Raw genomic sequence first — 57,671 nt, 5'->3', positions numbered from 1 at the left:
CCGGGGCAGGCGGGCGGCCTGGACGTGGTACAAGCGGACCTGCCCACGGGCGACGAGCGCCTGATCCGCCCGTGTGAACCAGACCTGCCACACCTGCTGGCTGCGGCCGCGGTGCACCGGCTCCGCCACCGCCTGTAACCGGCCGTCGCGGTGCGGCCGGAAGAAGTCGGTGGTGTTGGACACGCCGACCACCACGATGTCGTCGTCGAGGTTGTGGCGGACCCAGACCGTCCCCGCCACGCCGGCCAGGCTCTCCGCGACGGCCGCGTACACCCCGCCGTGCACGACGCCGTGGGGCTGGTGGTGGCGCTCGCCCGCCTCGATCGCGGCCACGACCCGGTCGGGGCCCACCTCGACGTACTGCAGGCCCAGCAGCGACCCGACGTTGTCGCGGTCGAGCAGCGACGCGACCACGTCGTCCGGTTCCGCGGCCGTCACGCCGGACCCACCAGCTCACCCTGAGCGATCGCCCCGCGCAGCCCCGTCAGCCGGACCCGGACCACGTCCTCGATCAGCGCTGGAGTGCCGCGGAACGCGACCTTGACGTAGTTGCCGGCGGTGCCCTGCAACCAGCCGTCGCCCCGGTCGATCTCGACGACCACGTCCAGCTCGGTGCCGATCAGCGAGGCATGGAACCGGTCGCGCAGGCGCTCCCCGAGCGCGATCAGCTCCCGGGAGCGGGCCTTCTTCTCCTGGGAGGGGACGTCGTCGCGCATGGTGTCGGCGCTGCGGGTCCCCGGGCGGGGCGAGTAGCGGAACACGTGCAGCTTGGCGAACCCCACCTCCGCGACCGTCGCCACGGTTGCGTCGAAGTCGGTGCGGGTCTCGCCGGGGAAGCCGACGATCACGTCGGTCGACAGGCCGACGTGCTCGAGCGCCGCGCGGGCGTGGTCCACCCGCTGACGGAAGGTTGCGACGTCGTAGCCACGTCCCATCGCGGCGAGGATCGCGTCGGACCCACTCTGCAGCGGGACGTGCAGGTGGCGGCACACGCGCGGGTCGCCCGCCATGACCGCGACCAGGGTGGGGGTGACCTCCAGCGGCAGCACGGACGACAGGCGCAGCCGCTCCAGGCCGTCGACCTCGATCAGGATTCGCTCGACCAGGTGCGCCAGGCCCTCGCCGTCGCCGAGGTCGTGACCGTACTTGCCCAGGTGCACCCCGGTCAGGACCGCCTCGCGGACACCGTCGGCGACGCGACGGCGGACGTCACCGATCACCTCGCCGGCGTCCCGCGACCGCAGCGGCCCACGGGTGGTCGGGATGATGCAGAAGGCGCAGTGGACGTCGCACCCGGTCTGCACCCGGATCGAGACCCGGGTGTGCAGCCGCCTGGTGGCATCCTCGGGCCCTGCGTCGACCAGCGCTTCGCGAGCCGGTGTGGGGGCCAACGCCGGCTCGCGGGCGAACACCACGTCCGCAAGCCGTTCCTTGTCGGCGTTGGTGACGATCAGGTCGACGCCGTCGATCGCGTCGACCGCGTCCGGTTCGGCGGTGGCGTAACAGCCGGTGACCACGATCGTGGCATCCGGGTGGCGGGCCACCGCCCGGCGGATCAGCTTGCGCGACGTCGCGGTCGACTCGCGGGTCACCGCGCAGGTGTTGACGACCACCAGTCGCACAGCGCCGTCCTCGTCGAGCCGGTAGCCGCGCGCGACCAGTGACGCCAGGGCCTCCTCGGTCTCGGCCTGGTTGAGGCGGCAGCCGACCGTGGAGAACGCCACACCGTGGCTGTGGCCCTCCTCCCCCGGCGACCACTGGGCGGGGTCGTTGGCACGGTCGTCCGTGGTGGCGACCAGAGGAAGGGATCGGGGCATGGCACCGGGGATGCTACCGGGGCGTCCCCCGGCGCCGCCGGTTCGCGAGCCAGCGGGATGTGCGGTCGCGCCGAGGGCCCGCCTGTGGTGTGATGCGCCAACCTCGGAGTGGTCACGCGTGACCTCGGGGACGGGAGGACGTCATGGCCGATCCACGCCACCGCAGCCGTGAGGTGACCGAGGGGTCCCGACGAGCGCCGGCCCGGGCGATGCTCCGCGCGGTGGGGATGACCGACGAGGACTTCGGCAAGCCCCAGGTCGGTGTGGCGTCATCCTGGAACGAGGTGACCCCGTGCAACCTGCCGCTGGACCGGCTCGCCAAGCAGGCCAAGGAGGGCATCCGCGACGCGGGCGGGTTCCCGATCGAGTTCGTCACGGTCGCCGTCTCGGACGGGATCGCCATGGGTCACGAGGGCATGCGTGCGTCGCTGGTGTCGCGCGAGGTGATCGCCGACTCGGTCGAGACGGTGATGCACGCGGAACGCCTCGACGGCATGGTGACCTTCGCCGGGTGCGACAAGTCGCTCCCGGGGATGGTGATGGCCGGTGTGCGACTGAACGTCCCCACCGTGTTCCTCTACGGCGGCTCGATCCTCCCCGGGCAGCTGCACGGCCGCGACATCACCATCCAGGACGTGTTCGAGGCGGTCGGGGCGCACGGGCGCGGCGCCATGTCCGACGACGAGCTCGACGCGATCGAGCACAACGCCTGCCCCGGTGAGGGGTCCTGCGCGGGGATGTTCACGGCCAACACGATGGCGTCGGCGATCGAGGGGCTGGGGATGTGCCTCCCGGGGTCGGCGTCTCCGCCCGCGCCTGACCCTCGCCGTGACGACCTGGCGCGCCGCTCCGGCGCGGCCGTCGTCGCGCTCCTCGAGGCCGGGATCCGCGCCCGGGACATCGTCACCCGCGCGGCCTTGGAGAACGCCCTCAGCGTCGTGATGGCCGTCGGTGGTTCGACCAACGCGGTCCTGCACCTGCTGGCGATCGCCCGCGAGGCGGAGGTGGACTTCACCCTCGACGACTTCGACCGGATCGGGCGGCGGGTCCCACACATCGCTGACACCAAGCCGGCGGGGCGGTTCGTGATGACCGACCTGGACCGCATCGGTGGGGTCCCGGTGGTGATGCGTGAGCTGCTCGGATCGGGGCTGTTGCACGGTGACGCGCTGACGGTGACCGGGCGGACCGTCGAGGACAACCTGCGAGAGCTCGATCCGCCGGCGCCCGATGGGCAGGTGGTCCGCCGCGTGTCGGACCCGATCCACGCCGACGGTGGCCTGGCGATCCTCCGTGGGTCGCTGGCCCCGGACGGGGCGGTGGTCAAGGTGGCCGGGATCCCGCCCCAGCAGCACCGCTTCGAGGGCACAGCCCGGGTGTTCGACGACGAGCAGGGTGCCATGGAGGCGGTCCTGACCGGGAGCATCGGTGAGGGCGAGGTGATCGTGATCCGTTGGGAGGGCCCCAAGGGTGGCCCGGGGATGCGCGAGATGCTGGCTGTCACCGCCGCGGTCAAGGGCGCCGGGCTGGGCACCTCCGTCGCGCTGGTCACCGACGGACGGTTCAGCGGCGCCACGCACGGGTTCTGCATCGGCCACGTCGCGCCCGAGGCGGCCGACGGCGGACCGATCGCGCTGGTCGACAACGGCGACCGGATCACCATCGACGTGCCCAGCCGCACCATGGACCTGCACGTCGACGCGGCAGAGCTGGCGCGCCGCCGGGAGCGGTGGGAGCCGCTCGAACCGCGCTACACGCGGGGGGTGCTGGCCAAGTACGCCCGGACGGTGCGATCGGCTTCCGAGGGAGCTCCCACCAGCGTGTGAGGCGGGAGGCGACACACGCGTGCGGATCGACGAGCTGCGCTGGGTGTGCGAGGAAGCGGCCCGCGACCTGGTCACGCGCGCCGACCGTCCGCTGCCGGCCGCCGTGGTGCTGCCCGGGCCGTCGGCGACCCGCGTCATGCGCCTCCCGGATCTCCCCGATGACGACGCGGACAGGACAGCGGTCCTGCGCGCCGTGGCGCGTGACGAGGTGCTGGCCACCTCCACCCCCGCCTACGGGTTCGTGGCCGAAGCCGAGCTGGCCGACGGCACCGACGTGGTGGTGGTCGTCTACGGGGCGCACGGCGCCGCGCCCCACGTCACCGCCGCGCCGTTCGCGGACGGGGGCCTCGGCGAGTTCGTCGACCCCGAGCCACTCGACCCGCACGCCCTGCCGTTCCTCCGCCCGCTGCAGGAAGCGGTCGAGCAGGTCCGTGAGCCTCCTGCGCCGCCGGGTATCCCCGGGTTCGGCGTCTAGGACGGTCTAGGAGGTCAGCAGCTCCACCACCGCGTCGACGTCACGCAGGTCGGCGACCGCCGCGTCGGGCTCCAGGGCGGCCAGCTGGTCGAGGGCGTGCTTGTTGGTGGCGACCAGGAGGCACCGCGCGTCGGTCGCGCGGGCGCAGGCCAGGTCCCGGGGGCTGTCGCCCACCACCCACACGTTGGCCGACGTGAGGCGGACGCCGCGCAGGCGATGCAGCTTGCGCAACGCGACCGGGACGAGCTCGCGGCGGTCGTGATGGTCGCTGCCGTACGCCCCGACCGCGAGGTCCAGGGCACGAGCCAGACCGAGCGCGTCGAGCTTGACCCGCGCGTTACCCTCCAGGTTCCCGGTCAGGACCGATGCGACCACGGTGTCGATGTCGGCCAGCCGCCGCAGCAGCGGGTCCGCGCCGACGAGGACCCGCCCCCGCGCACGGATCATCGGCTCGAGTGACGCGAGTTCCCGGGCGAAGTCGCCCAGCAGCCGCGGTAGGAGCCGTTCGGTCTCCCCGGGGTGGATCCCGGCCGCAGCCAGCAGCTCCCGTGCGATCTGCGGGTCGGTCTTCCCGGTCATCGGGAACCCGTGCACGTCGACGTTGCAGGCTCCGATGCGGTCCATGACCACCGCGAACGCCTCTCGGGTGCCGGGCGTGTCGACCAGCGTCCCGTCCACGTCGAACAGGACCAGCCTCGGCGAGCCCACGGCGTTCACGACCGCAAGGGGCCCAGGTCCAGCCCCGCGTCCTCGGCGGCTGCCCGGTACAGCCGCGCCAGCTGGTCGACCTGGTAGTGCGCGTTCAGCCCGCTGGGGTTGGGCAGCACCCACAGCTGCGCGTCACCGAGCTTGTCGTCCTGACGGCCGACGTCGGCGTCCCGCCGCCCGAACGCCGTCCGGTACGCGGTGACCCCGACGACCGCCACGACCACCGGATCCCAGCCGCGCGCCTTGTCCTCGATCAGGTCTCTGCCCTGGCGCAGTTCCTCCCGACCGAGTTCGCTCGCCCGGACGGTGGCGCGGTCCACGAGGTTGGTGATCGCGATCCCCTTGCAGGTCAGGGCCTGCACCGCAGCGTCGTCGTACCCGTCGCTGGCGTCGAGCGGTCGGTCGAGGATCCCGCCGAGGTACAGCGCCTTGTAGAATCGGTTGGCCGGGTGCGCGAAGTGGGCTCCGGTCGCGGCCGTCCACAGGCCCGGGTTGATCCCCACGAACAGCAGCCGGACGTGATCGCCGACGAGGTCGGGCACGGTCTCGTCACGGAACGACTCGAGCTCCTCGCGGCGGAAGCCCACTCAGGCGCCCACCGGGGCGCCGTCGTGGCCTCGCCCGTGGGGTGCGACCACCTCCACGTCCCCCGCCCGGCGCCCATCCAGCGAGCGCACCCGCAGGATCCAACCGTCTTCCTCCACCACGTCGCCGGGTTGAAGCAGGCGGCCCAGCCGTTCGGTGAGGTGACCGGAGACGGTTTCGGATTCCCCTTCGGCGAGGGCCAGGCCCGTGTGCTCCGTCAGCTCGTCGCGGCGCAACGTGCCGGGAACCAGCCAACGGTCCGGCCCGAGCTGGCGCACCGACTCGTGGCGGATCATCGGGTCGAACTCGTCCTCGATGTCGCCGACCAGCTCCTCGAGGATGTCCTCGAGGGTCACAAGCCCCGCCGTCCCGCCGAACTCGTCGAGGACCAGGACGGCGTGGGACCGCCCGCCCCGCATGTCGCGCAGCAGGCGTTCCAGGTCCCGGCTCTCGGGGACGGCGGAGATCGGGCGGAGGATGTCGGCCACGGACAGGTCAACGAGCTCGTCAGCGTCGCGGATCAGGACGTCCTTGACGTGCACGATCCCGACCACGTCGTCGATGTCGTCGTGGTAGACGGGCAAGCGCGTGAACCCCGTCTCACGCGCCAGGCTGAGCACGTCGTGGGCGCCGGCGGTGGCGGGAACGGCGTGCAGGTCCACGCGGGGGGTCATGGCGGCCCTGGCGTCGATGCGGTTGAGCGACAGCGCCGCGGCCAGTACCCGAGCGTCCTGCGGCTGCAGCATGCCCTCACGGTTGGATTCGCGGAGCAGCAACGCGATCTCATCGGGCGTGTGCACCAGCCCCATCTCGTCCCGCGGTTCCACACCGACCACGCGGAGCAACACGTTCGCGGTGGCGTTCAGCGCCGTGATGATCGGGCGGAACACCACGACGAACACCCGGAAGGCGGGTGCGAGCCGGAGCGCGACCGTCTCGGCGCTGGCCAGCGCGATGTTCTTTGGGGCCATCTCGCCGACGACCATGTGCAGGAACACCACGATCGACAGACCCACCACGATCGCGAGCGCGGGACGGAGCCCGGCAGGGATCGTCGTCAGCGCCAACGCCCGCTCCAGCAGCCGGGCGGCGGCCGGTTCGGCGACCGCGCCGAGCCCCAGCGACGCCATGGTGATGCCCAGCTGAGCGCCGGAGAAGGTGATCGACAGCTCGCGGAGCGCGGCGGCGGCCAGCTGTGCGCGGCGGTCGCCTTCGGCGGCGAGCTCCTCGACCCGGGTGCGGCGGGCCGCCAGGAGCGCGATCTCCGCCGCGACGAAGAAGGCGTTGGCCGCCAGCAGCAGCACGGCGATCGCCACCGCGACCGGGACGGGGACCTGCACCGCCAGCGGCCCTTCGGCTGCGAGCGACCCCGGCGTCACCGCTGGTCGCCCGACGCCGGGCGACCGACGGACGGGCCGCGTTCGTGCATCCGCTCCAGGAGGATCTCGGAGACACGGTTGCCGTCCACGCCGATCACCATCAGGCGCCAACCGTCGTGTTCGACCCACTCCCCGACCTGGGGGATGTGGCCCAGCCGCGCCAGGACCAACCCGGCGACGGTCTCGAAGTCGCCCTGTTCGATGTCGGTGTCGAGCACGTCCTCCAACCGGTCGACCCGCATGCGACCGGGCACCACGTAACGGCCGACGCCCACACGGCGCAGCACCGGGGAGGTGCTGGGATCGAACTCGTCCTCGATCTCGCCGACGAGCTCCTCCAGCACGTCCTCGAGCGTGACGATCCCCGCGACCCCGCCGTACTCGTCGACCACGACCGCGAACGTGCGCCGGTGCTGTCGCAGGTCAGCCAGCAGGCGACGCAGCATGTGGCTTTCGGGGACGATCAGCGGCTCGTACATGATGTCGTCGATCGTCGCCGTGCCCGCACGCTGCGCCGGCACGTCGAGCAGGTCCTTGATGTGGACGGTCCCGACCACGTCGTCCTCGTGCTGGCCCTGCACCGGGAAGCGCGAGTGGCCGGTGTCTCTGGCCGCGCGCCGCAGCGCATCGAGTGGATCGCCGGCACGCAGCCAGACCACGTCCGGTCGCGGCACCATCACCTCGGTCGCGCGCCGCTCACCGAGCTCGACCGCGCGGAGCAGCAGCGCTGCCTTCTCCTCGTCGAGTTGGCCTTCCTCGCGGGACGCCTCGATGATCAGAGCCAGCTCGTCGGCGTCGTACCCGGCGAGGAGCTCCTCCTGGGGTTGGTGACCGAGGAGCCGTGTGACAGCGTTCGCCGCACCGTCGAACAGGCGGATCACCGGGCCGAGCACCAGCGAGTAGATCCGCATCGGGATAGCGACCGCCAGCGCGGTGGTCTCGGGGCGCGCGATCGCGAGGTTCTTGGGGGCGAGCTCGGCGACCACCATCGACAGGACGGTCGAGACGACCAGCGCCACGACCAAGGAGATGCCGCGCACGCTGCCCTGGGGCACACCCAACCCCGCGATCGCGGGGCGCAGGATCGGAGCGAACGCCGACTCCGAGACGTACCCGAGCACCAACGTGGTGACCGTGATGCCCAGCTGCGCCCCCGACAGCATGAACGACAGGCGGCGCATCTCCGCGGCCGCGGCGCGGGCGCGGCGGCTGCCCTGTGCGGCGAGGTCGTCGATCGTCGCCCGGCGGCCGGCGACCATCGCGAACTCCGCGGCGACGAAGAAGCCGGACGCCACGACCAGGGCTGCGACGAGCAGGAGACCGGGGACGAGGCTCATGGGAGTGCACCGGCCACCCGGCCTGTATGCGGACTGGGCTCGTCGGCGTCCACGTCGTCGAGGCTAGCGAGCGGTTCCTGGCGGGTCAGGACCCGCCGACCCGAGCTCCGCGGGCTTCACCGACGCAGGAACCCGCCCGCACCGCGCGCAGCAGCAACCCGCGGTGCAGATCGAGCGCGAAGCTTGGGTCCAGCAGCCAGTTCACGGTCAAACCGTTCAAGGCGGCCAGGAGGAGCTGGGCGCGCAGCAGTGCGTCCCCCGGCCGCACACCGGGTTGCTCGCGGCGCAGGGCCGCGGCCAGGCGCTGGACGCGCTGGTCCTGGTGACGGGTGAACCGCACGGCCAGTGCCCGGTCGGACAGACCCCATGCCACGGCGGCCTGGAGGTAGATCCGGGCGAGGTCCGGCTGTCCGGTGATGAACCCGAGGTAGGCGTCGACGAGGTCCTCGACGCTCTCGCGTTCGCGGACACCCGCGTCATGGGCGGCGTCGACCGCCGTGATCGCCTCACGGACGACCGAGAGCACCACCTCCTCCTTGGAGGCGAACAGGTTGTAGAAGCTGCCGGCTCCCACCTCGGCGCGCTCGCAGATCGCCTTCAGCGTCGTGCCTTCCAACCCGACCTCACCCAGCAGTGCGCGGGTGGCGTCCAGGATGCGCTCCCTCGTCTCCAGGCCGGCCCGGTAGCGCGCCACGTGTCCTCCCGTCTCACCGCGGCGAACGCTAGTGGGCCGGCCCGGCTTCCCGTCCCGTCGGACGGGTGGTTCCGGCCGCGTCGCCTTGCCGGGTCTCACACTGGAGCGGTGCGGGCGGACGTGAGGAGCGACGGTGACCGACCGCTCCCCGCCCCGACGGCCCCCTCGACGGCCGAGAGCGCTCGGCGAGGAACTCCGCCACGGGTGGGACGGGCTGTCCGCCCGCCTGGCGCCGCTCACGGCCCGCCTGCAGCTGATCATCGCGACCCTGCGACTGTGGCTGCGTGCCGAACGAGCGCTGGCCCCCCGCCTGGGACGCGTGGCGGCGCGCGGCGCGGCCAAGGCTGGCCGGCGCGCCGCGGATCGCAGCCGTGCCGCGGCCTCGCGGATCCGCCAGGGCCTGCGCACCGCGGCGGTGATCGCTGCGGCGTGGCTGATCCTCGCGGTCGACCGCCTCCACCGCACCGTGAGAGGTCCGGCCGTCCGGCGTCTGGCCAGCGGTTCCGTCCTCGCGAGCGCCATCGTCAGCCTCGCCGCCTTGGTGACCTTGGCGGTCGCCTATGCCGGGGCGCAGGTCCCGCCTGCGGCGGGTGCGCTCCCCACCGTCGTGGTCGACGCCGAAGGGCGCGAACTCGGCTCGCTCCGCGCCCAGGCACACGACCCCGTGGCGGTCGACGAGCTCCCTGCGCACGTGGTACACGCCGTCCTGGCGGCCGAGGACCGAACATTCCGTCGGCACCGCGGGATCTCGATCCGTGGGAGCCTCCGGGCGCTGTGGGCGAACCTCACCGCAGGCACCGTGGAGCAGGGTGGGTCCACCATCACCCAGCAGTACGTCGGTCTGCTGACAGGTGAACTGCGGCCCGGGTTGAGCAAGAAGGTCGAAGAAGCTCTGATCTCGCTGAAGTTGGAACGTCAGCTCGACAAGGACACGATCCTCCAGCGCTATCTCGACACGATCTACTGGGGGCGGGGCGCGTACGGCATCGGCGCCGCGGCGCGGACCTACTTCGGCGTGCCCGCCACGCAGCTCGACGTCAACCAGGCTGCGACCCTGGCTGCGATGATCGCCCAGCCCGAGCAGCTGGACCCGGCGGGAGCGCCCCACACGCTGAACGTGCGTCGGGTGTCCACGCTGCGAGGCATGGCCGCCAAGGGTTGGCTGCGGGCTGCCGCGGCCGACGACGCCATCGCCGCAGGCGTGCCCAGCGCCTTCGGCGGCAACGCCGTCGCCCACGACGTCGGGCCCTACTACCTGGACGCGGTTCGGGAGCAGCTCGCGGCGGAGCTCGGCGAGGACGCTCCGTTCACCGGCTACCGGGTCGAGGTCGAGATGGACCTGGACCTGCAACGACTCGCGGATCAGGTCATCGCCGACCATCTCGACGGACGAGCCGACTCCGGCGCGCTCGTCGCGATCGACCCGCGGGACGGCGGGGTTCGTGCGATGGTGGGTGGGCCCGACTACGTCAGGCAGCCGCTCAACACCGCAGTCGAGTCGCGACGGCCCGCAGGGTCGGCGTTCAAGCCGTTCACGCTCGCCGCGTTCGTCGAAGCGGGGTACGCGCCGTCCTCGCGGTTCCGCGCGCCGCGCGAGATCGACGTCGAAGTCCCCGGTCCGGATGTGACGGTGACGAACTATGGCCGAGCCGGCTACGGCGTCCAGACCGTGCGCGAAGCCACCACCACCTCGACCAACACGGTCTACATGCAGATGGTGGCGACGGTCGGTCCCGAAGCGGTCGTTGACGTCGCCCGCCGCGCCGGGATCCGCAGTGAGCTCCCGGCGGTGCCGACCATCACGCTCGGCGTCGGAAGCATCTCTCCGCTGGAGTTGGCCACCGGGTACGCGACGATGGCCGGCGGTGGCGTGCTGACCGAACCCCGTCTGATCCGACAGGTGGTCGCACACGACGGCACGGTCGTCCGTCGCGACGAGCCGCGACACACCCGGGCCATGGGGGTGCGCACGGCACAGGTCGTCACCGACGTGCTGACACGGGTGGTGGAGTCGGGCACCGGCAAGGCAGCGGACCTCAACCGGCCGGCTGCGGGGAAGACGGGGACCACCGACGAGCACCGTGACGCCTGGTTCGCCGGGTACGTCCCCGAGCTCGTGACGGTCGTGTGGTACGGCAACCTCGACAACACCCCGATGGACCGCATGACCGGCGGGGCGCTCCCGGCTGAGACGTGGGCGGCGTTCATGTCGGCGGCCCTCGACGGGCAACCGACCGATGACTTCCCCACGCCCGAGCTGACCGGGCTACGCACCATCGATCGGGTGCAGCGTGAGACGAAAAACGCCCCCAGCCGGACGGCGGGGCGCCCGCGTGGAGACGGCTAGCCGGCCTGGATCACCACCGTGCCAGCGAAGCGGTCGTGGAAGCCGCGGTGGTCGGGGTCGTTGACGAGGTAGCTGATCAGTCCCGCGAGGAGCAGTCCCAGCGAGGCGATCAGGACGAGCACGTCGATCGGGAACCACGGGATCCAGGCCATCAACCACGGCAGGTAGAAGATGATGCGCCGCCTGAACGCGTCGGCATGGTCGATCGGCGACCCGTCGGGGCGGACGACCTTGAGGTTCATCACCATCTTCCCGATCGAACGGGCACGCGAGCCCTCCGTGTACAGCCAGTACCCCAGGTGGACGACGAGGTGGGCGACGAGGGTGATGATGGTGACCCCGAGCCCCGCCAGCGTGCTGACACCTCCAGCGCCACCCACGGCGGTCTCTGCCATGTTGAGACCGACGATCCGCAAGATCACCGTGACGACGAGGCCGAGGGTGAGCAGAACCACGAAGTCGATCACGTCCGCACCGACGCGACGTCCGACGTCGGCGGGTTCCCACCTGCCGTCTGGAGCACCGCCGGCAGCTGCTGACCGCGCGTTCATGCGCCGCCCTCCGCGTTGAGGCCGCGCGCAACACCGTAACCTCGGCCCGGGCCAAGCCGACACCGCTTGGCGATGCGTCCGACCGGCCGGTGACACAACGTGGCGCGACCAGCCGTACACGGGGAGTATCTGGCCATGGCACGCACAACGTCGCCGGACCGGACCACCGGGCGGCCCTGGTACCGCGCGCTGTGGCAACCGGGGCAGGCCTGGTACCGCCAACCCGCCGTGTACATCCTCACGATCCCCGCGCTGCTGGGCATCCTCGCGCTGTTCTTCCTCTTCGCCTACCTGTTCGCCGCGGTCCCCCTCCCCGAGGACGTCGCCGCCACCGCGACCAAGGTCGTTGACCGCGAGGGGCGCGAGGTCGGTTCCCTGTCCCCCACCGCCGCCCGGGAGGACGTCGACCTCGGCGAGCTGCCCGAGCACGTCCCGCACGCGGCGATGGCAGCGGAGGACCGGGGGTTCTACGAGCACGGCCCGATCTCGATCACGGCCACACTCCGCGCACTGTTCACCAACGTCCGTGCCGGCGAGATCGAGGAGGGCGGCTCCACGATCACCCAGCAGTACATCAAGAACGCGGCCCTGTCACCGGAGCGGACGTTCTGGCGCAAAGCCAACGAAGCGGTCCTCGCCGTCAAGATGGAGCGGCAGTACTCCAAGGATCAGATCCTGGAGTTCTACCTCAACACGATCTACTTCGGGCGGGGGGCGTACGGGATCCAGTCCGCGGCCGAAACCTACTTCGCACGCCCCGCCACCGACCTCACGGTCAACCAGGCCGCCACGCTCGCCGGGATGATCCAGGCTCCCGAGCGGCTGGACCCCGCGGACGACCCCGTCGGCGCCGACCGCCGCCGCCGCTACGTCCTCGACGGCATGGTCACCGAAGGGTGGTTGTCGCAGGCGGAGGCCGAGCAGATCACGGGCGAGGGCCTACCGGAGACGACCGCCCGACAGACCGTCGATCGCGGACCGGCCGCCTACTACCTCGAGGCGCTGCGACAGGAACTGACACAGGTCCTCGGCGGGGAAGAGGCCGTCTACCGTGGCCTGGTCGTCCACACCGAGATGGACGCGGCGATGCAGAGCGCCGCTCAGGCGGTGCTCACTGAGAACATCGCACAGTTCAACCAGGAGACCGGCGGCGGACCGCCCGTGTCGGGCGCGATCGTGTCGATCGACCCGGAGAACGGCGGGATCCGCGCTCTCGTCGGCGGGCCCGACATCGGCGTCCAACCGTTCAACGCCGCGGTCGCGAGCCCCAGCACCGGTGAGAACCAGGGCAACCAGCCCGGGTCGGCGTTCAAGCCGTTCGGCCTGGCCGCCTTCGTCGCCGCCGGCAACCACCCCGACCGGTCGACGTTCCCCGCACCCGCGCAGATCACGATGGACTTCGAGGGCTACGACCCCTACCGGGTGCGCAACTTCGCCCACCAGGGCTTCGGGCGCCAGACCGTCCGCCAGGCGACGCTCACCTCGACCAACACCGTGTTCGTGCAGCTCGCGAAGGAGGTGGGCTCGGCGGCCGTGAAGGACATGGCCGCCAGAGCGGGCATCCCGGCGGAGTGGCTCCACACGCACCCGTCGCTGATTCTCGGCAGCGCCGACGTGAGCGTGCTCAGCATGGCGGAGGGGTACGCGACGTTCGCCGCCGGAGGGGTGCATGCGGTGCCTCGGATGGTGCGCCGTGTCGAGGATGGTGACGGGCGGGTGATCATCGACTCCGAGCCACGGCACGACGGCGCGATCCCGGCCAACGTGGCGTACGTCATCAGCGACATCCTGCAGGACAACATCCGCTCGGGGACCGGGACGCGCGCAGCGATCGGCCGCCCGGCCGCGGGGAAGACCGGAACCACCACGGACGGCCGGGACGGCTGGTTCGTCGGGTACGTCCCCCAGTTGGCGACCGCGGTGTGGTTCGGCAACGTCGAGAACCGCCAACTGCAGGTGGAGCTCACCGGAGGCAGCTACCCGGCGGCGACCTGGGGCCAGTACATGGCACAGGCCGTCGAGGGACTCGAGGTCGTGGGCTTCCCCGAGCCCGACTACTCAGCGCTGACAGGTGTGGGCGGGGAACCCGAGCCGGGCCCGTCACCGGACGAGGACTCTCCGACCCCGCAACCGGTCGAGTGCCCCGACACTGAAGGCGGGTCCTTCCAGACGGCGCTGGCACCCGGCCAGGAGTGCCCGTCACCGTCACCCAGCCCGTCACCGTCACCCAGCCCGTCACCGTCACCGAGCCCGTCACCGTCACCTACTCGGTCGCCGACACCGAGTCCCACGCCCACCCGGACGCAGAGCCCCTCACCGACGCCGACCCGGACGCAGACGGCGAGTCCGACTCCAACGGACACGTCACAGAACAACGACTCGATCCTGCCGGGCGAGGAAGGTGCCGGTGTGGGCGGTGGCGGCGGTGGGACCCAGACCAGCTCCCCGTCGCCATCCCCGTCGCCGTCCCCGACCCCGTCAACGACCACGTCACCGACGCCGACGGCGACCGCGACGACCGGAGGCTAGACGGGAGCATCCGAACGGCGACCGAGCGATCGCCACACGGCGACCGTCGCGCCGCCGGCCGTCAGCCCAGGTCGCGCAGGTCGACCACCGCGCCGTTGTCCAGGTCCCGGTCCAGCAGCGACCAGATCCCGCGGGCTGCGTCCTCCGGAGCGACCAGGTCGCCGGACTCGTGCAGATCGATGAACTTCCCGACGTTGGGAAAGTCACGTTCAGGCGTGTCGCGGATCTCTGCCTGCATCGCGGTGGCGACCGTCCCGGGGGCGACGGAGATGACACGCAGCCGAGACCCGCGGCGCTCGCGCTCCGCACCGACCGTGCGGACCCAGTGGTCGACCGCAGCCTTCCCGGGACCGTACGCCGACCATCCCTCGTACACGCTGGTGGCCGCACCGGATGTGATCATCACCAGGTGGCCGTCAACGTCGAGGTCCCGAGCCGCGGCGACGAACGCGTCGCCGAGGATCTGCGGCGACGCGCTGTTCAACAGCACCTGACGGCCGTAGGCGTCGTGATCGACCTCCCCCGCGAACCCGATCGGGGTGAGCGTCCCCGAGCAGTGCACGAACACGGCACGTTCCCCGTCGAAGTCGTCAAGCTCACGGTGGAAGGAGGCGGCTGCGGCGTCCCACCCTTCTGCGGTCATGAGGTCCGCAGCGACGTGCTCGAGACCCTCCGCCCCCGACCGGCTGATGTCGATGATGCGTGCGTCGTCCCACGGGACCGTCTGCGCCAGTCCCCGACCGATCCCGCTCGATGCCCCCGAGATCCAGATCAACGTGGTACCCATACGATCCAGCCTACTTCACGCCTGGACCACTACGGTCGCGGGCCGAGGAGCGAGGAGCCCCGATGACCGCCGAGTGCGTGTTCTGCCGGATCGTCGCTGGCGACGAGGACGCCGACATGGTCGCCCAGGATGAACATGTCGTGGCCTTCCGCGACAAGTTCCCACGCGCGCCGGTGCACGTCCTGGTCACGACCCGCCAGCACATCGCGTCGGCCCACGAACTCGGGGATGAGCACATCGATCAGCTTTCGGCAGCATTCGGGATGGCGCGCCGGGTCGCGGAGCAGGAGGGCATCGCCGACGGCTACCGCATCGCGACCAACATCGGCACGCGCGGAGGCCAGGCGATCCCGCACCTGCACTTCCACGTGGTCGGAGGCAAGCAGCTCGGCCACGTGGACGGCACCTAGACCTCACCTAGACCGCACCTAGACCTCACCTAGACCGCACCTAGACCCCACCTAGACCACACCTAGACCGGACGGTCAACGCCGGGCGGGATCGCGCTCTTTCATATCCCGCTCCTTTAGATCCCGTCGTCGAAGTCGTCGTCGAACTCGTCCACGTCATTCACGTCATCGTCGAGGTCGTCGTCCTCGTCGAGGTCGTCGAAGTCGTCCTCCTCGACCTCGGTCACCAGGTTCTCGACCTCGGCCGCCATCCGGACGTCGTTGTCGGTGACCGCGTCGAGGCTGTGGGTCCGCAGCGACACGACCACCTCGTCGTAGTAGATCTCGAGGTCGGGGTGGTGGTTCGCCTCCTCGGCGAGGTCGGCGATGTCGTTGACGAAGTCGACCGCCTCACGGAACGACGCCAGCCCGTAGGTCTTGCTGATGGCTTCGCCGTCGTACTCCCAGCCGGGGAGGTCGGAGAGGGCCTCGTCGATCTGTGGGTCGCTCAGTGGCTCCATGGTCCGCATCGAAGCAGACCGCCACCTCCACGTCATCATCGCGCACCGATCGCCGGGCGTGGCTGGTGGGTCGGGCAGCTCGAGCCGCCTCGTGACACCGGCCGTGCACTGGCCTGCTCGCCTGGCTGGCAGTGGCGCCGGCGCGACGGCCTGCTTGAGTGGTGGGCGTGGCCGCCCGCTCAAGGAGCCTGGACCTGTGGACAGCGACGAGGCGCGAGCGTTCGTCCGGGAACATCACCGGGCGGTCATGCACACCTACCGACGAGACGGCTCTCCGCAGCTCTCACCGGTCGTGGCCGGCGTCGACGGGGACGGGCGAGCGATCGTCTCGACACGCGAGACGGCCGTGAAGGCCACCAACCTGGAGCGCGACCCGCGGGTGTCGCTGTGCGTCTTCACCGAGCGTTTCTACGGGCCGTGGGTCCGCATCGACGGGACCGCCGACATCGTTCGGTTGCCGGACGCGCTCGAGCTGCTGGTCGACTACTACCGCCGCGTCCGCGGCGAGCACGACGACTGGGACGAGTACCGCCAAGCCATGCGCGAGCAACGGCGGGTTCTGCTGCGCATCGCGATCGAGGCTGCCGGCCCGGAGGTTTCTGGCTGAGCGAGTCGCGTCCCGACGGCGATGGAACGGATCGGCGTGACGGTGTACGTGGACGACATGCGCGACTACGGGACGCGCGTCGGGGCGCGGCTGCGTCGCGTCGGCACCGAGTGGTGTCACCTTACGGCTGACACCCGTGAGGAGCTGCACGCCTTCGCGCAACAGCTCGGCGTGCGCCGCAGCTGGTTCCAGGACGACCCGGTCACGTGGCACTACGACCTGACACCCGACCAGCGGAGGCGAGCGGTGCGCCTGGGGGCCAGGGAGCTCACCCGGCGCGAGATGGGACGGCTGATCGCCGAGCGCCGCGCGCAGGTGGCCGAGACCGGCCGGGGGTGACGGCGACACCGCCCGCGCGCTCGCCGATCAGCACTCATCCAGCAGGTCGGTGGTCAAAAGGATCCGTCCCAGCGCGATCCACGCGGCTCCGTAGTAGCTGGGCTGGTCGCCTTGCACCTCCTCGGCGCGTTCGAGCAGCCACCCAGCGCCGCCCCGCTCACCGGCGCCGTGCGCCGCCCCGGCGGCGGCCACGAAGGCGACCGGATGCCTGCCTTCGGCGGCCGGGGTCCCGTTGAGCCGATACTCGGGCGCGAGCCGGTCACCGACCTGATCACGGAGGAACGGCCACATCCGCCCCGCCAGGCGACGTCCGCGCTGGTCGCAGTCGGCGCCGAAGCGGATCGGGACCCGGACCGATTCGAAGCCGTAGACGGGGAGGGCCTGAGGGTCGTCGGGTGGCCCTGACGGTCGCAGCTGGACGGACGCGTCGAGTCGTGACCAGTTCGCCGGCAGGGACGGCCGCTGACCGCCGGTGGCCTGATCCACCAGCCCGTAGCTCGAGCTGCGCATGCCCTCCCACACGGGGTCGCCGATCGCACCTGCCAGCGTGGCGAACCCGCGCGGGTCGAGGTAGCTCACGTTCACCCACCACGGTGGCGCGCCGGTCGCCCAGGGCCCCGGCCCCAGGACGGGCTCCCCTGCCACTGAGACCGTCTCGTGCGCCACGATGCCCTCGGCCAGACGGCGGGCGTCGTCGCGGTACCGCGGCTCGCCGAAGCGGTCAGCCGCGAGGACCAACGCGCGAGCCGCGTCCAGGTCGGCGTCGCTCGCGGCGTCCTCGCCGACCACCGCCCCGCCCTCCCAGCGGAACGACAGCAGCCCGTCGTCGCGTTGCAGGTTCTCGCGGGTCCAGTCCCAGACCGACGCGAAGCGGTCGGCGTCGTCCAGCGCGACCGCGAGGAGCATCGCGTAGGCCTGGCCCTCGCTGACGGTGTCGCCGCCCTGGTCGCGGCGGACCACCCGCCCGTCGTCGGTGACGTAGTCGGTGAAGAAACGGTTGGCAGCCTCCTCCGCGAGTCGCCGGGCCTCCGCCGGCTCCAGCGGTTGGTCTGACTCGAGCCCGTCCGGGACCATCCGCACCACCATGATCGCGACCCCGACAACGACCAGCACAGCAGCGACCGCCGTGGCGATGCGCGCCCGGCTCATCGCGCCTCGCCGGCGACCGCCTCACCGGAGACCAAGTCAGCGGCGACGGTCGTCTCGAGCAGCGCCGGGCGCGGCGGTCGCAACGCCGGGAGCACTCCGCGGGTCAGGACGGCGACGTGCAGGGCAGCGAACGCGACGTTGTTCAACGTCGCTGGGCTGCGCTCCACGATCAGGCCGTACACCGACGTGCCGGTCAGGACAGCGATCAGCGCCAGTGCCGGCCACACGGCTCGGGGTTGCGGGCCGGCCTCCCCCTCCTTCGGTGTCACGGTGAACCCCGACGGGCGTCTGAGGAGGTTGGCCACCAACGCACGCACGTGGACCGAGAAGTTGGCGACCATCAGCGAGAACGCACCGACGGTGTCCACCCCGGCGCCCGCCGCGCCGACCGCCGGGAGCGCGATCGCGAAGTAGGCAGCGAACTCCTCGGGAGGTGTCGCCGCGTCGGCGTCCACGAATCCCACGAACGCACCGTCGCAGTAGCCGAACCCCTCCTGGATGACACCACCCTTCCCCAGCTTCGGCAGGTCGAGCAGAACGACGCGTGCGTCCCGGTCGCGGTGACGGGCCACGGCGTCGGCCGTCCCATCGGTGCAGCCGTCGAGCGCCACGAGGAACCTGAAGTCAGCGTCGTCGAGCTGTTCCGGTACTGCTCGAGCGTCCCGCCGATGCGATCCTCCTCGTTGTCGGCCGGGATCACGATGTCGACGCGCATGATCACTTCCTCCATGCAGAGAGACGGGACGACCCACCGCTGCGAGTATGTGCCGACGGCCGGGAGGCGGTCGCCGCTGGCTGGGACCGTTCGGACGGCCGCGACGTGCCGCGTCAGCGCCGGGCGAGCAGTCGGGCGGCAGCGTGGCGCCCCTGTCGGACGCACGCGGCGATGCCCACCCCCTCGTATGCAGCACCGGCGAGCTCCACACCCGGCAGCTGCCGTGTCGCGGCGCGCACCCGCGCCACCCGGTTGCGGTGGCCGATCACGTACTGCGGTAACGCCGTCCTCCAGCGTGTCACCCGCCAGGCGACCGGCAAGGCCGCCGATCCCGCCAGGTCGTGCAGCTCGCGGTGCACCGCCAGCACCAGGGTTTCGTCGTCGAGCTGCAGTGCCGCGTCGTCGCCGTGACGACCAACCGACGCGCGGATCACGATGCGGCCGTCGTCGACGCGCCCCGCCCACTTCTGACTGACCCAGGTGGCCGCCTTGACCAGCCCTTCCTCGACCCGGGGAACGAGCACACCGCTGCCCACCAGCCGAGCGCTCCCGGGCGGGTACACCAGCGTGATGGTGGCCACGGAGGCGTAGGGGATGGCGTCCAGCTCGGCGGCCGCGACCGGTGCGGCGTGCCGGAGCAGCGCAGCCGCGGCCGGGGCGGGCACCGCGACGATCGCCGCATCGGCGTGATCCCAGCCGCCGGGGCGCTCGAGGACGTACCCGTCACCGGACGGTTCCAGCCGTCGCACGACGCTGTCGATGTGCACATCCAGCCCCGGCGCCCCGGCCAAGGCCTCGACCAACCGGCGCAAGCCGCCCGCCACGCTGCGGAACGTCGGGCCGCCGGAGGCTGCCCGAGCTCGGCCCAGCGCTCGCATCAGGCTCCGCCCGGTGCGGGCGGCCGCGGCCAGGTCGGGGGTGGCTGCTGCGACCTCGAGCTGGTCGACGTCGCCCGCGTACACCCCGGCGAGGAACGGCTCGACGAGACGCTCGAGCACCTCGCGACCGAACCGGTGCGCGATCAGCGCAGCGACCGATCGTTCATCGACGTCGCGTTGGCGCGGCAGGATCAGGTCCAGCGCCGCCCGGGCCGTGCCGCCGCGGCTGATCAGCGACGAGCGAGTCAGCGGCACGAGCCGCGTGGGGACGCCCAGGACGAGCCCGGCGGGCAGAGGGTGCAACCGGCCGCCGAACCGGATCCACACCTCGCGCGTGTCGGGAGCGACGAGCTCGTCTCCCAAGCCGACCTCGCGTAGCAGTTCCAGGGGCTCGGCGTGTCCCACGAACGCGTCGGCGCCGAGTTCGATCGTCACGCCGTCGATCTGCTCGGTGTGCAGCTTCCCCCCCAGCCGCGGTCCCGCCTCGAGGAGGGTGACATGCGGGGGGTTGGGAGCGGTGCACAACGTCCACGCGGCCGTCAGGCCGGTGATGCCGCCCCCGATCACGGCGACGCGGTGGTCAGGTGGCACGGCCACCTCGACCGGGGTCGGCGGGCGAGCGCGCCCCGCCACCGCTTGCGAGCGCGTCGGTGTCCGACGTCGTGCGGACCATGCCCTCGTGGTGGACGAGGTCGGCGACCCGTGCCAGCGTTGCCGGGTCGGTGTCGGGGAGCACTCCGTGGCCGAGGTTGAAGATGTGGCGGGGAGAGCCGCCGGCACGGCGCAGCACATCGCGCGTGCGGGCCTCCACCACGTGCCACGGGGCGAGACACACGGCCGGGTCGAGGTTGCCCTGGACGCCGACCGTGCGGCCTGCCAAGCGGGCCCGGGCGGTGTCGAGGGGGACCCGCCAGTCGACACCGACCACGTCGGCCCCCGCCTCGGCGAGGAGCACCAGGAGCTCGCCGGTTGCGACCCCGAAGTGGATGCGGGGAACGGCGAGGTCGGACAGGCCTTCCAGGACACGGCGGGTGACGGGCAGGACCGACTGGGCGTAGTCCTGGGGGGTCAGTGCCCCGGCCCAGGAGTCGAACAGCTGGATCGCCTGGGCTCCCGCCGCAACCTGGGCCCGCAGCGACGCGGACGTGATGTCCGCGAGCCGTTCGACCAGCGCGTGCCAGGTTGCGGGGGCGCCCAACATCAGTGCCTTGGTGGTCGCGTGGTTCTTCGAAGGGCCACCTTCGATCAGGTAGCTGGCCAGGGTGAACGGGGCGCCGGCGAAACCGATCAGCGGCACGTCCAGCTCGGAGGCCAGCGTCCGGACGGTCTCGAGCACGTAGGCGATGTCCTCGTCGGGTTCCAGGGGCCGTAGCCGCTGGACGTCCGCTGGCCGGCGGAACGGCTCTCGGATCACCGGGCCGATCCCCTCGCGGAGCTCGATGCCCACACCGATCGCCTGCAGTGGCGTGACGATGTCGGAGAACAGGATGGCGGCGTCCACGTTGTAGCGGCGCACCGGCTGCAGGGTCACCTCCACCGCGAGATCCGGCGTGGCGATCACCTCGTGCATCGCATGGCGTTCACGGATGCGGCGGTACTCGGGGAGCGAGCGGCCCGCCTGACGCATGAACCACACCGGGACCCGGTCGTGGGGCTCGCCGCGGCAGGCAGCGAGGAACGGGTCGACGGCCACGTTGGCTCCGCGGGCTGGCTGTGACGCCTACCGTGCCGGACAGCTGGTGATGCGGCAACTGCCTCGACCGCCGCCGCGCACGTCCGGAAGCTCACCGGCCACGGTTGAGGGCGACGCTGTCACGCCGTTGGATGGACGTGGGGACACGATGGAGGGTGCAGCGGTGATCACGACGATCAACCCGGCGACCGGCGAACAACTCGAGACGTACCAGACCCACGATGACGATGCGGTCGCCTGGAAGCTGGCCCGCGCCTGGACGTTCTGGATCGAGGAGTGGCGGCCCGTCACCGTCGACGACCGTGTGAAGGTCCTCGCCGCGGCCGCCGACCGCCTGGACGCGCGCCGCGATGAGTACGCCGAGCTGATCACCCGCGAGATGGGCAAGCCGATCACCCAGTCGCGCGCCGAGATCGACAAGTGCGTGTGGCTGTGCCGCCATTACGTGGACGCGGCGGGCGGCTACCTGGCGCCCCGCACCGTCCACACCGACGCGCACAGCTCGTACGTGCGGTACGACCCGATCGGGCCGGTCCTGGCGATCATGCCGTGGAACTTCCCCTTCTGGCAGGTGTTCCGCTTCGCCGTGCCGAACCTCGCCGCGGGGAACGTGGCGCTGCTGAGCCACTCGCGGAACACCACCGGGTGTGCGCTGGCGATCGAGGAGATCTTCCACCACGCGGGTCTGTCCGACGGGGGCTTCGAGGCGCTGCTGGTCGACCACGACGAGCTCGCCGAGATCATGGGCGATGACCGCATCCGCGGGGTGACCCTCACCGGCAGCGACCGGGCTGGGCGCGCCGTCGCCTCGACCGCCGGACAGCACTTGCGCAAGACCGTGCTGGAACTCGGCGGGTCGGATCCGTTCATCGTGCTCGCCGACGCCGACCTGGAACAGACCGCCCGGTCGGCGGCGAAGGCTCGCATGCAGAACTCGGGACAGAGCTGCATCGCCGCGAAGCGGTTCATCGTGCTCCGCGACGTCTACGAGGACTTCCTGGAGCGCTTCCGCGCCGAGGTCGAGGCCATGGCGGTCGGCGACCCGATGGACGAGGGCACCGCGATCGGGCCCCTGGCTCGCGACGACCTGCGTGACACGCTGCACGACCAGGTGCAGCGCACCCTCGCCCACCACGACGGCGGGTCGCTGCTGATCGGCGGGGAACCACTCGACCGGCCCGGATTCTTCTACCAGCCGACGATCATCCGCGACTCGAACGCCGAAGCACCTGCGTGCACGGAGGAGACGTTCGGTCCGTTCGCTGTCGTGATGGACGCCGAACACGAGGAGGCGGCCGTGGCGCTGGCGAACTCGTCACGGTACGGGCTGGGCGCGTCCATCTGGACCCGGGACGTCGGCCGTGGCGAACGGCTCGCCGCGCAGGTCGAGTCCGGCGTTGTGTTCGTCAACGACATCGTGACGTCCGATCCGCGACTCCCGTTCGGCGGGGTGAAGGACTCCGGGTACGGCCGGGAACTCGGCTGGCTGGGAGCGCAGGAGTTCTGCAACGTCAAGACCGTGTGGGTCAACCCACGCGGGGGCACGCCCGAGGGCGCTCCGGTCGAGTAGCGCATCCCCGTGGCGGCGCGCACCCAGCGTCGTCAGGTGACGCCCGGCGGGCGATCGTCGTGCCACGGCCGGGCCGATTCCAGCTGGCCGGCCAGGCGCAGCACGCCGGCCTCGTCGGCGAAGCGGCCGACCAGCTGGATGCCGATCGGCAGTCCGGTGGCGACGTCGCGGTGCACCGGGAGCGACACCGCGGGCTGGCCGGTGGCGTTGATCAGCGGGGTGACACCGACGTAGTGCTTGACCGCGGCCCACGTGTGGGCTGGCTCCAGGTCGGCGAACTCCCCGACCCGCAGCGGAAGGCGGGTCACCACCGGGAACACCAGCTGGTCGAACTCGTCGTGGAAGCGGGCCTGGAAAGCCCGGCAGAACAGCTGCAGCTGGAACTGGTTGGCCAGGACCTCTCCGCCGGTGAGCTGATCGCCCCACTCGGCGAGCCACTGGTTGATCGGCTCGAACCTGTCGCGCTGCAGCGGTTGGCTGGCGACCAGCGCAGCCCACGTCTCCTCGAACGCTGTGGTGACGTGGTCGGGGACGGCGCCGTCGCTCTCGACGACCTCGTGGCCGAGCTGGTCGAGGGACGCGCAAACGTGGTCGAGGGCGTCGCGGACCTGCGGGGCGTAGGGCCCGTCTGGCCCTTCGCGGAACACGCCGACCCGGACGCGTCCGGGATCCTGTCCGACCTCGTCGCGGAACGGCCGCGCAGGCGGGGGGAGCATCCCGGGGTCGCCGGGGACGTAGCCGGCCAGAACGTCCAGGAACGCCGCCCCGTCGGCGACCGTGCGGGTGAGCATGCCGTGGGCGACGAACCCGAAGCCGATGTCGCCGAACAGCGGGGCGTTGCTGACCCGGTCGCGGGTCGGCTTGAGCCCGACCACTCCGGTGTTGGAAGCGGGGATCCGCAGGGACCCGCCGCCGTCCGAACCCTGCGACGCGGGACACAACCCCGCCGCCAACGCGGCCGCCGCCCCGCCTGAGGACCCACCGGGCGTGTGCCCGCGGTTCCACGGGTTGCGGGCCGCACCGAACAGCACCGGTTCGGTGTAGGGCACTGTCCCCAGTTCCGGGACGTTGGTCTTGCCCAGGGGCACCATGCCCGCTCGCTTGAGTCGTGCGACGACCTCGTCGTCGGCCGGAGCGATCAGGTCAGCCAGCGCCCGAGAGCCCATCGTCGCGGGCGATCCTTCCAGCAGGTTCATCTCCTTGATCGAGACAGGAACGCCGTGGAACGGCGGCAAGGAACCACCCCGGGTGGTCTGCTGGTCCTTGGCTGCGGCGATCTGCCGTGCCTGCTCGGCCAGTACCCGCACGTAGCTGTTCAGGGCGTGGTCGTGCGCCTCGATCCGACGCAGGTACAGCTCGATGAGTTCCCGCGACGACACCTCACGGTCGCGGATCAGCCGGGCCTGCTCGAGCGCAGGGGCGAACGCGAGGTCTGACACCGCTCACTCCCGTCGGTGGGATGCGGGAGGAGTCGGCCGGTAAGCCGGATCCTGTCCCCGCCGCCGTTGCGAACGGCGGGTGGCGACCATCTCTCTGGGACGCCGGTTACCCGACGCCTCTAGCGGCCTACCTGGGACGTCGCGGGCGGGCCACCCTGTCCCTGCTTGGCCTTGCTCCGGATGGGGCTTGCCTAGCCATCCCAGTCACCTGGGACGCTGGTGGTCTCTTACACCACCGTTTCACCCTTACCTCCGCGTGGCGGAGGCGGTCTGCTCTCTGTTGCGCTTTCCGCGCGTCACCGCGCCTGGGAGTTACCCAGCATCCTGCCCTGTGGAGTCCGGACTTTCCTCGACACCGTCGTCGGCGCCGCGGTCGCCTGGCCGCTCCTCCCGCATCGCCGGCAGGGTACGTCACCGCGGTGGGGGGCGCCCCTGTCGCACCGTGTACAACGCGAAGTTGGCCTGGGACCATCCCGCGCGGGGCCAGCACGGCGGCGGGTGCCAGATCACCGCAGCGTCTGCGAGGATGGCGCCGTGGCTCAGACCGAAGGGACCCGTCAGGCACGCCCGATCGCGTGGGCGGAGGGTCGCGTCCTGCCCGCCAGCGAGGCGACCGTCCCCCTCCTCGACGACGGCTTCCTGCGTGGCGACGCCGTGTTCGAGGCGATCCTGGTCCGGCGCGGACGGACCCACGCCCTGGAAGGACACCTCGCGCGGATGCGGCGCTCGGCGAAGGCTCTGGGCATCCGTCTGCCGAGCCTGCGGCAGGTCGTCACCGACCTGCTGGCCGCCTGGGGTGAGCGGGACGGCGCCGTGAGGCTGATCGTGACCCGCGGTGGGACCGTCCGGGGCCTGGTGTACCAGTCGACCTGGCCGAAGAGCTTCGCGCTGCAACCGATGGAGCTGCCGTGGCGCACGGCCCTGAGCGGTGTGAAGACGCTGTCGTACGCGGTCAACACCTACGCCACACGGGAGGCCCAACGCCAGCACGCCGACGATGCGCTGATCACCTCCGGCGGGACCGTCCTGGAGGTCCCCACGGCCGCGATCGCGTGGGTCCGAGCCGACCGGATCCACTCCCCCGACCCACGCCAGCTACCGATCCTCGACTCGATCACGCTGGCGCAGCTCCGCGGGGTCATCGACGTCCGTCTCGGCGTGCATCCGCTCGACGACCTGCTGGCCGCTCAGGAGGTGTTCGTGCTGTCGGCCACGCGCCCCGTCGTCGCGGTTCACGCCGTCGGCGACGCGGAGTTCCCCGCCCCAGGCCCCGTCACCGAGGCGACCCGGGAGGCGTTCCAGGCCCACATCGACGCCAACCTCGACCCGCTTCCCTGACGACCGCAGCACCCGGGAACGGCCCGACCGGCAACCACTAAGGTGGCCACGACGCATGAGGAGGCGACGGTGTGCGCCCGCAACGGGGACCCGCAACAGCTGATCGATCGCCCGCTCGTCGCCATCGCCAACCGGCTGCCCGTGAAGAAACAGCAGGGCAGCTGGAAGCCGAGCACCGGCGGGCTGGTCACCGCACTGCTCCCGATCATGGAGAGTCAGGACGGTGCCTGGATGGGGTGGAACGGCGGCGCCGACGACGTGCCTCGCCACTTGGACGGCGTGGACATCGAGCTGATCCCGATCAGCCTGTCGCACGCGCAGCTGCAGGGCTACTACTACGGCTTCGCCAACCGCACGCTGTGGCCCCTGTTCCACGACCTCGTCAAGGAGCCGGTGTTCGAGCGCGGGTTGTGGGAGACGTACCAGGAGGTCAACCACATCTTCGCCGAGGCTTCGGAGCAGGTTGGATTCGACGGTGACCGTGAGCCGCTGTTGTGGGTGCACGACTACCACCTGACGTTGCTGCCGCGGCTCCTACGCGAACGGCGTCCAGACAACCCGATCGGGTTCTTCCTGCACATCCCGTTCCCGCCTCCGGAGCTGTTCGCCCGGCTGCCGTGGCGGGAGGAGATCCTCGAGGGGCTGCTCGGTGCGGACCTCGTCGCGTTCCACACCGACCGCTTCCGCGACAACTTCCTCGGCGCGGTCGACCGCCTGCTTCCGCACAAGATCGGGGTCGAGAACCACGAGGTGGTCCTCCCCGAGGGGCGACGGGTGTCGACCGGGGGGCACCCGGTCTCGATCGACGCGGCGGCGTTCGCGTCGATGGCCACGAACGAGGACGCGCAGAGGGAACTCGCCAGCCTCCGCGAGCAGTTCGCGGGGCGGACGGTGGTCCTGGGCGTTGACCGCCTCGACTACACCAAGGGCATCCACGCGCGCCTGAAGGCCATCGAGCTGCTGCTGGAGCGCCGCAACGACCTACGTGGGAAGCTCGCGTTCGTGCAGATCGCGGTGCCCAGCCGCGAGAACGTGCAGGAGTACCGCCAGCTGCGTGCCGACGTGGAACAGGAGGTCGGTCGCATCAACGGACGGTTCACCGATCCCGGAGGCGACATCCCCGTCTACTACGTGCACCGTGGCGTGCCCCAACAACGGCTGGTGGCCTACTACCGCCTGGCCAACGTGGCCCTGGTCACGCCGTTGAAGGACGGCATGAACCTGATCGCGAAGGAGTTCGTGGTGTGCCAGGCGGCCGGCGAGGGGTTCGGCGCGCTGGTGCTCAGCGAGTTCACGGGCGCGGCGGACGACCTCCCGGAGGCCGTGACGTGCAACCCGTTCGACGTTGAGGGCCTGTCGGCACGGATCGAAGAGGCGCTGGAGCTCGACCCCGACGACCGCCGCGAACGCCTCGAGCGCATGGCAGCCCGCGTGCACGACAACGATGTGTACGCCTGGGTGGAGGGACAGCTGCGCGACATCCGACGGGCAACATCCAGCCGTTGAACGCTCACTCGATGGCGACCAGCAGCCGTTGGCACTGCGGACACGTCCCGACCGGTGGACCGCTGCGCAGCTCGCTGATCTCCAGCGGGGTGAGCTCCAGTCGGCATGCGCTGCACATGGTCCCCTCCAGCCGTCCCACACCGACCTCACCATGGCGGGACCTGGAGGCCTCGTAGCGGCGCAGGAGATCGTCGGGCACGGCACCGCGCTCGGCGTCGCGTCGCACCCTGGCCTCGGCCAGCTCCGCGAGGACGTCCTTGGCGGCCTCGTCGCGGGCCTTGGTCAGTTCCTCCGCGCGCGGAGCGAGCGCCTGGCGACGTTCCTCGAGCTGGTCGATCGTGCCGGTCAACGCCTCGCGCCTCTCCATGACGTCCAGCAGCTCGTCCTCGAGCTGCTCGATGCGGCCGGTGACGTGGTCGAGGTCGGCGCGCAGCGCCTGGAGCTCGCGGGGGTTGGCGATGCCCCCGCCGTACAGGCGTGACCGCTCCGCATCACGCCGCTGCTGCAGGACGGACAACTCACTTTCGAGCCGGCGGATCTGGGAGTCGAGCAGATCCCGGTCGAGGCGGTGTGCGTCCTGCTCCGCCTTGAGCGCAGCCGCCTCCTGTCGGACCACGTCGAGGTCGGCCTGCTCGGGCAGGTCCTCGAGCCGCCGTTCGAGCTGCCGGATCGTGATCTCGGCGTCCTGGAGGCAGAGCAACCCTTCCACAGCGGGAGGGCCGGGCTCGTCGGGCACGTGCGTCGCTTCCGTGGATCAGGTCAGGGCGTCAGGTCAGGGCCCGGCTGCGTCGCCCACCCAGGGCACCGTCGACGTGCGGGACGCTACCAGGTCGGCGCGCAGGCCCTGCCGGCGCGCGTCGGCCTGTAGGCGCTGCAGCCAGGGCTCGATCGCGGCGTGTTCGGTGGCGTGGTGGCCGGCATCGATCATGGCCAGGCCGGACTCGAGGGCGTCGAGGACGCCGTGGTGCTTCAGGTCGCCGGTGACCAGGACGTCAGCTCCCGCGCGGAGCGCCTCGGTGACGAAGCCCTGTCCGGAGCCGCCGACAGCCGCGACCCGCCGGATGGTGCGGTCCGGGTCTCCGGCGTAGCGCAGGTGCGGTGCCGGTAGCCGGTCACGGATGCGGGTCGCCACCTCGCGCAACGCACCCGGACGTGGCAGGTCGCCGACCCGACCGAACGACGCGCGATCTCCGCGGGCGAGCGGGTACAGGTCGTAGGCGACCTCCTCGTAGGGGTGCGTGCGCAGCAGGGCGGCCACGGCCGGGGCGATGCGCTCCGCCGGGACGACGATCTCGAGCCGGTCCTCGACCACCTGGTTGTCCCGCCCGACCGTGCCGACGTGCGGGTCGGCGCCCGTGCGGGGCCGGAAGGTGCCGGTGCCCCGCACACGAAACGAGCAGCGCTCGTAGTCGCCGATGACCCCGGCGCCCACCGCGGCCAGTGCATCAAGGACCCGACCGACGTGCTCCGGTGGGACGAACGTGACGAGCTTCATCTCGCCGCCGGCTGCCGGCTGGTGCGTGAGCGGATCGGGGTCGACGATGTCGAGACACCGCATGACGGGATCGGACGTCCCCGCCCCGTCCTGGGCGACGTCGAGGTTGGTGTGGGCTGCCAGCACCGCGACAGCGGCGCGCGCTGCCGCCAGCGCCACACGGCCGCTGGCGGTGTCGGCAGTGAGGCGCCGCAGCGGGCGGAACAGCAACGGGTGATGGGCCACCACCAGCGTCGGCGGGCCAGCTGCCGCCTCCGCCACCACGGCCGAGGTCACGTCGAGAGTGATCAGGACCCGGTTCACCGGCCAGCTGCGGTCGCCGACCTGCAGACCGACCTGATCCCAGTCGGTGGCGTGTTCCGGCGGGTAACGGGTGTGGACGAGGTCCACCCAGTCTCCGACGGTGTCAGTCATCCTGCCTCCAAGCGAGCGCGGCCGTACCATCATCGACTGGGCGCGTAGCTCAGTCTGGGAGAGCGCTCGGTTTACACCCGAGAGGTCGGCGGTTCGAAACCGTCCGCGCCCACCGTCGCGTGTGGATCGCCGGGGACGTCGCAACGGGCGGACCGCCGGTCAGGTGTCGACGTCGAGGAGCTCGTCGAGCGCGACCCGCCGCGCCCGCCGACCACGTTTGTTCAAGACATCGAGGTCGCCGGCCGCCTGCGCACGCAGCAACGTGCCGAACGTGTACGACTCACCCGGCACGGGGATGTCGTCGTCGGGTTCGGCCACCACCTGGACGAAGACCCCGCTGGACGGGCCACCCTTGTGCAGCTGCCCGGTCGAGTGCAGGTACCGCGGTCCGATCCCGAGGCTGGTCGCCACACGCAGGCGGTCTCGCAGCGCCACACGCACCTTCTGCAGCTGATCCACCAGCGGTGAGGCCGGGTCGACGTAGGCCAGGATCGCCAGGTAGTCGCCGGGACGGACCTCCTCCAGGAGCGGCTCCAGGGGCTCCTCGGGCCGCTCAGCCGGCTCCGAGTCAAGCGCCTCGGCCGCGGCACGCTTGGCGGCGTCGACGTCGGGCTGGTCGAAGGGGTTGATGCCCAGCACCGTGCCGGCCAAGGACGTGGCCAGCTCCCACCGGAACGCTTCGGCTCCCAGGTCCAACGGTTGGGTCGCGTTGAAGTCCACGACGGGCTGGTTCGCTGCGGCCAGTTCCTCGCTCGCCGCTGCGGCGGCGTCAGCAACGAACATCCGGTCGTCGCCGTACACCTCGGGACGACCGAACGGCTCGCCGACCACCGGCACGATCCCTGTGTCGTACTTCCCGGTCGATTCCGCGATCAGCTGCTCCACCCAGTCGGCGAACGCCGACAGGTCCTCTGGCAGCAGGAGCGTCAGCTTGTCGCGCCCCGCACGAGCGGCCGTGCCCAGCACCGCGCCGAGCCATGCGCCGGGGTTCTCGCTCGCCGGAACATGCGGTCCGCAGGCGTCGCTGGCCTCGATGGCACGGTCGAGGAGCTCCTCGACGTCCACCCCCGCCAGCGCGGCAGGGACGAGGCCGAAGTACGACAGCGCCGAGAAACGACCGCCGATATCCGGGCGGTTCTCGAACACCCGGCGGAAACCCTGGTCGCGGGCCAGGTCAGCCAGTTCCGTCCCCGGGTCGGTGATGGCCACGAACTGGTCACCGCGCTGACCGGTGGCCTCCCAGAAGTACGCCAGGTGGCTGCGGGTCTCGGTGGTGGTCCCGGACTTGGACGACACGACGAACAGGATCTGCTCGATCGGCGCGACCTCGCCGGCGCGGCGGACCGCCGCCGGGTCGGTGGAGTCCAGGACGTGGAGCCGGGGGTAGCCGTCGACGGCGGGGAAGGTCCGCGCCACCACCTCAGGGAAGAGGCTGGAGCCGCCCATCCCGCTCAGGACCACGTCGGTGATGCCGTCCTCGCAGACCTGTGTCGCGAAGGCGGCGAGCCGATCGAAACCGTGGCGCATCTCGCGGGGAGTGTCGAGCCAGCCCAGCCGGTCGGCGACCTCCACGGGATCGTCCTGCCACAGGGTGTGGTCGCGTTCCCAGACGCGTCGGACCGCCTCGCGCTCCTCGAGCCGCGAGAGGGTGGCCGCCACCTCGTCGGCGATGGGGCCCAGCTCCGTCAAACCGCTCCTCCTGGGTTCGTCCGGGTCGAGGTTAGGATCGCACCTCGCTGTCGCGACAGGGGCCGAGCGACCGGGTGAACGTCCTCGACGTGCTGATCGCCGTGGTGGCGCTGATGGCTGCAGGCGGCGGGTTCCAGATGGGCTTCCTACTGCGGGTCGGGTCCTGGGGTGGGGCGCTGGGCGGGCTGGTCATCGGCACGCTCCTGGTCACCCCGGCGGTCTCGGCGTTCGGTGGGACCGACCCCTTGACGTCCCTCCTGGTCGCCATCGGGGTGGTGCTGGGCGCAGCCATGCTCGGGCAGGCGATCGGGTACACGATCGGCGCCGGGTTACTGCGGTGGGTGCCGCACGGCCCCGCCCGCCAGGTCGACCGGGGTGCGGGCGCCATCGCCGGGATCGTCGGCGTCGGGGCGCTGCTGTGGCTTCTGACCCCAGCCTTCGCCGACTTCCCAGGCGCGCTCGCACAGCTCACCCGCACCTCGACGTTGCTCACCGCCCTCGACGAGGTGACGCCACCCCCGCCCGATCACGTCCGGGCGCTGCGGAAGCTGGTCGGGAAGACGCCGTTCCCCGAGGTCTTCAGTGGGTTGCGCCCCGCACCCGACGTCGGCCCGCCGCCCGGCGCGATCCCGATGCCGGCCGCTGTGCAGCAGCAGGTGGCGCAGTCGGCTGTCGCCGTCGAGGTGCAGGCCTGCCGACGCTTGCAGGAGGGCAGCGGTTTCGTCGCCGCCGGTGACACGGTGGTCACCAACGCGCACGTGGTCGCCGGCGCCGAGACGGTCCAGGTCCTGCGCAACGACGGGGCCCGGCTGCCGGCGACCGTGGTGACCTTCGACAGCGACCGCGACCTGGCGGTGCTCCGCGTGCCCGGGCTGGGGCGCCCTTCCCTCCCCGTCTCCGATGGCGAACCCGGTGCCGAAGGAGCAGTGTTCGGCTACCCCCTCGGCCAGGACCAGCTGCGCATCGCCCCGATGGCGATCCGCCAGCAGCTGACCGCCGTCGGTCGCGACATCTACGGCCAGAGCCAGGTGCGGCGACAGGTGTACGTCCTGTCGGCGGACCTGAGCCAAGGCGACTCCGGCGCAGCGGTGGTGCGCTCCGACGGAGCGGTCGTCGCGGTGGCGTTCGCGATCGCGCCCGACCGACCGCAGACCGCCTACGCACTCACCGATCAGGAACTGCGCGCGGTGCTTCCAGCTGGCGCTCAGGCGGTGAGCACGGGACCGTGCCTGTGATCGACCGCGTCTCCGTCCGCACAGGCGTCGCTGCTGCTGCGTTGGCGGCGGTTTCCTGCACGGCCCCGGCTCCTGCCGCGGTCAGCACCCCGACCCCATCGTCAAGCGGGGTCGGCACCGCGGCCGTTGCCGCGCCGCCGCTCCGCGTCGAACCCATCCCGCAGCGCAACTTCGATCCGGTTCTGCGGTCGCGGGTCACCGCGCTCGTGCACCGCACCGAGGAGCTGGCCGGCCACCAGATGGCTGTCACGATCTTGAACGAGCACGGTCGCACGGTCTACGACCACCGCGGAGACCAGCTGTTGCTACCCGCATCCACGCTGAAGGTCGTCACGGCCGCCGCGGCGCTCGCCACGCTGGGTCCCCAGTACCAGTACGTGACGCCCGTCCGCGCCACCGCCCCCGTCCGCCCCGATGGGGCACTCGACGGCGATCTGGTCGTGGTCGGGAGCGGCGATCCGGCCCTGACCACACCGCTGTACGGCGCCCAGGTCTACCCCACCCGACCACGCACGCCCCTGGAGGCGCTGGCCGACCGAGTGGTTGCGGCCGGAATCCGTCACGTCACCGGCGACGTGGTGGCCGACCCCCGCGTTTTCGCCGACCAACCGCTGGCCGAGGGTTGGCCGGCGCGCTACCTCGACGACCACGACGCCCGACCGGTCTCCGGCCTGACCGTCGACGGTGGCCTCAAGGTCGAAGACCGCGGGCGGGTGCTGATCGAACCCACCTCCGACCCGGCCGCCGAGGCGGCCCGGGCCTTGGCGGATCTGCTCACCGAACGTGGTGTGACGATCAGCGGTGCCACACGCTCGTCGTTCAGCCCCCCACCGGCCCCCATCGACGTCGGCCACGTGTCGAGCCCGCCGCTCCTGGAGCTGCTCCGCCACACACTGCGCGACAGCGACAACCACTTCGCCGACGCGATCTTCCGCACGATCGGGGCGCGCACGACGGGGGATGGGACCTGGGCGGGCGCCGAAGCGGCGGTGCGTGGTGCACTGGAGAATCTCGGACTGGACTGGACCGGGGTCCGGCTGGCCGACGGTTCCGGCCTGTCGCGGACGAACCGGGTCAGCGCCGGGTTCCTGGCACGCCTCGACCTGGCGCTGCACGGCTCACCGGTCGGTCCTGCTTGGCGCGATCTCCTCGCGGTTGCCGGCGTCACCGGCACGTTGAAGCAGCGACTGGGCGGCACGATCGCGACGGGGCGGCTGCGCGGGAAGACCGGAACGCTCGAGGACGTGCGCGGGCTGGTCGGCCGCATCCGCGGATCCGACGACCGTGCCTACCACTTCGCCGTCCTCGCCAACGACCTCGCCGGAGCCGGCCGTTGGCGGGTCCTGGAGCTGCAGGACGAACTCGCCGTGTCGATCGTCGCCCACCTGGACGGCTGCGAGCGGATCACGCTGCCGCCGGCGCCACGGCCGGTGTCGGTGCCCCCGCTGGTCGATCCCTACGAGCTGCGCTGCACCGTGTGATCACGCTGACGCACTGGCGGGACTCAGTTGCGGCCCGGCACCTGGTAGTTGGGGGCCTCGTGGACGATGTCGACGTCGTGGACGTGGGACTCGCGGGCACCGGCGGCGGTCTGGCGCACGAACCGCGCGCGGGTCGCCAGAGACGCCAGGTCCTTGGCGCCGACGTAGCCCATCCCCGACCGCAGCCCGCCCTCGAGCTGTGCGACGACCTCCGCAACGGTGCCGCGGTACGGCAACAGACCCGAGACGCCCTCGGGGACGAGCTTCGACGGTTGGGTCTGGCGCTCACCCTGGAAGTAGCGGTCGGCCGAACCCGCGCGCATCGCATCGACCGACCCCATCCCCCGGTACTCCTTGTACCGACGGCCGCCCACGAGGACGAGGTCGCCCGGTGACTCGTCGGTCCCGGCCAACAGGTTCCCGACCATGACGGCGGTCGCGCCGGCGCCGAAGGCTTTCACGAGATCGCCTGAGTAGCGGATCCCCCCGTCCGCGACGGTGGCGACGCTGAGCTCGGCCGCGGTCTCCGCACAGGTCAGCACGGCGGTGAACTGCGGGGCGCCGACCCCGGTCACCACGCGGGTCGTACAGATCGAGCCGGGCCCCACGCCGACCTTCACGACATCCGCACCGTGATCGACGCAGGCGCGCACGCCGTCGGGGGTGGCGACGTTGCCGACCATCATCGCGACGTCGGGGTAGCGGTCCTTGAGCTTGGCGGCGAACTCCAGCACCCCGGCGGCGTGGCCGTGTGCGGAGTCGACCGCCAGCAGGTCCACGCCCGCCTCGACAAGCGCCGCCGCACGTTCCATCGAGTCCGGCCCCACCCCGACGGCAGCGGCGGCCAGCAACCGGCCGCGCGGGTCCTTGGCGGCGTTGGGGAACGTGCGGACCTTCTCGACGTCCTTGAAGGTGAACATCCCCACGAGCCGCCGACCGTCGACGATCGGGAGCTTCTCGACGCGGTGGTGCTGCATCAGATCGCGGGCCTGCTCGAGGGTGGTCCCCGCGGGCGCCGTGATCAAAGCGTCCGCGGTCATGTGCTGCGAGACCGGATCGTCGTCGGAGATGCCGGCCCGCAGGTCGCGGTTGGTGACGATCCCGAGCAGGTCACCGTCGTCGTCGACCACCGGGAAGCCGCTCACGCGGTACCGCGCCATGAGTTCGTGGGCGCGGTCCACAGACTCGTTGGGCCGCAACGTCAACGGTTCGGAGATGAACCCCGACTCCGAGCGCTTGACCTGCTCGACCATCGCCGCCTGCACCTCGACCGAGGCGTTCTTGTGGATCACGCCCAACCCGCCGTTGCGCGCCATCGCGATCGCCATGCGGTCCTCGGTGACGCGGTCCATGGCAGCCGACAGCAGCGGCAGGCGCAGCTGGACCCGGTGGTGCAGCACAGCTGAGGTGTCCACGTCGCGGGGCAGCACCGTCGATGCCTGTGGCAGCAACAGCACATCGTCGTAGGACAGCCCTTCGGGAAGATCGACCACGGACGCCTCCGAGTTCGTCTCGTGGCACAGTACCGGCGCGGCCCGTCAGCGCCCGCCAACCGGGTGCGACCCGAAGCGGACACCAGCCGGCGTCGTTGACCCGTCGCTGGCTGCCCTGTCGCCCGCCCGACGCGACGGTTGGCCGCCTACGGTCGGGCGCGATGCCGCCCCGCGATGATCGCCGCACCGCCCGTTGGCGCGTCTGGGCGGCCGTGGTCATCGCCATCCTGATCGTCGTCAATCTGGCCGCTGCGGGAGCCGTGGCGGTCCTGCGGCGAGCGACGCCGGGGGTCCTGAGCGGCGTGACGGTCGCCGGCCAACCCGTCGCCGGGCTGCCACGCCAACAGCTGCGCACGGTCGTGGCGGATCTCGCCGCCGAGCGCCTGGGCGCCACGATCACCGTCACGAGCGACGGACGCGACACCCGCGCCCGGCGTGACGCCGCCGGGCTGACGATCGACGTGGCGTCGACCACGGAGGCTGCTTGGGGACGCGGTCGGCGCGGCCTGTGGCGAGCGCTCGTGGACCACGTCGCCAGCCGACTGGGTCGCAGCGTCGACGTCGAGCTCCGTCACGACGTCGACGAGGAGATGCTGCGACGCTGGTCGGCGCGGACGGCCGATCACCTGTCACGTCAGCCCCGCGCCGCCCGCGTCGCGTTCGAGGTCGGGGAGCACCCCCAGACCGCGGGTGTGCGCGTCCGCGAGCCCACCGACGGGGTCGAGGTGGCCGCCTCGGACGTCGCCGCCGCGATCGAACCGGTCCTGGCCGAGGCGGGCGAGGTCACGGTGCGGATCGAGCACCGCACGCTGCGACCGTCGGTCACCAGCGAGGACGTCCAGGCGGTGCTCCCGCCAGCGAGGCGGGCGGTCACCGGACCGGTGCGACTGACCAACCCGGGCGGTGGCGCCGATCTCGAGCTCGCTCCCGGCGAGATCGCCGCGATCCTCGAGGTGCGCACCCACGAGGACGCGCCCCCGGGCCAGCGTCTGCAGATCGCGGCCGGCGGTGACCGCCTCCGTGAGGTGATCGGCTCGGACCGCCTCGGCCAGATCGAGGTGGAACCGGTCGAGGCCCGCTTCGAGGTCGTCGGCGATCAGGTCCGCATCCGCGGCGGGACGGTGGGCTTCGCGCTCGACTCCCAGACGACCGCCGATGCGCTGGTAGAGATCGCGACCCGGACGGGGAACCGCACAGGCGAGCTACGCGGGCGCACGGTCGAACCCGACCGCACCCGAGAGGAAGCCGAGGAGCTCGGCATCCGCGAGCGCATCTCGACCTTCACGACCCGACACGACTGCTGCGAGCCGCGGGTCACCAACATCCACCGGATGGCCGACATCGTCGACGGGGCGATCATCGAGCCGGGCGAGACCTTCTCCCTCAACGGTCACGTGGGTCGCCGGACGCGGGCCCGCGGCTTCGTGGGGGCGCCGGTCATCGTCGAAGGGGAGTTCGAGGAGGAGGTCGGGGGCGGGGTCAGCCAGTTCACCACCACGTTCTTCAACGCGGCGTACTTCTCGGGGATCCAGATCGACGAGTTCCAGCCGCACAGCTACTACATCTCGCGGTACCCGATGGGTCACGAGTCGACGATCTACTACGGGTTGATCGACGTGGCCGTCACCAACGACTCCCCCTACGGCATCCTGGTGCGCACCGCGTACACCGGCACGTCCATCACGGTGGAGTTCTTCAGCACCCAGTGGGCGGACGTGGACAGCGAGACGATCGGGCCGTACAACGTGGTTGAGGGCGCGGCCCGCAACGGGTTCGACGTGACGGTGAGACGGACGATCACCTACCCGGACGGTTCGCAGCGGACCGAGGAGTTCTTCCACCGCTACCAGCCGGAGGACTGAACACGGTTCGGCTCGTGCCGCCACGACGCTGAACTCGTGCCGCCACGACGCTGAACAGGACACCCAGCAGCCTCAGAACCGGGCGGGAACCGCGGTTGTGCTCACCCTCGGTCGAGGCCGGAAAGGTGGGCGGCGCGGCCGGAGCCGCGCGCCTTCAGGACGAGCCGACCGCGTGCAGGTCGAAGCCGATGTCCAGTGCCTGGGCGCTGTGGGTCAGCCACCCGACGGACAACAGGTCGACGCCGGTGGCGGCCACGGCCGGTGCCGTCTCGAGGGTGATGCGACCGGACGCCTCGAGCAGGACGCGCCCCTCGACCGCCAGGACCGCCTCCCGCACGAGGTCCAGCGGCAGGTTGTCGAGCAGGACCGCGTCGACGCCCGCCGCGAGGACCTCGTCGAGGTGGTCGAGCCGGTCGATCTCGACCTCGATCTTCACCAGGTGACCGACCCGGCGGCGGACCCGGTGCACCGCCTCGGCGATGCTGCCCGCCACGATCAGGTGGTTGTCCTTGACCAGCACCGCGTCGTCGAGTCCGAAGCGGTGGTCGGTCCCCCCGCCGGCGCGGACGGCGTAGCGCTCGAGTGCGCGCAGTCCGGGCGTCGTCTTGCGGGTGGGGACCACGCGGGCGCCGGTGGCGGCCACCGCCGCGACCACGTCCCTGGTCGCGGTCGCGATGCCACAGAGGTGGCTCAGGAGGTTGAGGGCGGTGCGTTCCGCCGACAGCAGCGCCGGGGCGGGGCCTTCGACGACCGCGAGGGCGTCGCCTGCGGCCACGTCGGTCCCGTCCTCGACCGCCGGACGGACGCGGACCCTCCCGTCGATGAGGGTGAACGCGGTCGCGGCGAGCATGACAGCGGCGACCCGGCCGGGCCTGCGGGCAGCCACGACCCCGGTTGCCTGCAGGGTGGGCGGGACGATCGCGTCGGTGGTGAGGTCGCCGGCGCCCCCGAGATCCTCCAGCAGGGCCCGGCGGACCACCGGCTCGTAGAGGAACGCCGGAGGAGCTGCCAGGTGCGCCGGCACCGCGTTCAATGCGCGCGCAACCGTCCCTGCGGCGGTGCGGTCACCCCGACGCCCCTCGCCCGATCGCCAGCATCCGCTGGACCGCCTGCCGCGCCCGCGCGGCGATCGCAGGCGGGATCTCGACGCGGTGCTCGAGGCGCTCCATGCAGCGCAGGATCTTCGTGAGCGTGATCCGCTTCATGTGCGGGCAGAGATTGCACGGCCGCAGGAACTCGACGTCGGGGTAGGCGACGGCGACGTTGTCGCTCATCGAGCACTCGGTGAGCAGCACGACCCGCCGGGGCCGGCGCTCGCCCACGTAGCGGATCATCCCCGATGTCGAGCCCACGAAATCCGCCTCGGCGAGCACGTCGGGCGGGCACTCGGGGTGCGCGACGATCTCGACGTCGGGCACCTGCTGGCGGTAGAGGCCCAGGTCGGCTGCGGTGAAGCGCTCGTGCACCTCGCAGTGGCCCCGCCACAGGATCACCTCGACGGCGGTCTGGGTGGAGACGTGGCGGGCGAGGTACTCGTCGGGGAGCATGATCACCCGGTCCACGCCGAAGGACTCGACCACCTCGACCGCGTTCGCGGACGTGCAGCACACGTCCGACTCAGCCTTCACCTCCGCGGAGGTGTTGACGTAGCACACCACCGGCACGCCGGGGTGGCGCTGGCGGAGCAGGCGGACGTCGGCGGCCGTGATCGATGCTGCCAACGAACAGCCGGCCTCGAGGTCGGGGATGAGCACGGTCCGGTCGGGATTGAGCAGCTTGGCGGTCTCCGCCATGAAGTGGACGCCGGCGAGCACGATCACGTCGGCGTCGGTGTCCGCGGCGCGGCGGGCCAGCGCGAGTGAGTCGCCGGTGATGTCCGCCACGCCGTGGAAGATCTCCGGCGTCTGGTAGTTGTGTGCGAGGATCACCGCGTTGCGCCGCCGCTTGAGGTCGTCGATCGCGGCGATCAGCGGCTGGTGGGCGGCCCACTCGATCGCGGGGATGGCCTCCAGCCGCCCCGGCGCCGGGGCGGGGCCGGTGGCTGGCTGCTCGGCAGGTGCGCGGACGGGACGGGAGCGGGCCGGCATCCGCACACCTTATGCTCGACGTGAGTATAAAGAGGGCCGAGGTTAACCGCGCCTCCACCGGCGGTCAACAGCGCACGGCCGGCCGCGCGGGGCGGCTCATTCGCCGCAGGGTCGCCGCCCGGTCGAGCCGTCAGCGCCCGCCGGGGACGCCCACTCCGGGAGCAGGCCGCTCGCGCAGCACCTCCCGGCGGAAGCGGAACACCTCCGCGGGGCGGCCCCGTCGACGGCTCTCGTGGCGGCCGGTGCCCTCCACCAGCCGGCCTCGCTCCAACAGCCGGCGGAAGTTCTGCTTGTGCAGCTCCACGCCCGAGAGAGCCTCGACCACCTGCTGCAACTGCAGCAGGGTGAACGTCTCCGGTAGCAGCTCGAACACCACGGGTCGGTAGCGCAACTTGCCGCGGAGGCGGCCCAGGGCCGTCGCGGCGATCCGCCGGTGATCCAGAGCCATCGGGCGACCCCAGGCCGCGTCCTGGCGGCCGCCCTGCGCTCCCGTGTGCAGCCCTCCACCACCGTCGCGCGCCGCCTCGGGCACCAGCCCCAACTCGTAGAGGAGTTCGTAGCGCTCGAGCACACGCTCGCGGTCCCACGGTGCGCCCCACAGCCCGAACGTGATCGCCGCCCGTTCCCGTCGCCCGCCTGCCACCGTCGCGTCCGCCGATGCTCCGACCCACGCCTCCAGAGCCGGGACGACGTGACGGTCGATGGTCTCCGGGCGTTGTCCGCGCCAGTCCTCCCATGGCAGGTACGTGTACAGGTCATGCCAGCAGGCCTCGACCGCGGCCACCGGTGGGCTCTCGTGGACCAGCGCCAGGTACGCGACGGACAGCACGCGCGCGTCCGCGGCGGGCCAGCGGTCGCGGTCGCCGAACGTGTACAGCTGCTCGACGTAGCCCAGCTCCATCCCCGTCTGCTCCCACACCCACCGCCGCAACCCCAGCTCGAGAGTGCGGTCGCGTTCGGGATCGAGTGGCCCGAAGGGCAGCGCGTCGAGCGGCTCCTCGCTGTCAGCGAGCGCGCCGACCGGCGGTCGCGCGACGGTCAGCACCCGCGGGACCCCGGCGGTGACCGTGATGATCACCGCGTTCAGGCCCACCGTGACGTCAACGGCGATCGGTCGCTCCCCGGCCGGGTGCACGCGCGGAGCCGCCGCCCGACGGTAGCGGCTACAGGTCCAGCGGACGGAGCGTGCGGGGAGCCGTGAGCCGGCCACCGCGACCGAGTCGCCGCGCCAGCAGATGGTGCAACGCCGTGACGTCACAGCCGACGGGGAGCATGATCGCGGTGCTGCGGCGGTGCTCGGCCCCGTCGGCTCCCGGTTCTCGGACGTCGAGGACCAGGACCGGATCGCCGGCGACACGTCGCACACGCGCCACGTGGACGTGATCCCACGTCACCGCAGTCCGCCACCACAGCACCCGCGCGTAGATCCCTTCACCGTCGAGGTGCACCCACGCCATGCCGGGAAGCAGCTGGGCGACGAAGAACGCCGCCACGGGGACGAACACGGCCAGACCCGCCCAGGCCAGCGGATGGCCGCGGGAATCAGCCACGAGCACGACACCGGCCGCGACCAGAGCGAGGCCCAGCAGGCTCCACCACGCCGCAGTGGTCCGAGCAGGACGTAGCACCAGCGGCTCCATCCCGTTGTGCGCGGCGCCCACGATGTCCTCCTCGGTCTGGAGCGTACCGGCGGCCGGGCGGCGGCCGGCCGCTAGGATCCTCGGCACAGGGGCGCGACGAGGTGAGCAGACCGTGGGACGCCGGATCGTCTCCCTGCTTCCGTCCGCGACCGAGATCGTGGCTGCCCTCGGCCACGGGGCGGAGCTGGTGGGGCGGAGCCACGAGTGCGATTTCCCGCCGCACGTCGTCGACCTGCCCGTGGTCAGCCGGCCGCGGAGGGAGCCGGTGGGCTCTTCACGCCAGATCCACCGCGGTGTGGTCGACCTGCTCGCGCGGGTGCTGTCGATCTACCAGGTGGACCCGGATGCGCTCGCAGCCGCCGACCCCGACCTGATCATCACCCAGGACATGTGCCGCGTCTGCGCCGTCGCCGCCGAAGAGGTGGTGCGCGCCGCGCGCGCCTACCTCGACCGCGACGTGGACGTGGTCACGTCCTCGCCGATGACCTTGCAGCAGGTGTTCGCCGACGTCGTTCGCATCGCCGACGCCCTCGACGATCGCGCAGCCGGCGAAGCGCTCGTGGACAGGATGCACGCCGAGCTGGACGACCTGGCCGCCACCGTGGCCGGCCGGCGACGGCCGCGGTTGGCGCTGCTGGAGTGGACCGATCCCGTGATGGCCGGCGGCAACTGGGCGCCGGAGCTGGTGGAGATCGCCGGAGCCGAACCCGTCCTGGGCGTCCCCGGCGGTCACTCCCCCACCGTCACCCCGGAGGTACTGCGTGGGTGCGACCCCGACGTGATCGTCATCGCGCCGTGCGGCTTCGACCTCGACCGGGCCGTGGGTGACCGCCACATCGTCGCGGCGCTGGACGGCTGGGAGGACCTGTCCGCGGTGCGCAGCGGCCGGGTGGCCTTCGCCGACGGGTCGGCCTACTTCAACCGCCCCGGGCCGCGCCTGGTCATGTCCGCCGCGATCGTCGTCGCCGTCGCCCATGGGGTTGGCCCGGCGATGCCGCTGGAGGGTGGTGCCTGGCAGCGCTGGTGAACCAGGTGGCCTGCTCCGTTCAACGGCCGTGGCCCAGGCGCTGCAGCACCGGGATCGCCGCGACCTTGTCGTCGGTCAACTCGTCCCACCGCACGCCGTCCGGCCGCGCGAACGGGCCGGGGCGGCAGTCGAGGACCCGGTCGGGCGTGATCACCAGGTCCACCGGGACGTCGTGGGCCGTCATCGGGATCGTGCCGGCTTCGACGACCTGCACCTCGTGCACCGTCGTGACGACCAGGGTGTCTTCGCCGATGAGGCCGGCCTCGCGCGCGACGGCGAACTCCAGGTCGCTGAAGCCGCCGCCCTTGCCCAGGCGCGCCCCGTCGGCCCCGACCGCAACGCAACCCGTGACGACCAGGTCGACGGGTTCGAGGTCGTCGACGTCGACCGGCTCGCCGTTGCGCGACGATCCTTTTATCGACGCTGCCTGACGCGGGCTGTCGTCGAGCTGATCAGGGTCGAGGCGGAGGAACGGGCGCTCGTCGGCGAGCCGCGGCACCGCCATGAACACGGTCTTGCCGTCCTCCAGCGCCCGCTGGCGGACCGGCCACTGCGGAGAATCCGGGTTGGCCTTCACCGTGGACGCCCCCTGCCAGATGTCCGATCCGCGGAGGCGCTCCGCAGCCTGCTCTGCACCGGTGAAGTTGGGGATCCGGCCTTCGGCGCCGGGGAAACGATCCGCGCCGGCTTCCTGCAGCGCCGCCCACATCCGTTCGCGCAGCTCCGCCTTGTGCTCGAGGACGTCGCGATCCCCGCCGGCGTCGTGATCGTGGCGTCGGGTCACCGCGCCGCCGCCTCTACCAGTTCCGCCAGACGCCCCCGGGCGTTGTCGAGGCCCGTGGCGTGTTCGTGAAGGTCGGCCCACGGGTCGTGCTTCTGACCGAGCCGGCGGAAAAGGTTGCCCACCGTGTACGAGGTCGGTTCGGCACGGCCGAGCTCATGCCAGTCGATCGGTGTCGCCACCGGGGCGCCGGGTCGGGCGCGGATCGCGTACGGGGCGGCGAACGTCTGCGCGTAGGCGTTGCGATTGGTGTCGATGAAGATCCGATCGCCCCGCTTCGACTTGCGCTGCGCGGTTGTGAGCCGGTCGGGGTCGTGGCCGGCCACGTACTCGGCAACCCCCCGAGCGACGTCTCGGACGGCGTCGAGGTCCGTCGTGCCGTCCAGCGGGACGACCACGTGGTAGCCCTTCGATCCTGACGTCTGCAGGAACGGGACCAGCGACAGCTCCTGGAGGACATCCCGCAGTGACCGCGCCGCGTCACGCAGGGACGTGACGTCCCCGTCGGGAGGGTCGAGGTCGAACACCATCAGGTCTGGCGTGTCGAGGCGGTCGGCGCGGGTCGGCCACACGTGGAAGGTGAGCGTCCCCTGATTGGCCAGGTACACCAGCGCGGCCGGCTGATCGCACAGGAACGCCTGCTCGATGGTCCCGCCACGTTCCCGGCGGGGGATCGCAGCGGTGTGGACCCAGTCGGGGAAGTGGTCGGGGACGTCCTTCATGTAGAACCCGCTGGCGTCGATGCCCCGGGGGAAACGTTGCAGCATCAGCGGACGGCCACGCAGGTGCGGGAGCATCACCTCGGCGACGCGGCGGTAGTAGTCGACCACCTCGCCCTTGGTGATGCCGGCGTCGGGGAACAGGACCCGGTCAGGATGGGTGACCTCGACCACGTGGTCGCCGATGCGGTGGCGGCCAGCCTTCACCTGGTCGGCCGTTCGCGCACCACGTCACAGGGGTCCGCATCGTCACGCAAGCCCAGGAAGCGCGGATGGCGGAGCTTGCCGTCCTCGGTCCACTCCGTGAAGACGACCTCGCACACGAGCTCGGGACGCACGAAGTGCGCGCCCTTCTCGGCGACGTCGTCGTCGAACGGGGAGGCGTCACGCTCGAGGCGGTCCATCGTGTCGCGCATCTGGACGAGGGTTGCCTCGTCGTAGCCGGTGCCGACCTTGCCGGCGTACCGCAGCCGCCCGTCGTCGTAGTAGCCGACCAGCAACGCCCCGAACCCGGTGCGGCTGCCCCGCGGGTCGGTGAACCCGCCGATGACCAGCTCCTGGCGCTCGACGCACTTGAGCTTCAGCCAGTCCCGGGAGCGCGTCCCCGGCCTGTACAGGCTGTCCGCCCGCTTGGCGATCAGGCCCTCCCAGCCCTGACGACAAGCCTCGTCGAAGTACCGCTTGCCGTGCTCGTTGCGGTGCGTCCCGAAGCGGACCGGGTCGTCGAACCGCCACGCCTGCTTGAGCATGGTCTTCCGCGTCCGCAGCGGCAATTGGGTGGTTGCGTACCCGTCGAGGTGCAGCAGGTCGAACAGGTACACGTAGACGGGGATGCCGGTGCGGCGCGCCCGCCCGGGGTCCTGCAGGTTCATGCGGCCCTGCAGACGCTCGAAGCTGGTCCGGGCGCCCTCGAACGCCACGATCTCGCCGTCGACCACGAACCGGTCGCGGTCCAAGCCGCCGATCGCGTCGACCAGCTCCGGGTAGCTGGCGTTCATCGTCTTGCGGTTGCGTGACAGCAGCTGGACGTCTTCACCGTCGCGCACCGCGATGGCGCGGACCCCGTCGAGCTTGGGCTCGAAGACCCAGTCGGGATCGGAGAAACGCTCGTCGGTGAGCGTGGCCTTCATCGGCTCGCGCCACCGCGGCTCCGGCTCCTCACGGAGGCGGGCACGCAACTCGTCGTCGAGGAGGTCGAACGGGTCGCTCACACCTGGCCGCCCGGCTGCGCAGCGACCTCCTCGATGGTCCGCCCCGTCAGGACCGACTCGGGCTGTGTGCTGGTGGGCTTGCGACGCGCGTCCGCGCCGGCGTCGCCCACCTTGACCAGCAGCCACTTCTCGCGGTCGTCGTCACCCATGCTGGTTCGGGTCAGGGCGTACCCGCCCTGCAGCTTCACGCCCTTCAGCCAGACGCTGACGTGCCCGTCGGTGATCGCGGCCGCCATCGGCTTGGCGTCCCCGTTGTCGTCGACGGTGACGTTGGTGTACGTGCCGGCATCCCACACGATCACGCTCCCGCCGCCGTACTGGTCTTCGGGGATGACCCCTTCGAAATCGACGTAGTCGATCGGATGGTCCTCGGTGGGCATCGCCAGGCGCTTGTCGCGGGGATCGGTCGACGGGCCCTTCGGGACGGCCCACGACTTGAGGACGCCGTCGACCTCCAGCCGCAGGTCGTAGTGCAGGCTGGTCGCATCGTGTTTCTGGATCACGAACCGGGGCTCGTCTCCTGCGGTCGCAGATCCACCCGTCGGTTCGGGCGAGACATCGAGGTCTCGCTTGTCGAGGTAGTCCTGCAGGCCCGTCTCTGACACGGTCCGCGACCTCCTGTCGGGTTCATGCTGGCTGACGCCGGCACGTGCGGCAGGACGGCGTCCCACACCTTCGTCGGCATGCCCACACGGCGGGTCGGGGCCGCAGCGGGGATGGTGTGTGCCATGGGCAGTATTCTCCGGGGCCTGCTCGCGATCCTTGCGGCCGTGGCGACCGCGTGCTCGCCGTCGACCCAGGCACCGCCGGACGCGACGGGGCAGGTCGGCGCGTCACCGGCGCCGGGTGACGAGCAGCCGTCCCCTGACGCCGGGCCACGCACCCCCGGCAGTGTCCTGCCGGATGTCTCGGACCTCGTCTCCGCGGTCCAACCCGGCGTCGTCGCCATCGCGCAGCGCCCCGCCGAGCTGGGGCAGGTCCTCGGTCAGGATGTGCCGGCCGGTGCCGGGACCGGTTTCGTGATCGACGACCAGGGCCACATCGTCACCAACTTCCACGTGGTCCGCGGCGCGGATCAACTCGCGATCACGACCGTGGCCGGGGAGGAACTCAGCGCCCGTCTCGTGGGCCAGTCTCCCAGCCGGGACCTGGCACTGCTGGAGGTCGACGACGCTGGAGCCCTCCAACCGATCCCGCTCGGGGACAGTGCCGAGGTGGAGGTCGGCGAGCCGGTCGTCGCCATCGGGAACGCCCTGGCCCTGGGCGACTCGCCGACGGTGTCGTTGGGGATCGTCTCGGCGACCGGACGCGCGATCCAGGCGGAACAGCTCCGACTCGACGACCTGATCCAGACGGACGCCGCCATCAACCCCGGCAACTCCGGCGGACCGCTGCTCAACGGCGCCGGTGAGGTGGTCGGCATCAACGTCGCCGTCGCCGCCGGCGTCGCCCAGAACATCGGCTTCGCCATCTCGATCGACAGCGCCAAGCCGGTGATCCGCAACATGCTCGAGGGCCTCGGCGAGCCCTACATCGGCGTCACGATCGTGCCCAACAGCCCCCAGATCGCCGCGCGGCTCGGTTTGGCCACCGCCGACGGGCTGGTGATCGCAGACATCGCTCCGGGCGGGCCTGCCGGACAGGCGGGTCTGCGGCCCGGCGACGTGATCGTCGCAGCCGGCGGGAACACGGTGTCGGCACCGACCGATCTGCAACGCGCGGTGCAGACGGCGGGGGTCGGGGCGTCGGTGCCGCTGGAGATCGTCCGCGGCACCGGGCGACTGACGGTGGACGTCGGTGTCGAGGAGCGCTAGGTGACACCGCCACGCAGCCGCATCCGGCGCGCCCACCCCGAGCCTGTGCCGGGGGCCGCACGTTGACGTCGGCCACTCCCCGAGCACGGTGAGGACCGCTCCGCGGCTGCTGACCCCGCTGTTCGTGCTGGTCCAGGCAGTCACGTTCGCCTACTTCGTCGCGGTGGGGGCGCTGCTGCCGACCCTGCCGCGGTTCGTCGAGGAGGTTCTGGCCGGCAGCCGCTTCCAGGTCGGGCTCGTGGTCGGCGCCTTCGGCGTCAGCGCGCTAGTGCTTCGGCCGTGGGCGGGGCGGCTCGGGGACCGGCACGGCCGGCGCGTGCTGGTCGTCACCGGCGGTGTGGTCGTCACCGCATCGATCGCGGGGTACGTGCTGGCAGCGGGTGTGGTTGCCCTGCTGGGGCTGCGCCTGGTCACCGGCGTTGGGGAGGCGCTGTTCTTCGTGGGTACCGCGACCGTCGTCAACGACCTCGCGCCCGACGACCGCCGGGGGGAAGCGCTCAGCCTGTTCTCGCTCGCCCTGTTCGGCGGGCTGGCTGTCGGCCCTGTCGTCGGCGAGCGCCTGCTGGAGGCCGGCGGCTACGACGCGGTGTGGCTTGCCGCGGCGGGTTGCGCGGCGTTGGCCACGGGTCTGGGCGTCGGCATCCGCGACACCCGCGTCCCGGGTACGGCCGAGCGGCCACGCGGTCCGCTGGTGCACCGCGCGGCTGTGCGTCCCGGAGCCATCATCCTGGCTGGGCTGATCGGTCAGGCCGGGTTCCAGACGTTCGCCGCGCTGTACGCACTGCAGCTGGGCATGGACAGGAGCCGTCTGGTTTTCGTCGTCTACGCCGCCGTGCTGCTCGTCGTGCGTAGCTTCCTGGCGCGGCTGCCCGACCGGTTCGGACTACGGCGCACCGCCCGCTCGGCTCTCGCCCTGTCGGTCGGGAGCCTCGTCCTGCTGGCGACGGTGCCAACGGTCGTCGGCCTGTACGCCGGCACGGTCGTGCTGGCGCTGGGACACGCCCTCATCTTCCCGGCGGTGATGTCGATGGCGGTCGCGAGCGTGCCGGCGACCGAGCGCGGGGCGTTGGTCGGCACCTTCACCGCGTTCGTCGATCTGGCGTTCGCGCTGGGTGGCACGCTGCTCGGCGCGGTGGCATCGAGTGTGGGCTTCCGCGGTGCCTGGCTCGCCGCCGCCGGGATCGCGGCCATCGGGTTCGCACTTCTGGCTGGCTACCAGCCGCACGGAGTTCGCCCGGCCGCGGCGGTCGAGGCACCGCCCGAGCCGCACGGGTTCTAACGTTCGGGTGGCCGCAACTAGGTTCCACGCCGCTGTTCCAACGGAGGCGTGGTGGTCGATGTCGCACTGGGCGTGCTCGGAACCTCGTTCCTGGTGGTCGCGCTGTACGACGTGATCACGACCACCGTCGCGGTCGCAGCGGGCAAGGGGCCGCTCACGTCGCAGGTTGCACGAGTACTGTGGCTGGGCTTCCTGGCTGCTGCGTCCCGTCGTGGCCGGGGCCGGTTCCTCCTCGCCGGCGGTCCGGCCGTCCTGTTCGCGGTCGTGGCCACCTGGGTGATGCTGTTGGTGGTCGGGTGGACGCTGGTGTTCGCGGCGTCCGGCGGACTCGACGACCCCAGCGCCGGGAGGCGCCCGTTGCCGTTGCTGCGCTTCGCGGTCGGGCTCGTCGTCGGCCGCGTCGACAGCCCAGGCCAGCCGGTCGGCGGGGCCGGTCAAGGGCTCCAGCTGATCGCGGCTGCGAGCGGGGTCGTCCTGCTGACGCTCACGATCGCCTACATCATCCCCGTCGTGGACGCGACCGTGCTGAAACGCCGCGTTGCCTCGCAGATCAGCACCCTGGGGCACACCCCGGCGGAGGTCCTCGGCCGCGCATGGAACGGGACGAACTTCGGCGACCTGCATCTGTACCTGGTGGCTCTCGTCCCGACGATCGGCGAACTCGCCGAGCGCCACCTCGCCTACCCGATCCTGCACTACTTCCACAGCGCCGAGCGGCACACCGCGGTCGGACCGAACGTCGCCGTCCTCGACGAAGCGCTGACCATGCTGCGGTGCTGCGTCGGGGAATCGACCCTCGAGCCCAGCAGCACCCTCCCGCTGCGGCGCGCCATCACGCAGTTCCTCGACACCCTCCGTGAAGCGTTCATCACCCTGGCCGACGCGCCGGCACCTCCACCCGATCTCGGATCGCTGCGCAGCGATGGGGTGCCGCTCGTCGACAAGAACGAGGTCCAAGCCGAGTTCGAGGCCGTGTCGGAACGGCGGCGGCTGCTTCTGGCGCTGCTACGACATGACGCGTGGTCTTGGGAGGACCTCCCTGTGGTGCATACCGCGCTGCCGACCATCGCCGTCGATGAGGAGCCGCCCACCGGGACCTGAGCTGTTCGGCACCGTGACGCAACGCAGGTTCTGGCATGGTTGCAGGCACCGAACCGGCCGCAGTGGCGGTCCAGACCTGGCGACTGTAGGAAACGCGGTGCCGGAGCTCCCCGACGTGGAGGCGCTGCGCCGCTACGTCGCGGCGCACGCCACCGGCCGCACCATCGAGCGGGTCGAGGCGCCCGGCGCGGACGTGATCCGCAACACCACCCCCCAGGGGCTGGGACGGGCGCTGAAGGGACGCCGGTTCTCCGAGCCGGACCGGCACGGCAAGTGGCTCCTGGCTCGAACCGACGGGTCCACCGTCGTGATGCACTTCGGGATGACGGGCACCCTCGTGTGGGCCGACGACGGTGCGGCCCGTGACGACCACGACCACGTGATCTTCCGCTGCGACCGTGGCGAGCTCCGGTTCAACCTCACCCGGAAGTTCGGTGGCGTGTGGTTGGCCTCGGACGAGCGCGAGGTCGGAGACGTGACGGGCGGCCTCGGACCTGACGCGCTGGACCTCGGCCGCGACGACCTCGCCGACCTGCTCGAAGACCGGCGCGGCATGCTCAAGTCGGCGCTGATGGACCAGCAGCTCGTCGCCGGGATCGGGAACATCGTCGCCGACGAGGTGCTGTGGCACGCGTGCCTGCATCCGCGCACAGCGGTCGGGGACCTGGGCGAAGACGACCTCGACCGCCTGTACGAGGCCATGCGGATCGTCCTCACCGAGTCGATCGACGAGGGACACGTCCCCCGCCGCGACGGTTGGCTCACGCACGCTCGGGATATCGAGGACGCCGCCTGCGCGCGCTGCGACGCACCGATCGAGCACGGCCGGGTCGCCAGCCGCTCCACGTACTGGTGCCCCCGCTGTCAACCGCGACCGTGACCGTCGCCCGATCGGGGCGACGTCCCTCCGGTGCTGCCCTCCCGGTCGTAGACGCTGCTGATGGCCACAGCGGCGCCAGCGCCGGCGAGCACCGCGGCGATCACGTCGATCACCCCGGCCAGCGCCCAGGTCAGCAGTCCGTACAGGAACGCCCCCAGCGCCCCGAGGAGGTACAGCCCTGCCCGCCACCGTGTGCGGCGGGTGACCGCACCGACGATCAGCAGGGCGGTGACCACGGCTTGGAAGGCGAGCACGGCCGGTGCGCGACCTCGGACGTCGGCAGGGGCGTTCAACCACAGCACCCAGACGTGGACCGCCAGCAACCCGAAGGCCAAGGCCGCCGCCGCGGCCCCGAACGTGTCGGGCCGTGCGAGGCGTTGCCGGTCGCGGTCGGTTCCGTGGCCAGGCGGCTTCAGGTCGGTGAACCGGTCTCGTTCGCCCAGGCCACGCACCCGGGGATGAACCGCGCGGGGAGATCGCGATGCTGGGGGCGGACCCGCACCGTGTAACCGAACTGGCCGCTGTCGTTGAGGGTGACGTCGATCGCCTCGTACTCGTGGTGCTGGCCACGGCGGCGAAGCGCCCGCATCGGCAGGGCGTGGCCGTCACGGATCTCGCCGTCGGCTTCCACGCGCCCCACGTACAGCTCGACCGCGACATCGTCCGGGGTCAGGTCGCCCAGGAAGGCGAGCGCTCGCGGTTGCAGGGCCTGACCGACCTTGATCTGGTCAACGGCGGCGTCGCCGTCGTCGACCACCTCGACGCGGACCTGATGCCACGACTCGATCACGCGGGTCCGCCACGACGCCAGCTGACGCGCACCTACCAGGCCGTCACACGACAGCGTCGCGACCGCCCGCGCACCCGGCAGGTACATCGTCTCCACGTACTCGCGCAGCATGCGGTGGCTGTTGAAGCACGGCGACAGCATCCTGATCGCGGTCTTCATCCGGGCGATCCACGAGTGCGGCATGCCGTCCTCACCGCGGTCGTAGAAGGTCGGGACGACGTCGTGCTCGAGGATCGCGTACAGCGCTTCGGCGTCGCGGATGTCCTGATGCATCGGGTCGTCGTACACGACCGGGCGTCCGATCGCCCAGCCGAACGGGATGCCGTCACCCGCCAGGTCGTGCCACGCCTCGTCCCACCAGCCGTCCAGCGTGGAGAGGTTGAGCAGGCCGTTGGGGGCCGCTTTCATCCCGCTGGTGCCGCTGGCTTCGCGGGGGCGGAGCGGGTTGTTCAGCCAGACGTCGGCGCCGCTGACCAGGTACCGCGCGACCGCCATGCCGTAGTCCTCGACGAACACGATCCGGCCGCGGAAGCGCTCGTCACGGGACAGCTCGAAGATGCGGCGGATGAACTCCTTCCCCGCGTCGTCACGGGGGTGTGCCTTGCCGGCGACGATCAGCTGCACCGGCCTGTCAGGATCCCCCATGATCCTGGCGAGTCGGTCAACGTCGGACGCGATCAGCGTGGCACGCTTGTAGGTCGCGAACCGGCGGGCGAACCCGATCGTCAGCGCGTCGGGGTCGAGCAGCTGTTCGGTCGTTGCCAGCTCGGTGGCGGGGGCGCCGCGGTGCTCGAGCTGGGCGCGTACCCGGCGGCGCACGAACTGCACAAGGTCGTGTCGGCGGGCCGCGTGTGCCTGCCACAGCTCGTCGGGTGGCACGTCCTCGATGCGTTCCCACAGCTCGTCGGCGCTTGGTTGCTCCCGCCATAGTCCGTCCAGGACGCGGTCGAACAGGACGCTGATCCTCCACGTCGTCCAGGACGGCAGGTGAACGCCGTTGGAGACGTGACCGATGGGGACCTCGTGCTCGGGCAGACCGGGCCACAGCCCCCGCCACATCGCCCGGCTGACCCGGCCGTGCAGCCGACTCACGCCGTTGCTGCGGGCGGCGAGCTTCAAGGCGAGCACGGTCATGCAGAAGCGTTCGTGATCGTCGGCGGGGTCGACGCGGCCGAGCGCCAAGAAATCGCGCCAGTCGATGCCCAACGCCTTGACGTAGACGGCGAAGTACCGCTCCAGGAGGGCAGGCGCGAAGTAGTCGTGCCCGGCTTCCACCGGGGTGTGGGTGGTGAACACCAGGCCCGCGGAGACGGCCTGACGCGCCTCTTCGAACGCGAGGGTTCGTTCGTCGATCAGACGGCGGATGAGTTCCAGACCCAAGAACGCCGAGTGGCCCTCGTTCATGTGGTAGACGGTCGGGCGGTACCCCAGCGCCTCCAAGGCCCGGAAGCCACCCACGCCCAGGAGGGTCTCCTGACGGACGCGCATCTCCTCGTCGCCGCCGTACAGCGAGAAGGTGATCCGCCGCTGCTCGGGGGTGTTGGCGGGAACGTTGGCGTCGAGGAGGAACAGCGGGACGCGGCCGACCTGTGCCCGCCAGACCTGCGCGACGACCGGCCCCTCCGGGAAACCGAGCTCGACCGTGATCGGCGCGCCGTCGGCGTCCCGCTCCAAGGTCAGCGGCAGCGAGTGGAAATCCTTCTCGGCGGGCAGCTCGTGTTGCCATCCGGCTTCGTTGAGGCGCTGCTCGAAGTAGCCCTGCTGGTACAGCAGCCCGACGCCGACCATCGGGATGCCGAGGTCGCTCGCGGACTTGAGGTGGTCGCCTGCGAGGATCCCCAACCCGCCAGCGAAGATCGACAGGCAATCGGTGACACCGAACTCCGCAGAGAAGTACGCGGTCAGGGTCACGTCGTCGAACTCGTCGCCGTGGCGAACGCGGAACCAGGTTTGCTCCGCGGCCAGGTAGTCGTGCAGCGAGGTGACGGCCCGCTCCAGGTGGGCGAGGTAGTCGGGATCGTCCGCGACGCTCTCCAGGCGGCCCTGCTCCACGGTCGCGAGGAACTTGACGGGGTTCCGCCCGCACGCCTCCCACAGCGCCGGGTCGATGCGACGGAACAGGTGGACGGTGTCGTGGTCCCATGCCCAGCGCAGGTTGTACGCGAGCTCGCGCAGGCGTTCCAGCGACTCGGGCAGCGCTGGCACGACCGTGAACGTGCGGATGGGCCTCATCACGCCAACCGTAGCGTCTGCCCGGAACCGACCCAGCCCGAACGAGAGGCCACGCACGGGGGGGCCGGGCCACCGCCCCGCTCGGTGGAGCCACCACGCGGCGGCCGTCGCCTCCGGTCAGCGGTACCGTCGCGCCGTGCCCGAACTGCCCCAGATCCGCGCGCTGGCGGAACGCGTTGAAGTCGAGCTCGTCGGGACGGTGTTCGCCGGCGCGGACCCGCTGCAGTTCGCGGCGCTGCGGACGGTGGAGCCGGCGCCGGAGGCGCTGATCGGTCGGACCGTCGACGAGGTCACCAGCCACGGCAAGTACCTGGTCATCGGCCTCGACGGGCCACGGATCGTCGTGCACCTGTCGCAGGCCGGTCGGGTGACGGTCGAGGATCCACCGGGGCGGTCGCGGCCCAAGCGGGGCGTGGTGCGGCTGCGGTTCCGGCCTGGTCCCGCACTGCTGATCGTCGAATACGGCACGGAACGCAAGGCGCGGTGGTGGGCGCTGGGCGACGGCGACCCCGGCCCGCTGGCCGAGCTCGGTCCCGAGCCGGGCGCCGCGGCCTTCGCGGAGCTGATCCGCACGACCGGCGACAACCGCCGGGTGCACACGGCCCTGCGTGACCAGCGCACCGTCGCCGGCCTCGGCCGCGGCTACACCGACGACATCCTGCACCACGCGCGGCTGTCACCGTTCGTGAGCCTCAAGAGCCTCGACGTCGACGCCCGCGAGCGGCTGCTCAGCGCCGTCGGGGACGTGATCGAGCGTGGGCTCGACCACGAACGTCGCCGCTCGGGTGGTTTGCCGGCCAAGCTCGGCGACCACTGGATCGTGCACGGCCGCGGCGGCGAGCCGTGCCCGGCCTGCGGCGACACGCTGCGGCGTGTGTCGTACGAGTCGTACGAGGTGACCTACTGCCCGCCGTGTCAGACCGGCGGCCGGGTTCTGGCCGACCGGCGTCTATCGCGCCTCCTGCGCTGACGACCCGTCCAAGGGGCTCACCTCGCCGGGACGTGGCGCAAAACCGACCCGGCCGCGTAGTAGCCGCACATCCCGTGGACCCCCGCACCCGGCGGTGTGGAGGCCGAACACAAGAACCACCTCGTCTCACCCAGCGCGTACGGGTCGAGTGACGGCCACGGCCGGAGCAGCAGCTGCAGGCCGCTGTGCGCACCGGCGCTGATGTCCCCGCCGATGTAGTTGGGGTTGTAGTCCTCGAGGTCCGCGGTGGTCATCGTGGAACGTGCCAGGATCCGGTCGCGGAAACCCGGCGCGAACCGTTCGAGCTGGTCCTCGATCGGGCCGGTCATGTCCACCGTCGATCCGGACGGGACGTGGCAGTAGGCCCACAGCGTGTGGCGGCCATCGGGAGCGCGGGTGGGGTCGAACAGCGTCTGCTGCGCGGCGATGATGTAGGGCCGTTCGGCGTGGCGTCCCTCGGCGGTTGCGAGCTCCGCGGCGGCGACCTCCTCGAGGGTCCCGCCGAGGTGCACCGTCCCGGCACGTTGGGTGTCTTGGGCACTCCACGGGACCGGGCCGTCGAGCGCGTAATCGACCTTGAACACCCCGGGGCCGTGGCGGAAGCGCTCGACCCGCTGCCGCAGCCGGCCAGGAGCCCGGTCCCCGACGATCGCAAGCATCTGCCGTGGTGTGAGGTCGAACAGCAGCGCCTCGTGGGGTGGGACATCGGCGAGGTCGCGCACCGGCGTGCCGGTGCGGATCTCGCCCCCGAGGCTGCGCAGCAGCGACGCCATGGCATCGGCGATCGCCTGCGAACCACCGCGCGCCATGGGGAACCCCACGGCGTGAGCCGCCGCGGGGAACAGCACGCCGAGCGCTGCGGTGAACGGCCGGTCGAACGCCAGGACGTTGTGACCGGCCATGCCAGCGACCGCGGCGCGTGCCCGCTCCCCGGTGAACCGTGACCGCGCCCACCCTTGTGCCGACCGGACGGCGTGGCGCGCGAACCGGGCCATCAACAGCGGATGGTGCGGCATCCGCGTCAGCGGAGCCATCGTGTCCAAGGCCAGCTGGTCGAAGCGGCGGACCAGCGGCGCGTACGTGCGGCGCCACGTCGCCGCATCCCGACCCAACCCGGCGGCGGTGCCGGCCAGCGAACGCTCGATCAGAACGGCCGGGCCGTCGTCGAGAGGATGGGCGACGGGGATGTCGGGGTGCACCCACTCGAGGCCGTGCTCGTGCAGTGGAAGTGTGCGCAGGTACGGCGACCCGATCCCCAGCGGGTGGATGGCCGAGCACACGTCGTGGCGGAAGCCGGGCAGGGTGAGTTCCTTGGTGCGCGCCCCGCCGCCGACCGCGTCGGCCCCTTCCAGCACGAGGACCGACCGGTCGGCCTTCGCCAGCCGGATCGCGGCCGCCAGCCCGTTGGGTCCCGCGCCGACGACGACCGCGTCGTACCGCTCGCGCACGGCGCCGCCCTCTCAGCCGCGCCTGGTGCGGCTGTTCAGCGCAGGTCGCGCCGGGGTTGCGCGGTGGCGTGGCAGGTCGATCACGGTGCCGTCGGCGGCGGCGCTGACCGCGACGGTGCGCCCCCCGAAGGCGGTCACGAGCTGATCGATCTCGTCGTCGGTGCGGGGCGGATCGTGGTGGAACAGAAGGACCTCGCCGACGCGGCGGGCCTCGCCCAGCGTGACCGCGTAATCGATCGTGGAATGGCCGAAGTGGGCCCGCGCCGGGAACTCCTCGGCGGTGTACTGGGCATCGTGGATCAGCAGGTCCACGCCGTCGACCAGTGCACAGGCAGCCTCGTGGTGCTCCCCGAAGCCGGTCGGGCCGGGCCCGCACGTGATCGGGTGGTGGTCCGACAGGTAGGCGACGGTCGCGCTGCCGTCGGACACCCGGTAGCCGAACGTGCGCCCCCCCTTGTGGGGGATCTCCCGGGCGAGGACGGTGAACCCCTCGAGGTCGTGCAGTCCCTCGTCGACGAACCGGAACGACCAGCGTCCGCGGAGCTCCGAGGGGCGGATCGGGAACTGCGGGGGCGACATCCCCCGTGCCAGGACTCCCTCGGGGTCACCGGGTTGGGCGGGCAGGTACAGGTCGACCCGTGACTCGGGGTCGTCGCCGGGACGGAAGAAGGGCAGCCCCTGGGTGTGGTCCCAGTGCAGGTGGCCGAGCAGCACGGTGCCGTCGAACGGGCTCCCGTTGAGCAGCCGCCAGACCTGCCGGATGCCCGTACCGGCATCGAGCAGCAGCGTGACCGGCTGACCGTCGTGAGCCAGCGCCACACAGGAGGTGTTCCCTCCGTAGCGGACGAAGGCGCGACCGGGGGCCGGTGTCGACCCCCGGGATCCACAGATGTGCACCCGCACGCGCGGTATCCGTTCGTCGCGACGGGTCGGGCGGGTCTGTCGCCGCCGGTGTGGCCGCGGACCGGCCCGGCACGCGCCTCAGAGGCGATCGTGCTCCCGCCGATGACCTGTGGCGACCTCGACCAGCGCTTCGTGGTCGATCTGATCGGCCGAGGCCACCGCGACCTTACAGGGGGTCACGGCCCGCAGCGTGGACGTGCGTTTGCCGCCTTCGAGGCTCGCCCGCTCGCCGAGGATGGCGCCCGGCCCGACCTCGCCAACGGTGTCGCCGTTCACCTCGACGCTCAAGACCCCGTCGAGGAGCAGGTACAGCTCGGCGCCCCACACGCCCTGCTCGGTCAGCGTCTCGCCGGTCGCGATCTTGCGGATCTTCGGCTTGGCGCCGCGCATGACGGTCGACGACAGCTGGCGCTCGAGTGCGGTCTCGACCTCGGTGACCATGGCCGGCGACTCCTGGTCGCCCCAGGGGCTGTTGTCCCCGAAGTGCTCCAGCGACCAGCTCTTGAAGTCGATCATGCCCGACTTCTGCACCAGCCGCCGGTCGCGGTCGTAGATCCAGTGCCGCGGGAACGGGCTGGCCCCGATCAGCTCGTGTTCGCTGCGGCCATCGGCGTGGATGGTCAGCGCCAGGGTGGTCCACGCGGTCGGCGCCGAGATCTGCACGTACGGAGGGCGCCTGACCCGGCGGGGCGCCGGTGCGCCGGTCCGCCCACCGGCGGTCTGGACGAAGCGCACCCAGCCGTCGCCGACTTCGGGGTCGGGCCGCAGCGTCTCGAACGGCACGCCGGCGAAGGTCATCCCCTTCGAACCCAGCCTGATCGTGGTCGAACCGATGTAGCCGTCACCGAGGTGCCCGTAGTCGACGATCCGTCCGTCTTCGACGTCGACGTACGCGCGCAGTTCGTTGGCGAAGCGGAAGCGGTCGGCGGCACGCAGCGCCTCGAGGTCGGAGATCACGTCGGGCAGCGGCGCGTCCCAGTGGGCCATGCCGATCTCGAACGGCAGCTTCAAGGCGCCCGAGATCGCCTCGGACGGGATCCACGAGATGGACGTGACCGACGCCGCGATGCGCATGAGGGTCTCCTGGTTCCGCGGGCTCGGCGTGCCCGGCACTTGCGAGCGTGCCGCGGAGCGTCCCGGCCGTCGAGGGTGCGGGCAGGCGTCCGTGGTGGGGGTGGCACCACCACGAGGTCGGGTGACCGCATCCTCGCGGGCAGGCCCGAGGTCGGGGACCATGCAGGCATGCAGCACACACGCATCTCCGTCTTCCTGGCCGACGACAACCTGCTGGTCCGTGAGGGTGTCCGGGCCTTGCTCGGCGTCGAGGACGACCTGCACGTCGTCGGGGTCGCGTCCGACTACGACGAGCTGATCGCCGGCGCCGAAGCGGCCGGCCCCCAGGTGGTCGTGACCGACATCCGCATGCCTCCAGCCTTCCAGCGAGAAGGCATCGACGCCGCCAAGGAGGTCCGCAAGCGCCACCCCGGCACGGGGATCGTGATCCTGTCCCAGTACGACGAACCGGAGTACGCGGTATCGCTGCTGTCCGAGGGCGCCGCCGGGTACGCGTACCTGCTCAAGGACCGCATCGCGGAAGGCGATCAGCTGGCCCGAGCGATCCGCGAGGTGGCGTCTGGTGGCTCGGTGCTCGACCCCAAGATCGTCGAGGCGCTGCTGACCCCCGTCCGAAGCGATCACGAACTGACCGCGTCGGACGACGAACTGCTGCGGCTGGTCGCGGAGGGCAAGCCGATCAAAGCCATCGCGGTGACGTACCACACCACGCCCTCTGACGTCGCCGATCGGATCGAGCGGCTGTTCGTGAAGCTGGCGCAGGGGGTGTCAGCGGGGAGCAACGGGTCGCTGGACCGGTTGAAGAAGCTGCAACAGGCGATCGTGGACCGCGAGGAGCAGGGCGAGAGCCTCAGCCGGCTGCTACCC

General features: G+C 71.5%; 52 protein-coding genes, 1 tRNA gene and 1 other RNA gene (2 of these 54 cut by a window edge). 21 read left to right on the top strand and 33 right to left on the bottom strand.

Going from position 1 to position 57,671, the window contains the following annotated elements; translation table 11 throughout:
- Positions 1 to 402, bottom strand: partial view of a PaaI family thioesterase gene (locus tag KY462_05525; protein ID MBW3577189.1) — the 5' portion only. The gene continues 6 nt to the left of window position 1, outside the view; the window shows 402 of its 408 coding nt (coding positions 1-402); the start codon lies at positions 400 to 402; its stop codon lies off the left edge, out of view.
- A 32-nt stretch (positions 403 to 434) separates the two neighbouring features.
- Positions 435 to 1,817, bottom strand: a complete 1,383-nt coding sequence (gene mtaB, locus KY462_05520; protein MBW3577188.1) for a tRNA (N(6)-L-threonylcarbamoyladenosine(37)-C(2))-methylthiotransferase MtaB — start codon at positions 1,815 to 1,817, stop codon at positions 435 to 437.
- Positions 1,818 to 1,960: 143 nt separating this feature from the next.
- Between mtaB and ilvD the strand changes: the two genes are divergently transcribed.
- Positions 1,961 to 3,643, top strand: a complete 1,683-nt coding sequence (gene ilvD, locus KY462_05515; protein ID MBW3577187.1) for a dihydroxy-acid dehydratase — start codon at positions 1,961 to 1,963, stop codon at positions 3,641 to 3,643.
- A gap of 19 nt (positions 3,644 to 3,662) precedes the next feature.
- Positions 3,663 to 4,118 carry a hypothetical protein gene (locus tag KY462_05510; GenBank protein MBW3577186.1) on the top strand — a complete coding sequence of 152 codons (456 nt, stop codon included), beginning with the start codon at positions 3,663 to 3,665 and terminating at the stop codon, positions 4,116 to 4,118.
- Positions 4,119 to 4,124: 6 nt separating this feature from the next.
- On the opposite strand, the gene KY462_05505 is transcribed toward KY462_05510, so the two are convergent.
- The 5 genes from KY462_05505 to KY462_05485 form a co-directional block, all read right to left on the bottom strand.
- On the bottom strand, positions 4,125 to 4,826 hold the full coding sequence (locus KY462_05505; protein ID MBW3577185.1) for a haloacid dehalogenase-like hydrolase: 702 nt from the start codon (positions 4,824 to 4,826) through the stop codon (positions 4,125 to 4,127).
- Positions 4,827 to 4,831: 5 nt separating this feature from the next.
- Complete coding sequence (gene mug, locus KY462_05500) at positions 4,832 to 5,413, bottom strand: G/U mismatch-specific DNA glycosylase (GenBank protein ID MBW3577184.1); 582 nt, start codon at positions 5,411 to 5,413, stop codon at positions 4,832 to 4,834.
- On the bottom strand, positions 5,414 to 6,790 hold the full coding sequence (locus KY462_05495) for a hemolysin family protein (GenBank protein MBW3577183.1): 1,377 nt from the start codon (positions 6,788 to 6,790) through the stop codon (positions 5,414 to 5,416). It abuts the gene before it with no gap.
- Positions 6,787 to 8,127 carry a hemolysin family protein gene (locus KY462_05490; protein MBW3577182.1) on the bottom strand — a complete coding sequence of 447 codons (1,341 nt, stop codon included), beginning with the start codon at positions 8,125 to 8,127 and terminating at the stop codon, positions 6,787 to 6,789. Before KY462_05490 ends, KY462_05495 begins: the two co-directional genes overlap by 4 nt.
- Before the next feature lie 85 nt (positions 8,128 to 8,212).
- Entirely contained in the window at positions 8,213 to 8,821 is a 609-nt protein-coding gene (locus KY462_05485; protein ID MBW3577181.1) for a TetR/AcrR family transcriptional regulator, read from the bottom strand.
- Between the two features lie 133 nt (positions 8,822 to 8,954).
- Here KY462_05485 and KY462_05480 point away from each other — a divergent pair, with 133 nt between their 5' ends.
- Positions 8,955 to 11,168 (top strand): transglycosylase domain-containing protein, encoded by a 2,214-nt coding sequence (locus tag KY462_05480; GenBank protein MBW3577180.1) that lies wholly within the window; start codon positions 8,955 to 8,957, stop codon positions 11,166 to 11,168.
- Here the strand turns inward: KY462_05480 and KY462_05475 are convergent.
- Positions 11,165 to 11,719 carry an RDD family protein gene (locus KY462_05475; GenBank protein ID MBW3577179.1) on the bottom strand — a complete coding sequence of 185 codons (555 nt, stop codon included), beginning with the start codon at positions 11,717 to 11,719 and terminating at the stop codon, positions 11,165 to 11,167. The two genes, KY462_05480 and KY462_05475, sit on opposite strands and share 4 nt — an antisense overlap.
- Positions 11,720 to 11,854: 135 nt before the next feature.
- Between KY462_05475 and KY462_05470 the strand changes: the two genes are divergently transcribed.
- Positions 11,855 to 14,248, top strand: coding sequence for a transglycosylase domain-containing protein (locus tag KY462_05470; protein ID MBW3577178.1), 2,394 nt, complete (start codon positions 11,855 to 11,857; stop codon positions 14,246 to 14,248).
- A 61-nt stretch (positions 14,249 to 14,309) separates the two neighbouring features.
- Here KY462_05470 and KY462_05465 read toward each other — a convergent pair whose 3' ends face one another.
- Positions 14,310 to 15,035 carry an SDR family NAD(P)-dependent oxidoreductase gene (locus tag KY462_05465; GenBank protein ID MBW3577177.1) on the bottom strand — a complete coding sequence of 242 codons (726 nt, stop codon included), beginning with the start codon at positions 15,033 to 15,035 and terminating at the stop codon, positions 14,310 to 14,312.
- A gap of 62 nt (positions 15,036 to 15,097) precedes the next feature.
- Here KY462_05465 and KY462_05460 point away from each other — a divergent pair, with 62 nt between their 5' ends.
- Complete coding sequence (locus KY462_05460; GenBank protein ID MBW3577176.1) at positions 15,098 to 15,445, top strand: HIT domain-containing protein; 348 nt, start codon at positions 15,098 to 15,100, stop codon at positions 15,443 to 15,445.
- A gap of 116 nt (positions 15,446 to 15,561) precedes the next feature.
- Here KY462_05460 and KY462_05455 read toward each other — a convergent pair whose 3' ends face one another.
- Positions 15,562 to 15,945, bottom strand: a complete 384-nt coding sequence (locus tag KY462_05455) for a 4a-hydroxytetrahydrobiopterin dehydratase (GenBank protein ID MBW3577175.1) — start codon at positions 15,943 to 15,945, stop codon at positions 15,562 to 15,564.
- A 196-nt stretch (positions 15,946 to 16,141) separates the two neighbouring features.
- Between KY462_05455 and KY462_05450 the strand changes: the two genes are divergently transcribed.
- Positions 16,142 to 16,552: a PPOX class F420-dependent oxidoreductase gene (locus KY462_05450; GenBank protein MBW3577174.1), complete on the top strand. Its 411-nt coding sequence runs from the start codon at positions 16,142 to 16,144 to the stop codon at positions 16,550 to 16,552.
- Between the two features lie 36 nt (positions 16,553 to 16,588).
- The gene (locus KY462_05445) at positions 16,589 to 16,891 is read left to right on the top strand and encodes a DUF4031 domain-containing protein (protein ID MBW3577173.1); all 303 of its coding nucleotides are present in this window, start codon (positions 16,589 to 16,591) and stop codon (positions 16,889 to 16,891) included.
- A gap of 27 nt (positions 16,892 to 16,918) precedes the next feature.
- Here the strand turns inward: KY462_05445 and KY462_05440 are convergent, their stop codons facing one another.
- From KY462_05440 to hemE, 4 genes are all read right to left on the bottom strand, one after another.
- The gene (locus tag KY462_05440; protein ID MBW3577172.1) at positions 16,919 to 18,040 is read right to left on the bottom strand and encodes a glycoside hydrolase; all 1,122 of its coding nucleotides are present in this window, start codon (positions 18,038 to 18,040) and stop codon (positions 16,919 to 16,921) included.
- Positions 18,037 to 18,651 carry a glycosyltransferase gene (locus tag KY462_05435; GenBank protein MBW3577171.1) on the bottom strand — a complete coding sequence of 205 codons (615 nt, stop codon included), beginning with the start codon at positions 18,649 to 18,651 and terminating at the stop codon, positions 18,037 to 18,039. The genes KY462_05440 and KY462_05435 overlap by 4 nt, the downstream gene beginning before the upstream one ends.
- A gap of 217 nt (positions 18,652 to 18,868) precedes the next feature.
- Positions 18,869 to 20,224, bottom strand: coding sequence for a protoporphyrinogen oxidase (hemG, locus tag KY462_05430; protein MBW3577170.1), 1,356 nt, complete (start codon positions 20,222 to 20,224; stop codon positions 18,869 to 18,871).
- Complete coding sequence (gene hemE / locus KY462_05425) at positions 20,214 to 21,326, bottom strand: uroporphyrinogen decarboxylase (protein ID MBW3577169.1); 1,113 nt, start codon at positions 21,324 to 21,326, stop codon at positions 20,214 to 20,216. Before hemE ends, hemG begins: the two co-directional genes overlap by 11 nt.
- A gap of 148 nt (positions 21,327 to 21,474) precedes the next feature.
- Between hemE and KY462_05420 the strand changes: the two genes are divergently transcribed.
- Positions 21,475 to 22,896 (top strand): NAD-dependent succinate-semialdehyde dehydrogenase, encoded by a 1,422-nt coding sequence (locus tag KY462_05420; GenBank protein MBW3577168.1) that lies wholly within the window; start codon positions 21,475 to 21,477, stop codon positions 22,894 to 22,896.
- Between the two features lie 32 nt (positions 22,897 to 22,928).
- On the opposite strand, the gene KY462_05415 is transcribed toward KY462_05420, so the two are convergent.
- The gene (locus KY462_05415; protein MBW3577167.1) at positions 22,929 to 24,335 is read right to left on the bottom strand and encodes an amidase; all 1,407 of its coding nucleotides are present in this window, start codon (positions 24,333 to 24,335) and stop codon (positions 22,929 to 22,931) included.
- Positions 24,336 to 24,359: 24 nt separating this feature from the next.
- An RNA gene (gene rnpB, locus KY462_05410) (RNase P RNA component class A) lies at positions 24,360 to 24,723 on the bottom strand.
- 146 nt (positions 24,724 to 24,869) lie between these two features.
- Between rnpB and KY462_05405 the strand changes: the two genes are divergently transcribed.
- On the top strand, positions 24,870 to 25,673 hold the full coding sequence (locus tag KY462_05405; protein ID MBW3577166.1) for an aminotransferase class IV: 804 nt from the start codon (positions 24,870 to 24,872) through the stop codon (positions 25,671 to 25,673).
- A 69-nt stretch (positions 25,674 to 25,742) separates the two neighbouring features.
- A complete protein-coding gene (locus tag KY462_05400) occupies positions 25,743 to 27,179 on the top strand; it encodes a trehalose-6-phosphate synthase (GenBank protein ID MBW3577165.1) in 1,437 nt (478 codons plus the stop codon).
- A gap of 4 nt (positions 27,180 to 27,183) precedes the next feature.
- Here KY462_05400 and KY462_05395 read toward each other — a convergent pair whose 3' ends face one another.
- On the bottom strand, positions 27,184 to 27,915 hold the full coding sequence (locus KY462_05395) for a hypothetical protein (GenBank protein MBW3577164.1): 732 nt from the start codon (positions 27,913 to 27,915) through the stop codon (positions 27,184 to 27,186).
- Between the two features lie 36 nt (positions 27,916 to 27,951).
- A complete protein-coding gene (locus KY462_05390; GenBank protein ID MBW3577163.1) occupies positions 27,952 to 29,088 on the bottom strand; it encodes a Nif3-like dinuclear metal center hexameric protein in 1,137 nt (378 codons plus the stop codon).
- A 38-nt stretch (positions 29,089 to 29,126) separates the two neighbouring features.
- Between KY462_05390 and KY462_05385 the strand changes: the two genes are divergently transcribed.
- Positions 29,127 to 29,200 (top strand) — tRNA-Val (locus tag KY462_05385).
- 47 nt (positions 29,201 to 29,247) lie between these two features.
- Here the strand turns inward: KY462_05385 and KY462_05380 are convergent.
- On the bottom strand, positions 29,248 to 30,777 hold the full coding sequence (locus KY462_05380) for a glucose-6-phosphate isomerase (protein MBW3577162.1): 1,530 nt from the start codon (positions 30,775 to 30,777) through the stop codon (positions 29,248 to 29,250).
- A 74-nt stretch (positions 30,778 to 30,851) separates the two neighbouring features.
- Between KY462_05380 and KY462_05375 the strand changes: the two genes are divergently transcribed.
- Positions 30,852 to 32,012, top strand: a complete 1,161-nt coding sequence (locus KY462_05375) for a MarP family serine protease (GenBank protein ID MBW3577161.1) — start codon at positions 30,852 to 30,854, stop codon at positions 32,010 to 32,012.
- Positions 32,003 to 33,493: a D-alanyl-D-alanine carboxypeptidase/D-alanyl-D-alanine-endopeptidase gene (gene dacB / locus KY462_05370; GenBank protein ID MBW3577160.1), complete on the top strand. Its 1,491-nt coding sequence runs from the start codon at positions 32,003 to 32,005 to the stop codon at positions 33,491 to 33,493. Before KY462_05375 ends, dacB begins: the two co-directional genes overlap by 10 nt.
- A 23-nt stretch (positions 33,494 to 33,516) precedes the next feature.
- On the opposite strand, the gene guaB is transcribed toward dacB, so the two are convergent.
- Positions 33,517 to 34,986 carry an IMP dehydrogenase gene (gene guaB, locus KY462_05365; GenBank protein ID MBW3577159.1) on the bottom strand — a complete coding sequence of 490 codons (1,470 nt, stop codon included), beginning with the start codon at positions 34,984 to 34,986 and terminating at the stop codon, positions 33,517 to 33,519.
- Between the two features lie 161 nt (positions 34,987 to 35,147).
- Here guaB and KY462_05360 point away from each other — a divergent pair, with 161 nt between their 5' ends.
- Positions 35,148 to 36,848, top strand: a complete 1,701-nt coding sequence (locus KY462_05360; protein MBW3577158.1) for a VanW family protein — start codon at positions 35,148 to 35,150, stop codon at positions 36,846 to 36,848.
- A gap of 154 nt (positions 36,849 to 37,002) precedes the next feature.
- On the opposite strand, the gene nadC is transcribed toward KY462_05360, so the two are convergent.
- The 4 genes from nadC to KY462_05340 all read right to left on the bottom strand — a co-directional run bounded on the left by nadC (position 37,003) and on the right by KY462_05340 (position 40,596).
- Positions 37,003 to 37,860, bottom strand: coding sequence for a carboxylating nicotinate-nucleotide diphosphorylase (gene nadC / locus KY462_05355; GenBank protein MBW3577157.1), 858 nt, complete (start codon positions 37,858 to 37,860; stop codon positions 37,003 to 37,005).
- 52 nt (positions 37,861 to 37,912) lie between these two features.
- A complete protein-coding gene (gene nadA / locus KY462_05350; protein MBW3577156.1) occupies positions 37,913 to 38,935 on the bottom strand; it encodes a quinolinate synthase NadA in 1,023 nt (340 codons plus the stop codon).
- A gap of 130 nt (positions 38,936 to 39,065) precedes the next feature.
- Positions 39,066 to 40,046 carry an NAD regulator gene (locus tag KY462_05345; protein MBW3577155.1) on the bottom strand — a complete coding sequence of 327 codons (981 nt, stop codon included), beginning with the start codon at positions 40,044 to 40,046 and terminating at the stop codon, positions 39,066 to 39,068.
- Positions 40,047 to 40,098: 52 nt separating this feature from the next.
- Positions 40,099 to 40,596 carry a hypothetical protein gene (locus KY462_05340; GenBank protein MBW3577154.1) on the bottom strand — a complete coding sequence of 166 codons (498 nt, stop codon included), beginning with the start codon at positions 40,594 to 40,596 and terminating at the stop codon, positions 40,099 to 40,101.
- A gap of 91 nt (positions 40,597 to 40,687) precedes the next feature.
- Between KY462_05340 and KY462_05335 the strand changes: the two genes are divergently transcribed.
- Positions 40,688 to 41,602: an ABC transporter substrate-binding protein gene (locus tag KY462_05335; protein MBW3577153.1), complete on the top strand. Its 915-nt coding sequence runs from the start codon at positions 40,688 to 40,690 to the stop codon at positions 41,600 to 41,602.
- 19 nt (positions 41,603 to 41,621) lie between these two features.
- Here the strand turns inward: KY462_05335 and KY462_05330 are convergent, their stop codons facing one another.
- The 4 genes from KY462_05330 to KY462_05315 form a co-directional block, all read right to left on the bottom strand.
- A complete protein-coding gene (locus KY462_05330) occupies positions 41,622 to 42,311 on the bottom strand; it encodes a 5-formyltetrahydrofolate cyclo-ligase (GenBank protein MBW3577152.1) in 690 nt (229 codons plus the stop codon).
- Between the two features lie 71 nt (positions 42,312 to 42,382).
- Complete coding sequence (gene ligD / locus KY462_05325; GenBank protein ID MBW3577151.1) at positions 42,383 to 43,288, bottom strand: non-homologous end-joining DNA ligase; 906 nt, start codon at positions 43,286 to 43,288, stop codon at positions 42,383 to 42,385.
- A 17-nt stretch (positions 43,289 to 43,305) separates the two neighbouring features.
- A complete protein-coding gene (ligD, locus tag KY462_05320; protein ID MBW3577150.1) occupies positions 43,306 to 44,232 on the bottom strand; it encodes a non-homologous end-joining DNA ligase in 927 nt (308 codons plus the stop codon).
- A gap of 77 nt (positions 44,233 to 44,309) precedes the next feature.
- On the bottom strand, positions 44,310 to 44,918 hold the full coding sequence (locus tag KY462_05315; protein ID MBW3577149.1) for a DNA ligase: 609 nt from the start codon (positions 44,916 to 44,918) through the stop codon (positions 44,310 to 44,312).
- A 123-nt stretch (positions 44,919 to 45,041) separates the two neighbouring features.
- On the opposite strand from KY462_05315, the gene KY462_05310 reads away from it, so the two are divergent.
- The 4 genes from KY462_05310 to KY462_05295 all read left to right on the top strand — a co-directional run bounded on the left by KY462_05310 (position 45,042) and on the right by KY462_05295 (position 49,387).
- Positions 45,042 to 46,127 (top strand): trypsin-like peptidase domain-containing protein, encoded by a 1,086-nt coding sequence (locus KY462_05310; protein ID MBW3577148.1) that lies wholly within the window; start codon positions 45,042 to 45,044, stop codon positions 46,125 to 46,127.
- Between the two features lie 88 nt (positions 46,128 to 46,215).
- Positions 46,216 to 47,406, top strand: a complete 1,191-nt coding sequence (locus KY462_05305; GenBank protein ID MBW3577147.1) for an MFS transporter — start codon at positions 46,216 to 46,218, stop codon at positions 47,404 to 47,406.
- A 51-nt stretch (positions 47,407 to 47,457) separates the two neighbouring features.
- On the top strand, positions 47,458 to 48,507 hold the full coding sequence (locus KY462_05300) for a hypothetical protein (GenBank protein MBW3577146.1): 1,050 nt from the start codon (positions 47,458 to 47,460) through the stop codon (positions 48,505 to 48,507).
- Positions 48,482 to 49,387: an Fpg/Nei family DNA glycosylase gene (locus KY462_05295; protein ID MBW3577145.1), complete on the top strand. Its 906-nt coding sequence runs from the start codon at positions 48,482 to 48,484 to the stop codon at positions 49,385 to 49,387. The genes KY462_05300 and KY462_05295 overlap by 26 nt, the downstream gene beginning before the upstream one ends.
- Here the strand turns inward: KY462_05295 and KY462_05290 are convergent.
- The gene (locus KY462_05290) at positions 49,372 to 49,839 is read right to left on the bottom strand and encodes a hypothetical protein (GenBank protein MBW3577144.1); all 468 of its coding nucleotides are present in this window, start codon (positions 49,837 to 49,839) and stop codon (positions 49,372 to 49,374) included. The two genes, KY462_05295 and KY462_05290, sit on opposite strands and share 16 nt — an antisense overlap.
- Positions 49,800 to 52,409 (bottom strand): alpha-glucan family phosphorylase, encoded by a 2,610-nt coding sequence (gene glgP / locus KY462_05285; GenBank protein ID MBW3577143.1) that lies wholly within the window; start codon positions 52,407 to 52,409, stop codon positions 49,800 to 49,802. The genes KY462_05290 and glgP overlap by 40 nt, the downstream gene beginning before the upstream one ends.
- A 136-nt stretch (positions 52,410 to 52,545) precedes the next feature.
- On the opposite strand from glgP, the gene KY462_05280 reads away from it, so the two are divergent.
- Complete coding sequence (locus tag KY462_05280) at positions 52,546 to 53,379, top strand: Fpg/Nei family DNA glycosylase (GenBank protein ID MBW3577142.1); 834 nt, start codon at positions 52,546 to 52,548, stop codon at positions 53,377 to 53,379.
- Positions 53,380 to 53,396: 17 nt separating this feature from the next.
- On the opposite strand, the gene KY462_05275 is transcribed toward KY462_05280, so the two are convergent.
- The 3 genes from KY462_05275 to KY462_05265 form a co-directional block, all read right to left on the bottom strand.
- Entirely contained in the window at positions 53,397 to 54,827 is a 1,431-nt protein-coding gene (locus KY462_05275) for an NAD(P)/FAD-dependent oxidoreductase (protein MBW3577141.1), read from the bottom strand.
- Positions 54,828 to 54,839: 12 nt separating this feature from the next.
- Positions 54,840 to 55,646: a hypothetical protein gene (locus KY462_05270; protein MBW3577140.1), complete on the bottom strand. Its 807-nt coding sequence runs from the start codon at positions 55,644 to 55,646 to the stop codon at positions 54,840 to 54,842.
- Positions 55,647 to 55,808: 162 nt separating this feature from the next.
- A complete protein-coding gene (locus tag KY462_05265) occupies positions 55,809 to 56,804 on the bottom strand; it encodes a cyclic nucleotide-binding domain-containing protein (GenBank protein ID MBW3577139.1) in 996 nt (331 codons plus the stop codon).
- A 168-nt stretch (positions 56,805 to 56,972) separates the two neighbouring features.
- Between KY462_05265 and KY462_05260 the strand changes: the two genes are divergently transcribed.
- A protein-coding gene (locus KY462_05260; protein ID MBW3577138.1) for a response regulator crosses the window boundary here: on the top strand, positions 56,973 to 57,671 show its 5' portion. The gene runs 615 nt beyond the window's last position; only the first 699 of its 1,314 coding nucleotides appear in the window; the start codon lies at positions 56,973 to 56,975; the stop codon falls past the right edge of the window.

The organism is Actinomycetota bacterium (assembly GCA_019347675.1).
Taxonomy (GTDB): domain Bacteria; phylum Actinomycetota; class Nitriliruptoria; order Nitriliruptorales; family JAHWKO01; genus JAHWKW01.
This window is presented reverse-complemented; position numbering and strand designations above follow the sequence as displayed.

What these genes read in the sequence shown, in the direction of transcription:
- KY462_05265 (MBW3577139.1), bottom strand. Translation starts at nt 56,804, where the DNA reads ATGCGCATCGCGGCGTCGGTCACGTCCATCTCGTGGATCCCGTCCGAG.
- KY462_05310 (MBW3577148.1), top strand. Translation starts at nt 45,042, where the DNA reads ATGGGCAGTATTCTCCGGGGCCTGCTCGCGATCCTTGCGGCCGTGGCG.
- ilvD (MBW3577187.1), top strand. Translation starts at nt 1,961, where the DNA reads ATGGCCGATCCACGCCACCGCAGCCGTGAGGTGACCGAGGGGTCCCGA.
- KY462_05390 (MBW3577163.1), bottom strand. Translation starts at nt 29,088, where the DNA reads ATGACTGACACCGTCGGAGACTGGGTGGACCTCGTCCACACCCGTTAC.
- KY462_05465 (MBW3577177.1), bottom strand. Translation starts at nt 15,035, where the DNA reads ATGGGTACCACGTTGATCTGGATCTCGGGGGCATCGAGCGGGATCGGT.
- ligD (MBW3577150.1), bottom strand. Translation starts at nt 44,232, where the DNA reads ATGAAGGCCACGCTCACCGACGAGCGTTTCTCCGATCCCGACTGGGTC.
- KY462_05295 (MBW3577145.1), top strand. Translation starts at nt 48,482, where the DNA reads ATGAGGAGCCGCCCACCGGGACCTGAGCTGTTCGGCACCGTGACGCAA.
- KY462_05470 (MBW3577178.1), top strand. Translation starts at nt 11,855, where the DNA reads ATGGCACGCACAACGTCGCCGGACCGGACCACCGGGCGGCCCTGGTAC.
- mtaB (MBW3577188.1), bottom strand. Translation starts at nt 1,817, where the DNA reads ATGCCCCGATCCCTTCCTCTGGTCGCCACCACGGACGACCGTGCCAAC.
- KY462_05420 (MBW3577168.1), top strand. Translation starts at nt 21,475, where the DNA reads ATGGAGGGTGCAGCGGTGATCACGACGATCAACCCGGCGACCGGCGAA.
- KY462_05440 (MBW3577172.1), bottom strand. Translation starts at nt 18,040, where the DNA reads ATGAGCCGGGCGCGCATCGCCACGGCGGTCGCTGCTGTGCTGGTCGTT.
- glgP (MBW3577143.1), bottom strand. Translation starts at nt 52,409, where the DNA reads ATGAGGCCCATCCGCACGTTCACGGTCGTGCCAGCGCTGCCCGAGTCG.
- KY462_05330 (MBW3577152.1), bottom strand. Translation starts at nt 42,311, where the DNA reads ATGTGGGCGGCGCTGCAGGAAGCCGGCGCGGATCGTTTCCCCGGCGCC.
- KY462_05490 (MBW3577182.1), bottom strand. Translation starts at nt 8,127, where the DNA reads ATGAGCCTCGTCCCCGGTCTCCTGCTCGTCGCAGCCCTGGTCGTGGCG.
- KY462_05360 (MBW3577158.1), top strand. Translation starts at nt 35,148, where the DNA reads ATGCCGCCCCGCGATGATCGCCGCACCGCCCGTTGGCGCGTCTGGGCG.
- KY462_05455 (MBW3577175.1), bottom strand. Translation starts at nt 15,945, where the DNA reads ATGGAGCCACTGAGCGACCCACAGATCGACGAGGCCCTCTCCGACCTC.
- KY462_05475 (MBW3577179.1), bottom strand. Translation starts at nt 11,719, where the DNA reads ATGAACGCGCGGTCAGCAGCTGCCGGCGGTGCTCCAGACGGCAGGTGG.
- nadA (MBW3577156.1), bottom strand. Translation starts at nt 38,935, where the DNA reads ATGCCGGCCCGCTCCCGTCCCGTCCGCGCACCTGCCGAGCAGCCAGCC.
- KY462_05460 (MBW3577176.1), top strand. Translation starts at nt 15,098, where the DNA reads ATGACCGCCGAGTGCGTGTTCTGCCGGATCGTCGCTGGCGACGAGGAC.